Annotated in this window: 54 protein-coding genes (2 of these 54 running past the window's edge); 29 read left to right on the top strand and 25 right to left on the bottom strand. The window is 70.2% G+C overall.

Going from position 1 to position 55667, the window contains the following annotated elements; translation table 11 throughout:
• Positions 1-1150, bottom strand: the 5' portion of a protein-coding gene (gene ctaD, locus BO64_RS05660; RefSeq protein ID WP_496402297.1) for a cytochrome c oxidase subunit I. The gene continues 503 nt to the left of window position 1, outside the view; 1150 of the gene's 1653 nt are visible here — the first part of the coding sequence; its start codon is at positions 1148-1150; the stop codon falls past the left edge of the window.
• Between the two features lie 17 nt (positions 1151-1167).
• Positions 1168-2154 (bottom strand): cytochrome c oxidase subunit II, encoded by a 987-nt coding sequence (gene coxB, locus BO64_RS05655; protein ID WP_496402296.1) that lies wholly within the window; start codon positions 2152-2154, stop codon positions 1168-1170.
• A gap of 358 nt (positions 2155-2512) precedes the next feature.
• Here coxB and tldD point away from each other — a divergent pair, with 358 nt between their 5' ends.
• Complete coding sequence (tldD, locus tag BO64_RS05650) at positions 2513-3943, top strand: metalloprotease TldD (protein ID WP_496402295.1); 1431 nt, start codon at positions 2513-2515, stop codon at positions 3941-3943.
• A gap of 164 nt (positions 3944-4107) precedes the next feature.
• Positions 4108-6132: a TonB-dependent receptor plug domain-containing protein gene (locus BO64_RS05645; RefSeq protein ID WP_496402294.1), complete on the top strand. Its 2025-nt coding sequence runs from the start codon at positions 4108-4110 to the stop codon at positions 6130-6132.
• Positions 6133-6209: 77 nt separating this feature from the next.
• Here BO64_RS05645 and BO64_RS05640 read toward each other — a convergent pair whose 3' ends face one another.
• On the bottom strand, positions 6210-8048 hold the full coding sequence (locus BO64_RS05640) for a peptide MFS transporter (protein ID WP_496402293.1): 1839 nt from the start codon (positions 8046-8048) through the stop codon (positions 6210-6212).
• Positions 8049-8234: 186 nt separating this feature from the next.
• Here BO64_RS05640 and BO64_RS05635 point away from each other — a divergent pair, with 186 nt between their 5' ends.
• On the top strand, positions 8235-8756 hold the full coding sequence (locus BO64_RS05635; RefSeq protein WP_496402292.1) for a DUF427 domain-containing protein: 522 nt from the start codon (positions 8235-8237) through the stop codon (positions 8754-8756).
• A gap of 3 nt (positions 8757-8759) precedes the next feature.
• Here BO64_RS05635 and BO64_RS05630 read toward each other — a convergent pair whose 3' ends face one another.
• The 3 genes from BO64_RS05630 to BO64_RS05620 all read right to left on the bottom strand — a co-directional run bounded on the left by BO64_RS05630 (position 8760) and on the right by BO64_RS05620 (position 11366).
• On the bottom strand, positions 8760-9155 hold the full coding sequence (locus BO64_RS05630) for a GFA family protein (RefSeq protein WP_496402291.1): 396 nt from the start codon (positions 9153-9155) through the stop codon (positions 8760-8762).
• Positions 9156-9157: 2 nt separating this feature from the next.
• Entirely contained in the window at positions 9158-10513 is a 1356-nt protein-coding gene (locus BO64_RS05625; RefSeq protein WP_496402290.1) for a glutamate--cysteine ligase, read from the bottom strand.
• Positions 10514-10625: 112 nt separating this feature from the next.
• Complete coding sequence (locus tag BO64_RS05620; RefSeq protein WP_496402289.1) at positions 10626-11366, bottom strand: 16S rRNA (uracil(1498)-N(3))-methyltransferase; 741 nt, start codon at positions 11364-11366, stop codon at positions 10626-10628.
• Positions 11367-11465: 99 nt separating this feature from the next.
• Between BO64_RS05620 and BO64_RS05615 the strand changes: the two genes are divergently transcribed.
• The 4 genes from BO64_RS05615 to BO64_RS05600 all read left to right on the top strand — a co-directional run bounded on the left by BO64_RS05615 (position 11466) and on the right by BO64_RS05600 (position 15424).
• Entirely contained in the window at positions 11466-12668 is a 1203-nt protein-coding gene (locus tag BO64_RS05615) for a winged helix-turn-helix domain-containing protein (RefSeq protein ID WP_496402288.1), read from the top strand.
• 49 nt (positions 12669-12717) lie between these two features.
• A complete protein-coding gene (ubiA, locus tag BO64_RS05610; RefSeq protein WP_496402287.1) occupies positions 12718-13641 on the top strand; it encodes a 4-hydroxybenzoate octaprenyltransferase in 924 nt (307 codons plus the stop codon).
• A gap of 64 nt (positions 13642-13705) precedes the next feature.
• Positions 13706-14653: a fatty acid desaturase family protein gene (locus BO64_RS05605; protein ID WP_496402286.1), complete on the top strand. Its 948-nt coding sequence runs from the start codon at positions 13706-13708 to the stop codon at positions 14651-14653.
• A gap of 96 nt (positions 14654-14749) precedes the next feature.
• Positions 14750-15424 carry a class I SAM-dependent methyltransferase gene (locus BO64_RS05600; RefSeq protein ID WP_496402285.1) on the top strand — a complete coding sequence of 225 codons (675 nt, stop codon included), beginning with the start codon at positions 14750-14752 and terminating at the stop codon, positions 15422-15424.
• Positions 15425-15442: 18 nt separating this feature from the next.
• Here the strand turns inward: BO64_RS05600 and BO64_RS05595 are convergent, their stop codons facing one another.
• On the bottom strand, positions 15443-15664 hold the full coding sequence (locus BO64_RS05595) for a hypothetical protein (RefSeq protein WP_496402284.1): 222 nt from the start codon (positions 15662-15664) through the stop codon (positions 15443-15445).
• Positions 15657-15884 (bottom strand): hypothetical protein, encoded by a 228-nt coding sequence (locus BO64_RS05590; protein ID WP_496402283.1) that lies wholly within the window; start codon positions 15882-15884, stop codon positions 15657-15659. Before BO64_RS05590 ends, BO64_RS05595 begins: the two co-directional genes overlap by 8 nt.
• Before the next feature lie 136 nt (positions 15885-16020).
• Between BO64_RS05590 and BO64_RS05585 the strand changes: the two genes are divergently transcribed.
• Positions 16021-16365 carry a VOC family protein gene (locus tag BO64_RS05585; RefSeq protein ID WP_496402282.1) on the top strand — a complete coding sequence of 115 codons (345 nt, stop codon included), beginning with the start codon at positions 16021-16023 and terminating at the stop codon, positions 16363-16365.
• Between the two features lie 35 nt (positions 16366-16400).
• Here the strand turns inward: BO64_RS05585 and BO64_RS05580 are convergent, their stop codons facing one another.
• Complete coding sequence (locus tag BO64_RS05580; RefSeq protein ID WP_496402281.1) at positions 16401-17963, bottom strand: leucyl aminopeptidase; 1563 nt, start codon at positions 17961-17963, stop codon at positions 16401-16403.
• A 115-nt stretch (positions 17964-18078) separates the two neighbouring features.
• On the opposite strand from BO64_RS05580, the gene BO64_RS05575 reads away from it, so the two are divergent.
• Both BO64_RS05575 and BO64_RS05570 read left to right on the top strand, forming a co-directional pair.
• Entirely contained in the window at positions 18079-19863 is a 1785-nt protein-coding gene (locus BO64_RS05575; RefSeq protein ID WP_496402280.1) for a gamma-glutamyltransferase family protein, read from the top strand.
• A 51-nt stretch (positions 19864-19914) separates the two neighbouring features.
• A complete protein-coding gene (locus tag BO64_RS05570) occupies positions 19915-20256 on the top strand; it encodes an MmcQ/YjbR family DNA-binding protein (protein WP_496402279.1) in 342 nt (113 codons plus the stop codon).
• A 92-nt stretch (positions 20257-20348) separates the two neighbouring features.
• Here the strand turns inward: BO64_RS05570 and BO64_RS05565 are convergent, their stop codons facing one another.
• Entirely contained in the window at positions 20349-21461 is a 1113-nt protein-coding gene (locus tag BO64_RS05565; RefSeq protein ID WP_496402278.1) for a hypothetical protein, read from the bottom strand.
• Positions 21462-21753: 292 nt separating this feature from the next.
• Between BO64_RS05565 and BO64_RS05560 the strand changes: the two genes are divergently transcribed.
• The 12 genes from BO64_RS05560 to tilS all read left to right on the top strand — a co-directional run bounded on the left by BO64_RS05560 (position 21754) and on the right by tilS (position 31117).
• The gene (locus BO64_RS05560; protein ID WP_496402277.1) at positions 21754-22152 is read left to right on the top strand and encodes a hypothetical protein; all 399 of its coding nucleotides are present in this window, start codon (positions 21754-21756) and stop codon (positions 22150-22152) included.
• Positions 22153-22203: 51 nt separating this feature from the next.
• A complete protein-coding gene (ruvC, locus tag BO64_RS05555) occupies positions 22204-22704 on the top strand; it encodes a crossover junction endodeoxyribonuclease RuvC (protein ID WP_496402276.1) in 501 nt (166 codons plus the stop codon).
• A 143-nt stretch (positions 22705-22847) separates the two neighbouring features.
• On the top strand, positions 22848-23462 hold the full coding sequence (gene ruvA, locus BO64_RS05550) for a Holliday junction branch migration protein RuvA (RefSeq protein WP_496402275.1): 615 nt from the start codon (positions 22848-22850) through the stop codon (positions 23460-23462).
• 43 nt (positions 23463-23505) lie between these two features.
• Positions 23506-24531 (top strand): Holliday junction branch migration DNA helicase RuvB, encoded by a 1026-nt coding sequence (gene ruvB, locus BO64_RS05545; protein WP_496402274.1) that lies wholly within the window; start codon positions 23506-23508, stop codon positions 24529-24531.
• Positions 24528-24977, top strand: a complete 450-nt coding sequence (gene ybgC, locus BO64_RS05540; protein WP_496402273.1) for a tol-pal system-associated acyl-CoA thioesterase — start codon at positions 24528-24530, stop codon at positions 24975-24977. Before ruvB ends, ybgC begins: the two co-directional genes overlap by 4 nt.
• A gap of 55 nt (positions 24978-25032) precedes the next feature.
• Positions 25033-25734, top strand: a complete 702-nt coding sequence (gene tolQ / locus BO64_RS05535) for a protein TolQ (RefSeq protein WP_496402272.1) — start codon at positions 25033-25035, stop codon at positions 25732-25734.
• Between the two features lies 1 nt (position 25735).
• Positions 25736-26221, top strand: coding sequence for an ExbD/TolR family protein (locus BO64_RS05530; RefSeq protein WP_496402271.1), 486 nt, complete (start codon positions 25736-25738; stop codon positions 26219-26221).
• On the top strand, positions 26218-27108 hold the full coding sequence (tolA, locus tag BO64_RS05525; RefSeq protein WP_496402270.1) for a cell envelope integrity protein TolA: 891 nt from the start codon (positions 26218-26220) through the stop codon (positions 27106-27108). The genes BO64_RS05530 and tolA overlap by 4 nt, the downstream gene beginning before the upstream one ends.
• Positions 27105-28415, top strand: coding sequence for a Tol-Pal system beta propeller repeat protein TolB (gene tolB, locus BO64_RS05520; RefSeq protein WP_496402269.1), 1311 nt, complete (start codon positions 27105-27107; stop codon positions 28413-28415). The genes tolA and tolB overlap by 4 nt, the downstream gene beginning before the upstream one ends.
• A 70-nt stretch (positions 28416-28485) precedes the next feature.
• On the top strand, positions 28486-29040 hold the full coding sequence (pal, locus tag BO64_RS05515; RefSeq protein WP_496402268.1) for a peptidoglycan-associated lipoprotein Pal: 555 nt from the start codon (positions 28486-28488) through the stop codon (positions 29038-29040).
• Positions 29041-29054: 14 nt separating this feature from the next.
• Positions 29055-29903, top strand: a complete 849-nt coding sequence (gene ybgF, locus BO64_RS05510) for a tol-pal system protein YbgF (RefSeq protein WP_496402267.1) — start codon at positions 29055-29057, stop codon at positions 29901-29903.
• Entirely contained in the window at positions 29891-31117 is a 1227-nt protein-coding gene (tilS, locus tag BO64_RS05505; RefSeq protein ID WP_496402266.1) for a tRNA lysidine(34) synthetase TilS, read from the top strand. The genes ybgF and tilS overlap by 13 nt, the downstream gene beginning before the upstream one ends.
• Here the strand turns inward: tilS and BO64_RS05500 are convergent.
• The 3 genes from BO64_RS05500 to BO64_RS05490 form a co-directional block, all read right to left on the bottom strand.
• Positions 31095-31934, bottom strand: a complete 840-nt coding sequence (locus tag BO64_RS05500; RefSeq protein WP_496402265.1) for an alpha/beta fold hydrolase — start codon at positions 31932-31934, stop codon at positions 31095-31097. The two genes, tilS and BO64_RS05500, sit on opposite strands and share 23 nt — an antisense overlap.
• A 49-nt stretch (positions 31935-31983) precedes the next feature.
• A complete protein-coding gene (locus BO64_RS05495) occupies positions 31984-32868 on the bottom strand; it encodes a M23 family metallopeptidase (protein WP_496402264.1) in 885 nt (294 codons plus the stop codon).
• Positions 32869-33045: 177 nt separating this feature from the next.
• The gene (locus BO64_RS05490; RefSeq protein WP_496402263.1) at positions 33046-36045 is read right to left on the bottom strand and encodes an autotransporter outer membrane beta-barrel domain-containing protein; all 3000 of its coding nucleotides are present in this window, start codon (positions 36043-36045) and stop codon (positions 33046-33048) included.
• A gap of 136 nt (positions 36046-36181) precedes the next feature.
• Here BO64_RS05490 and BO64_RS05485 point away from each other — a divergent pair, with 136 nt between their 5' ends.
• Positions 36182-36508, top strand: coding sequence for a helix-turn-helix domain-containing protein (locus tag BO64_RS05485; protein ID WP_496402262.1), 327 nt, complete (start codon positions 36182-36184; stop codon positions 36506-36508).
• Positions 36509-36537: 29 nt separating this feature from the next.
• The gene (locus BO64_RS05480; protein WP_496402261.1) at positions 36538-37878 is read left to right on the top strand and encodes a hypothetical protein; all 1341 of its coding nucleotides are present in this window, start codon (positions 36538-36540) and stop codon (positions 37876-37878) included.
• A gap of 17 nt (positions 37879-37895) precedes the next feature.
• On the opposite strand, the gene BO64_RS05475 is transcribed toward BO64_RS05480, so the two are convergent.
• From BO64_RS05475 to BO64_RS05445, 7 genes are all read right to left on the bottom strand, one after another.
• A complete protein-coding gene (locus tag BO64_RS05475; protein ID WP_496402260.1) occupies positions 37896-39314 on the bottom strand; it encodes an NAD(P)(+) transhydrogenase (Re/Si-specific) subunit beta in 1419 nt (472 codons plus the stop codon).
• Positions 39311-39520 carry a hypothetical protein gene (locus BO64_RS05470; RefSeq protein WP_496402259.1) on the bottom strand — a complete coding sequence of 70 codons (210 nt, stop codon included), beginning with the start codon at positions 39518-39520 and terminating at the stop codon, positions 39311-39313. Before BO64_RS05470 ends, BO64_RS05475 begins: the two co-directional genes overlap by 4 nt.
• Entirely contained in the window at positions 39517-39840 is a 324-nt protein-coding gene (locus BO64_RS05465) for a proton-translocating transhydrogenase family protein (protein WP_496402258.1), read from the bottom strand. Before BO64_RS05465 ends, BO64_RS05470 begins: the two co-directional genes overlap by 4 nt.
• Positions 39841-39843: 3 nt before the next feature.
• Positions 39844-40974, bottom strand: a complete 1131-nt coding sequence (locus BO64_RS05460) for a Re/Si-specific NAD(P)(+) transhydrogenase subunit alpha (RefSeq protein ID WP_496402257.1) — start codon at positions 40972-40974, stop codon at positions 39844-39846.
• A 234-nt stretch (positions 40975-41208) separates the two neighbouring features.
• Complete coding sequence (locus BO64_RS05455; RefSeq protein WP_496402256.1) at positions 41209-41451, bottom strand: aa3-type cytochrome c oxidase subunit IV; 243 nt, start codon at positions 41449-41451, stop codon at positions 41209-41211.
• Positions 41452-41512: 61 nt separating this feature from the next.
• Complete coding sequence (locus BO64_RS05450) at positions 41513-42562, bottom strand: alpha/beta fold hydrolase (protein ID WP_496402255.1); 1050 nt, start codon at positions 42560-42562, stop codon at positions 41513-41515.
• 140 nt (positions 42563-42702) lie between these two features.
• A complete protein-coding gene (locus tag BO64_RS05445) occupies positions 42703-43863 on the bottom strand; it encodes an acyl-CoA dehydrogenase family protein (RefSeq protein WP_496402254.1) in 1161 nt (386 codons plus the stop codon).
• A 104-nt stretch (positions 43864-43967) separates the two neighbouring features.
• Between BO64_RS05445 and BO64_RS05440 the strand changes: the two genes are divergently transcribed.
• Positions 43968-44681 carry a winged helix-turn-helix transcriptional regulator gene (locus tag BO64_RS05440; RefSeq protein WP_496402253.1) on the top strand — a complete coding sequence of 238 codons (714 nt, stop codon included), beginning with the start codon at positions 43968-43970 and terminating at the stop codon, positions 44679-44681.
• Here BO64_RS05440 and BO64_RS05435 read toward each other — a convergent pair.
• Together BO64_RS05435 and BO64_RS05430 are read right to left on the bottom strand one after the other, a co-directional pair.
• Positions 44678-46468: a M3 family oligoendopeptidase gene (locus tag BO64_RS05435; RefSeq protein ID WP_496402461.1), complete on the bottom strand. Its 1791-nt coding sequence runs from the start codon at positions 46466-46468 to the stop codon at positions 44678-44680. The genes BO64_RS05440 and BO64_RS05435 overlap by 4 nt on opposite strands.
• Positions 46469-46552: 84 nt before the next feature.
• Complete coding sequence (locus BO64_RS05430) at positions 46553-46978, bottom strand: Lrp/AsnC family transcriptional regulator (protein WP_496402252.1); 426 nt, start codon at positions 46976-46978, stop codon at positions 46553-46555.
• Positions 46979-47095: 117 nt separating this feature from the next.
• Here BO64_RS05430 and BO64_RS05425 point away from each other — a divergent pair, with 117 nt between their 5' ends.
• Positions 47096-47968 (top strand): dimethylarginine dimethylaminohydrolase family protein, encoded by an 873-nt coding sequence (locus tag BO64_RS05425; protein WP_496402251.1) that lies wholly within the window; start codon positions 47096-47098, stop codon positions 47966-47968.
• Between the two features lie 11 nt (positions 47969-47979).
• A complete protein-coding gene (gene rocD, locus BO64_RS05420) occupies positions 47980-49203 on the top strand; it encodes an ornithine--oxo-acid transaminase (RefSeq protein ID WP_496402250.1) in 1224 nt (407 codons plus the stop codon).
• Here the strand turns inward: rocD and BO64_RS05415 are convergent.
• Both BO64_RS05415 and yczR read right to left on the bottom strand, forming a co-directional pair.
• Positions 49200-51332, bottom strand: a complete 2133-nt coding sequence (locus BO64_RS05415) for a PQQ-dependent dehydrogenase, methanol/ethanol family (protein WP_496402249.1) — start codon at positions 51330-51332, stop codon at positions 49200-49202. The two genes, rocD and BO64_RS05415, sit on opposite strands and share 4 nt — an antisense overlap.
• Before the next feature lie 92 nt (positions 51333-51424).
• Positions 51425-52870: a MocR-like transcription factor YczR gene (gene yczR / locus BO64_RS05410; RefSeq protein WP_496402248.1), complete on the bottom strand. Its 1446-nt coding sequence runs from the start codon at positions 52868-52870 to the stop codon at positions 51425-51427.
• Between the two features lie 61 nt (positions 52871-52931).
• On the opposite strand from yczR, the gene yczE reads away from it, so the two are divergent.
• Together yczE and BO64_RS05400 are read left to right on the top strand one after the other, a co-directional pair.
• Complete coding sequence (gene yczE / locus BO64_RS05405) at positions 52932-53543, top strand: membrane protein YczE (protein ID WP_496402247.1); 612 nt, start codon at positions 52932-52934, stop codon at positions 53541-53543.
• Between the two features lie 126 nt (positions 53544-53669).
• A complete protein-coding gene (locus tag BO64_RS05400) occupies positions 53670-55145 on the top strand; it encodes a sigma-54-dependent transcriptional regulator (RefSeq protein WP_496402246.1) in 1476 nt (491 codons plus the stop codon).
• Here BO64_RS05400 and BO64_RS05395 read toward each other — a convergent pair.
• A protein-coding gene (locus tag BO64_RS05395) for a ribonuclease T2 family protein (RefSeq protein WP_496402245.1) crosses the window boundary here: on the bottom strand, positions 55142-55667 show its 3' portion. 182 nt of this gene lie beyond the right edge of the window; the window shows 526 of its 708 coding nt (coding positions 183-708); the start codon falls outside the window, past its right edge — the gene reads right to left on this strand; it ends in the stop codon at positions 55142-55144. The genes BO64_RS05400 and BO64_RS05395 overlap by 4 nt on opposite strands.

The raw sequence follows: 55667 nt of genomic DNA, 5'->3' as shown, positions 1-55667 counted from the left end.
CCCCGCCCACGGTGAACAGGAAGATGAAGCCGATGGCCCAGAGCATCGGCACCTTGAACTCGATGGAGCCGCCCCACATCGTGGCGATCCACGAGAACACCTTCACGCCGGTGGGCACCGCGATGACCATCGTGGCCGCCACGAAGTAGGCGCGCAGGTTGATCGGCATGCCGACCGTGTACATGTGGTGCGCCCACACGACGAAGCCGATGAAGCCGATGGCGACCATGGCGTAGGCCATCGCGAGGTAGCCGAAGATCGGCTTGCGCGAGAAGGTCGACACGATGTGGCTGATGATGCCGAAGCCCGGCAGGATCATGATGTACACTTCGGGGTGACCGAAGAACCAGAACAGGTGCTGGTACATCACCGGGTCGCCGCCGCCCGCCGCATCAAAGAAGTGGGTGTTGAAGTTGCGGTCGGTGAGCAGCATCGTGATCGCGCCCGCCAGGACCGGCAGCGACAGCAGCAGCAGGAAGGCGGTGATCAGCACGCCCCAGGCGAACAGCGGCATGCGGTGCAGGGTCATGCCCGGCGCGCGCATGTTGAAGATCGTGGTGATGAAGTTGATCGCACCCAGGATCGAGCTGGCGCCCGCCAGGTGGAGCGACAGGATCGCCAGGTCCATCGACGGGCCGGTGTGACCCGAGGTGGCCAGCGGCGGATAGGCCGTCCAGCCGCCGCCGAAGCCGCGGCCGGGGCCGCCGTCGACGAACATCGAGATCAGCAGCAGCACGAACGCGGAGAGCAGCAGCCAGAACGAGATGTTGTTCATCCGCGGGAAGGCCATGTCCGGCGCGCCGATCATGATCGGCACGAACCAGTTGCCGAACCCGCCCATCGTGGCCGGCATGACCACGAAGAACACCATGATCAGGGCGTGCGCCGTGACCACGGCGTTGAAGCCGTGCTTGGAGGCGTCGATCAGGCCGAGCTGCGCGAGCAGCGAGCCTTCCTTGAACACCTGGATGCCCGGTTCGGCCAGTTCCCAGCGGATCAGGCCGGAGAGAGCGCCCCCGATCAGGCCCGCCACGATGGCGAACAGCAGGTAGAGGGTGCCGATGTCCTTGTGGTTCGTGGAGAACAGCCAGCGCACCAGGAATGGCGGCTTGTGATCGTGGCTGTGATCGTGAGCGGCGGCGTGGGCCATCTTACTCTAATCCTGGCTTAGTTCTTGGCCGGAGCAGCGGGCGCGGCGGCGGCCGGCGCGGCAGGCTCGGACGTGGCGGGAGCAACGACGGCGGGCGTGGCCGCGTCGCCGGCGGCCGGAGCCGCCTCGGTGTTGGCCGCGCCGGCGGCGTCGGCGGAGGCGTCCAGCGCCGTCGGCGTCGGAGCCGCGAGCGAACCGCCCTTGGAGGCCACCCAGGCTTCAAACTCGGCGTCGCTCACCACCCGGACTTCGATGGGCATGAAGGCGTGGTCGACGCCGCACAGCTCACGGCAGTTGCCGTAGTAGGTGCCGACCTTGTCCGCCTTGATCCAGATTTCGTTCACCCGGCCCGGAATGGCGTCGGTGATGACGCCGAACGACGGCACGGCGAAGGCATGGATCACGTCGGCGCCGGTGACCAGCACGCGAACGGTCTTGTTGACCGGGATCACCATCGGCTCGGTGGCCGCGAGGCGGAAGGGCACGTTCTTCGCCTTCGCCTGATCTTCCGGCAGCAGGTTCGAGACGTACTCGGAGATCTGCAGGTCGGGATACTCGTAGCCCCAGTACCACTGGTAGCCCGTGGCCTTCACGGTCACGTCCGGCTTGGGCATGTCGTGATAGGCGTAGAGCAGCTTGAACGAGAACACCGCCACGAACATCAGGATGAGGACCGGGATGACGGTCCAGGCGACCTCAAGCGGGGTGTTGTGGCTCCAGCGCGCCGGCACAGGGTTGGAGCGCTTGTTGAACTTGACGATCACGATCACCAGCAGGACCAGCACGAACAGCACGATCGCCGTGATGATCGGCAGCAGGATCCAGTTGTGGAAAAAGATCGCGTCGGCGCGCAGCGGGGTCACGCCCGGCTGCAGGTCGATGCCGCCAGGCGTCGGCTGGCCCACCAGGTCCTCGGCGAGGGCGCCAGCGCCCCAGAAGACCCCCATCGCGGCCGCGACGAGACCCGCCGCCAGCGCCCGCAAACCCTGAAACCTCGACTTCATGTCCCCTCGGTCTGGTTGTCCGACGGCGCGCCCCCCGGAACGTGCGGCGCGCACAGCCGACTTCGAGAACAGGCGCGCAGGCGCACACGCTGGCGCCCGCCCGGCCCACTCAGCGCGGGTCCATACGCGCATCGCCGGGGCTTGCCAAGGCCGCCGCGCGGCCTATGAGCCGCCTGCGTGCGGTTCAACGGGGGCGGACTGTGGATTCCAGGCCCCTGACAGCCCCTCGCCGACCGCTCGCAGAGCGCCGTTCCCGGAGAATCATGCCGCGGATCGACACATCCTTTGTGCGGGCCGCCGACGGCGAGCCACGCGGCCGCAGGTGACGGGGCGGGCGGGCCTCCCTATCTTGCGGCGCATGAACGCCCATACGCCCGCCCCTTCCATTCTCGAATCCGCCGGCGTCGACGCTGGCCGCGCCCGCAACATCCTGGGCGAAGCCCTGGCCGGGGCCGACGACGGCGAGCTGTTCGTCGAACGCTCCGAAAGCGAGAGCTTCCTGTTCGACGACGGGCGGCTGAAATCGGCGGCCTATGACTCGACCGAGGGCTTCGGCCTGCGCGTGGTGGCGGGCGAGACCGCCGGCTACGCCCACGCCAGCGAAATCTCCGAGGCGGCCATCCGTCGGGCGGCCGAGTCGGCCAGCCTAGCCAAGCGCGGCTACGCCGGCGTCGCCGCCGAGCCCCCCCGGGCCACAAACGCCCGGCTGTACGGCGAGGACAATCCACTGGCCTCCCCGGCCTTCTCCGACAAGGTGGCCCTGCTGGAAGAGATCAACGCCTGGGCCCGCGCCCGCGACCCACGGGTGGCGCAGGTGATGGTGAGCCTGGCGGGCGAGCGCCGCACGGTGGAAATCCTGCGGGCCGACGGGCGGCTGATCCGCGACGTGCGGCCGCTGTCGCGCATCAACGTGCAGATCACGGTGGAGCGCGATGGCCGCCGCGAGACCGGCTACACCGGGGCGGGTGGTCGCGCGGGGTTCGAGGCTTGGATCTCCCCCGACAAATGGCAGGAGCAGGTGGACGAGGCCCTGCGCCAGGCCCTGGTCAACCTCGACGCCGTGCCGGCGCCCGCCGGCGAGATGGACGTGGTGCTGGGTCCCGGCTGGAACGGCGTCCTGCTGCACGAGGCGGTCGGCCATGGGCTGGAAGGAGACTTCAACCGCAAGGGCACCTCGGCTTTCTCGGGCCGGATCGGCGAGCGGGTGGCCGCGCCGGGCGTCACCGTCTTCGATGACGGGGCGATCCAGGGCCGTCGCGGCTCGCTCACCGTGGACGACGAGGGCACGCCGACCCAGCGCACCATCCTGATCGAGGACGGCATCCTGGTGGGCTACATGCACGACCGGCAGAGCGCCCGACTGATGGGCCTGGCCCCCACCGGCAACGCCCGCCGCCAATCCTACGCCCACATGCCCATGCCGCGAATGACCAACACCGGCATGCTCGGCGGCGACACCCCGCGCGAGGAGATGATCGCCTCCACCAGGCGCGGCCTCTACTGCGCCAACTTCGGCGGCGGCCAGGTGGACATCACCAACGGCAAGTTCGTCTTCCAGTGCACCGAGGCTTATCTCATCGAGGACGGCAAGCTGACGACGCCGGTGAAGGGCGCCACCCTGATCGGCGACGGCCCCTCGGCGCTCACCCGGGTGACCATGCTGGGCGACGACTTCGCCTTTGACCCCGGCATCGGGGTGTGCGGCAAGTCCGGCCAGAGCGTGCCGGTAGGCGTGGGCCAGCCTTCGCTGAAGATCACCGGCCTGACGGTGGGCGGCACGAGCGTCTGACGCCCAGGGCCGCCCGCGCGGCGGCCCTCATGCGCCCGCGCAAGACACACGGCTTACAGGCGGCTCGGGCGCAACATTTCCCCGATTTAATCCACCTTACGGGCATTTAATTGGCCCCTCCCCGCGGCCGCAGGCCATCTGCGCCCACTTGGGGAGTTCATCGTATGCTTGTCGTCAACGTCCTGGCCCAGGCCGCCACGGCCGCCGTTCCCGTCGTGGAGGCGCCGCCGCAACAGGCGGTCATCAGCTATCCGGCCAGCTTCTTCGAGGGGCAGCAGGCCTCCAACGCGGCCGAGATGCTGGAGCGGGTGCCGGGCTTCACCCTGGACGTGGGCGACACGGTCCGCGGCTTCGAGGGCGCCGCAGGCAACGTCCTGATCGACGGCCAGCGCCCCACCAGCAAGAGCGACAATCTCGAGGAAATCCTCCGCCGGGTGCCGATCAGCGCCGTGGAGCGCATCGACATCATCCGCGGCGGCGCCCCCGGCATCGACATGCAGGGCAAGTCGGTGCTGGCCAATGTGATCCGCAAGCCCGGGGCCAGCTTCCGCGGCCTCTTCGCCGTGGCCAACAACCACCTCTGGGACGGCCGCAACATGCACGGCATGCGCCTGGAGCTGTCGGGCAGCGACGGGACGCGGACGTGGGAAACCACCATCCGCTACGGCTACGGCAACGACGACGGCGGCCAGTTCGGCCCCTATGTCCGGCTCCGGCCTGACGGGACCATCGAGCGCCGGGCCGCCTACGAGGCGGAGAGCGACGGCCTGCAGCAGACCATCACCGCCGGCTACAGCCAGCCCCTCCTCGGCGGTCGCCTGTCGCTGAACGGCCGGGCCTTCTGGGACAGCTGGAAGAGCGAGAACACGGTCCGTTTCGTGGAGCCCGTCGACCGGGTGGACAACATCACCTCGCCCTACGACGAGTTCGAGACCGAGCTGGGCGTGCGCTACGACCGCGACTTCGGCCCCCGGACCAAGCTCGAGACCGTCGTCCTCAGGACCGATTCCGACTTCCACGGCTTTGACCTGTACCGCTCGGGCGACCTCTCCAGCGACTTCCGCTACGAGCGCACCTACGACGAGACCATTGGCCGGGCGGTCCTGAAGCACCAGCGCTCCACCACCCTCTCGTTCGAAGCTGGCGCTGAGGTGGCCCTCAACCGCCTCGACAGCCACGCCGAGGCCTATGAGAACGGCGTGCCCGAGGAACTGTCCGCCGCCGATGTGAAGGTGGAGGAACTGCGCGGCGAGGCCTTCACCAAGGTGGTGTGGCGTCCGACCCCGACGTGGACCCTGGACGGAGGCCTGCGCTTCGAGGCCTCGGAGATCTCGTCGGAGGGCGACGTCGTCCTGGAGAAGCGCCTCAGCTTCCTGAAGCCCCGGCTGAGCCTCGCCTGGCAGCCCCGCCCGACCACCCAGGTCCGCGCCCGCGTCGAACGTGTGGTCGGCCAGCTGGACTTCGACGACTTCGTGGCGGACGCCGACTACGAGGAAGGCACCGGCGTCAGCGTGGGCAATCCCGACCTCGATCCCGAGCAGGCCTGGGGCGGCGAGGTCGCCCTGGAGCAGCGGTTCTGGAAGAGCGGCGCCGTGACGGTCACCTACCGCCACTCGGAACTCACCGACGTGATCGACCGCGGCCCGGTGTTCCTGCCCGGCGGCAAGGTCTTCGACCGGCCCACCAATATCGGCGACGGGACCAAGGACGAGCTGATCGTCACCCTGACCGTGCCGTCCGAGCCTCTGGGTTGGCGCGGGGGCATGTTGCGCGGGGAGCTGAACCGCCGCTGGTCCAAGGTCACCGACCCCACGACCCTGACCTCCCGCGAGATTTCCCGGCTGCGGCCGCTGGAGTGGGAAGTCCAGCTCACCCAGGACCTGCCCCAGTGGCGGGCCAGCGTCGGGGTGGCGGCCTACAGCGGCTGGTCCGAGACCACCTACCGATACAACTCGGTCACCGATGTGAAGCTGCACAACGCCTATGTCACCACCTGGGTCGACAAGCGGCTGTCTCCGGACGTGGTGGTGCGGGTGGAGCTGACCAACCTCACCGAACGCGGCATCCGCTTCAACACCCAGGGCTACCAGGGCGACCGGCGCACGGGCTCCCTCGGCTACACGGACGATCGCGACCTCACCCCCGGACGCACGCTCTATGTGCGCGTCCGAAAGTCTTTCGGCGGCTAGCCGCCCCGCAGACGCCGAAAGCAGAGAAGGCCGCGGAGCGATCCGCGGCCTTCGTCTTTTCGGGGCCGGCGCCGAGCCTAGCTGTTCTGGTCGTTCCGCACCGCCGCCGGGCCCACCGCCTGCCGCTCGCCGTCGAGGACCGGGGCGATCGGCTCGGGCTGCGGATGGTTGGCCGCGTCGTTCACGCCGTGGGCCCAGTGCTTGATGAAGAAGCTGGCCACCACGAAGAGCGCGCCCACGCCGATGCCGGCCCAGCCCAGCTTGTTGAAGCCGTCCAGCGAGGTGGCGAAAGCCCGGGCCGGGTCGAGGACCTGCCCGCCCACGGTCTCGGTGCCCATGGCGCCGGCGATCCAGCCGCCGACGTACTGGGCGATGGACGAGGCCAGGAACCACACCGCCATCATGAAGCTGACGACCCGGGGCACCGATAGCTTGGTGATCTCGGACAGGCCCACCGGCGACAGGAACAGCTCGCCGGTGGTGTGGAACATGTAGAGCAGGCCCAGGAACACCAGCGGCATGCGGTACTGGTCGTCCGCGAAGCCCTGGCCCCACACCACGATCAGGAAGCCCAGCCCCACCTGCAGCAGGCCGAGGCCGAACTTCATGGTCGGGTTGGGGTCGCGGCCGCGCTGGGCGAGCCACGCCCACATGGCCGCGAAGATCGGGGCGAAGATCAGGATCCAGCCGGCGTTGAACGATTGGGTCTGGGCCGCCGAGATCCCCATCAGGTTCACATTGGTGGCCGCAAACAGGTTCAGCGAGGTGCCGGCCTGTTCGAACAGGGTGAAGAACACCACCGAGCCGAAGATCAGCACCAGGGCGAGGAGCATCCGCTCGCGCTCGATCTTGCCGCACTTGGCGATGACGAAGCCGATGTAGGCCAGCGAGGCCAGGATCGAGACGCCGAGGGCGTAGCCGACCAGTTGGTTGCTCTGCACGAGGAACCACACCGGGATCACGCCGGCGACGCTGACCAGATAGATCAGCCATTCGCGGTTCACCGGGCCAACCTTCTCCTGGAGCTTCGCCGGGTTCGGCGGCTCGCCCTTGCCCTCAAGGTGTTTCTTGCCGAGGACGAAGACCACGAAGCCGACCAGCATGCCGACGCCGGCGAGGCCAAAGCCCGCCCACCAGCCGAACTTCACGCCCAGCAGGCCGCAGAGGGCCGAGGCCCAGAAGGCCCCGAGGTTGATCCCGTAGTAATAGAGGGTGAAGCCGGAATCCCGCCGCGGATCGCCCTGGGGATAGAGCTGACCGACGATGGCCGAGATGTTCGGCTTCAGGAACCCGACGCCCATGATGATCAGGCTGACCGCCAGGAAGAAGGCGTTCTTGGCCAGCGGGTCGGTGTCCACGGTCTGCTCGTACGAGCCGGCAGGCAGCACTGCCGGAAGCGGCGCGGCGGCCGGCAGGTCCTTGATCTGGATGCCGCCGCCTTCCGCCGGGCCGAAGGCGTAGGGCTTGCCCTCGACCATCAGATTGACCGTCCGGGACTCCATCCGCCCCTCGGCCACGACCTCATAGCTCTGGCCGGCGTAGGTAAGGGTTTCGCGGGCGCCGCCGCCCTCCACCGCCATGGTCAGGTGGCCCGCCACCAGCAGCAGTGCGCCAAAGCCCACCGCCTTGCGCGTGCCCAGCCAGCGGTCGGCGATCAGGCCGCCGATCAGCGGCAGCAGGTACACGAGCGAGGTATAGGAGCCATACTGGTTGCCCGCGGTCTTCTGATCGAACAGCAGATGCTGGGTCAGGTAGAAGACCAGGATCGAGCGCATGCCGTAGTAGGAGAAGCGCTCCCACATCTCGGCGAAGAACAGGATGATCAGCCCGCGCGGATGGTTGCGGCGGAGCTGCATCAGCACCGGCAGGCCCGTGATGAGCGTGATCGCGATGCCGATCAGGACGACGATGTTCATTCGGAGAAGGTTCCGGTTTCCCTATGGACTTCCCAGGCTTCGGGAAGGTTTGCCCCGATCGCCGGAATTTGTGGGGGAGAAAATCACGCGTATTCCGCGAGCACAAGCAATCGGACACTCAGGCAGAAATCTGGCCGGAGCCTTGGGCGCCCCAGCGGCGTTCTCTGCCGGAAGGAGAATTTCCGCATGCTCACTCCCGGCCCTGACCATCCGATCACCCTCGAGCCCGCCACGTCCCGCTGGCGTGCGTTCTTCGCCGGCCATGTGATCGCCGACACCGATGACGCCCTGGTGCTGAAGGAAGCGGACCTGAGGCCGGTCGTCTATTTCCCGCGGGGCGACGTCTCGATGGACTACTTCACCCGCACCGACCACGTGACACACTGTCCCTACAAGGGGGACGCGGCCCACTACAGCCTCTACATGGACGGAGAACTCGTGGAGAAGGCCGCCTGGAGCTACGAGGATCCCTTCGAGGCGGTCGGGCCCATCGAAGGGCGGATCGCCTTCTATCCCGAGGTCGAGGTCTATGCGGTGGATGACGCCCGGGTGAACCCGCACCATGAACCCCGCACCTATGAAGACGGGGCCGACTGCTCCGAGGTGGACGAGATCGTCCAGCACACCGACGCCGGCGATGGGACGACCCAGCGCGAGCACTGGCCCTCCAATGTCGAAGGGCCCGGCCCGGACGGCGGGGTGCGCTAGGGCCTACTCCTCCACCGGCCCCGGCCACTCCGGCCGGCCGCCGGGACGCAAGGTCATGTCCACGCCCTCGGACCAGCGGAACGGCACGCCCTCCGGGGGCTCGAAGTCCTCCAGACAGCCCACGTTGACGCCGTAGTGGTCCGGCATCGAACGCTTCCGGTGGAAGGGATAGATGCCGCAGGTCCGGCAGAAGTAGTGCCGGGCGACCCCGGTGTTCCACTGGTAGAGCGAGAGGTTCGCCTCACCCGCCTCGATGACGAGAGCGCTTTCGTGCACCGTCGCCATCTGCGCGCCCTTGCGGCGGCAGAGCGAACAGCCGCAGCGGGTGAACTCCCTGATCTCGCCGTCGATGCGGAAGCGGACCGCGCCGCAGTGGCAGGAGCCGGCCCAGCGGCCCATGGTCAGTACGCGAAGTCCTCGAACACCCGGCCGACGTCCCCCGCCCAGCGGGTCTCGTACAGCTCCAGCAGGCGTTCGGCGGGGGTGATCCCGGTCTCGGCGATGGTCTGCAGTTCGGAGAGGTAGCCGCTCTCGTCCACCAGGCCGCCCGACAGGCGGTTGCGGCGCTTCAGACCCTCGGCGGCGATGGCCAGCACGTCCTTGGCCACGTCCTGCACCGACCGGCCGCCCACCTGCGCCTTCAGGCCCAGGCGCGCGACGTCCGCCCGCAAGCGCTCGTGGTCCTCGATGTCCCAGTCCTTGGCGAGGTCCCAGGCCGCCGCCAGGGCGGCGCCGTCGTAGAGCAGGCCCATCCAGAGGGCCGGCAGGGCGCACAGGCGGCTCCACGGGCCGGAGTCAGCGCCGCGCATCTCCAGGTACTGCTTGAGGCGAACTTCCGGGAAGATCGTGGTGGTGTGATCCGCCCAGTCCTTCAGCGTCGGCCGCTCGCCCGGCAGCTCGGGCAGCCGGCCCTCCATGAAGTCGCGGAACGAGCGCCCCGCCACGTCGATGTACCGATCCCCCCGCTTCACGAAGTACATGGGTACGTCGAGGGCGTAGTTGGCGTAGGCCTCGAAGCCGAAGCCGTCGCGGAACACGAAGTCCAGCATTCCCGTGCGGTCCGGATCCGTATCGGTCCAGACATTGGCGCGGGTCGACAGGAGGCCGGAGGGCTTGCCTTCCTTGAACGGCGAATTGGCGAACAGCGCCGTGGCGATGGGCTGCAGGGCCAGCGAGGCGCGGAACTTGGCCACCATGTCGGCTTCCGAGCCGAAGTCGAGGTTGGCCTGCACCGTGCAGGTGCGGAACATCATGTCGAGGCCGAGCGCGCCGACCTTCGGCATGTATTCGCGCATGATCTTGTAGCGGCCCTTAGGCATCACCGGGACCTGCTCGCGGGTCCACAGCGGCGTGAAGCCCAGGCCCAGGAAGCCCAGGCCGAGCTCGTCGGCGACGACCTTCACCTCCTGCAGGTGCCGGCCGGTTTCCTCGCAGATCTCGTGGACCGTCTCCAGCGGCGCGCCGGAAAGCTCGAACTGGCCGCCGGGCTCGAGGCTGACGTTGGCCATGCCGCGTTCCAGGGCGATGACGTGCTCGCCCTCCAGCACCGGCTCCCAGCCAAATCGGGTCAGGCCGTCCAGCAGCGCCTTGATGCCGCCCGGCTCGTAGGGGACGGGTTCGTGCGAGCCCAGCTTGAAGACGAACTTCTCGTGCTCGGCGCCCACGCGCCATTCGGCGGCCGGCTTAGCGCCCTTCTCGAACCAGCGGACGAGGTCCTCGAAAACAAGCGGACGATCGTCGCCGACGACACCGGCCATTCCACTCTCCTCCCCAAGCCCAACCTGGCCCAGCCCGGATCGCGCCAGGGAAGGTCCCTCGCGGCGCAGGACGTTTACGCCGTTCAGCTAAGTGGGGGCAATTGCATCAAGCTCAAGTGCGCCGTTGTTCGGCGCGCCAATCGCCCGCCGCCGCCTGCCACAAGGTCAGGGCGCTGATGGCCGCCGTGTCGGCCCGCAGGATCCGCGGCCCCAGCGAAACAGGAACCGCATAGGCCAGCCCCCGAAGCATCTCGCGCTCGCGGCGCGAGAAGCCGCCCTCGGGTCCAATCAGGATCGCCCAGGGCTGGTCCTGGGGCGCGCCGGCCAGGGCCTCCAGCACTGGGGGCGCATCCCCAGCCTCGTCGCAGAACATCAGCCGCCGGCCGGCATCCCAGGCGCTGATCAGGGCTTCCAGCTTCACCGGCTCGCGCACCTCGGGAACATCCAGCCGGCCGGTCTGCTCGGCCGCCTCGGTGGCGATGGCCCGCAGTCGGTCCACCCGGGTGTGGTCGGTGTTGGTCCGCTCGGTCATCACCGGCCGCACGCGCCGGGCGCCCAGCTCGGCCGCCTTCTCGACGATGGTCTCCAGAGGGCCGCGCTTGACCAACGCCACCACGAGGTCGAGGTCCGGCCCCGGCGCCTGGGGGCGGGCCGGATCGATCACCTGCAGGGTCACCGCCCGCTTGCCCACCTGCGCCACCAGGGCCCGCCACTCCCCGTCCCGGCCGTTGAACACCCTGAGCTCGTCGCCGGCCTTTGCCCGCATCACCGCGCCCAGGTAGCGGCTCTGGCCCTCGTCCAGGGCAAGCTCGGCGCCGGCGGCCAGATCGTGGCTGACGAACAGACGGATCATGCGCCCTCCATAGCGGTCCCGCCGCCGCTCCGACAAACCGGCCGCATGCCGGCGGCCGCTCCGTTGACCATTGTTCTTCGTTCGTTCTAGCGTCGGCGAATGAAGGATTCCCTCACCGCGGGAGAAGCCCGCCGCATCGCCCTGGCGGCGCAGGGCTTCGGCCAGGACCGCGAGGCCGCGGCGGGGCGGCGCCAGCTGACCCGCCTGGTGGAACGTCTGGGGGTCATCCAGCTCGACAGCGTCAATGTCGTCTCCCGTACCCACTACCTGCCCGCCTTCTCGCGCCTCGGCGTCTATCCACGCGAACTCCTGGAAGAGCTGGCCTGGGGACGCAGGAAGGCGTTTTTCGAATACTGGGCGCACGAGGCCTCGCTGCTGCCCCTCGCTAGTCAGCCCCTGTTCCGCTGGCGCATGGAGGATGCCCGGGCGGGCGTTGGGACCTGGGGCGGGATCGCCCGCTTCCTGCGCGATCGGCGGGACTTCCTGGATGCAGTGATGGACGAGGTCGCCGCCCGCGGGCCACTCTCCGCCTCGGAGCTGGAGATGGGCCACAAGGGCCAGGGCGGCTGGTGGGGCTGGAGCGACGCCAAGAAGGCCCTCGAATGCCTGTTCTGGGCGGGAGAGCTGACAACAGCCACCCGCCGCGGAACGTTCGAACGGGTGTACGGCCTGCCCCGGCAGGTGCTGCCCAAGGTGGTGTACGAGGCGCCCACGCCCGAACGCGCCGAAGCCCAGCGCGAGCTGCTGCGGATCGCCGCCCGGGCCATGGGCGTGGCCACCCCCCGGGACCTGCGCGACTACTTCCGCATGGGCGTCGAGGAAACACGCCTGCGCCTTTCTGAACTGGTGGAGGCGGGCGACCTCCTGCCGGTCACGGTCAAGGGCTGGCGCGAGCCGGCCTATCTCGATCCCGGCGCCCGGCGGCCCCGGAAGATCGACGCCCACGCCCTGCTGTCGCCCTTCGACAACCTCGTCTGGTTCCGCGACCGCACCGAGCGGATGTTCGGCGTCCGGCTGCGGCTCGAGATCTACACCCCCGCCGAGAAGCGCACCCACGGCTACTACGTTCTGCCCTTCCTGGAGGGCGACGCCCTCACCGCCCGGGTGGATCTCAAGGCCGACCGAAAGGCCGGCGCCCTTCTGGTCCAGGCCAGCCACGCCGAGCCCTGGGCCACGGACGAGACCGCCCCCCGGCTCGCCGCGGAGCTCAAGCGCATGGCCGCTTGGCTGGGCCTCGCCGACGTCCGTGTGGCCCGACGCGGCGACCTCGCCGTCGCCCTGGAGGACGCCGTGGCCCGCTGACGCCCGCCGGGCTGGCGCCTTGGCCGCACGCCCCATAAAGGGGAGCGACATGACGGACTCGCAGATCCTTCCCGACGCCGCCCCCGCCAACTGGGTGGACCGGCACGCCCCGGCCCCGTTCCGGCCCTGGCTGAAACTCGGGCGGTTCGACAGGCCGGCGGGAATCTGGCTGCTGATGCTGCCCGGCTGGCAGGGCGTGGCCCTGGCCTGCGCCATGGCTGACCGCTGGCCCGACGTCCTGCTCCTCCTGAAGTTCTTCGTCGGCGCCTCGCTGATGCGGGCGGCGGGCTGCGCCTACAACGACATCGTCGACCGCGACATCGACGCCAAGGTCGCCCGCACCGCTGGCCGGCCCATCGCCTCGGGCCAGATTTCGGTGAAGCAGGCCTGGGCCTTCATCGTCGCCTGCAGCCTGATCTCCCTGATGATCCTGCTTACCATGGGGCCGCTGGCCATCGGCCTGGGCGTGGCGTCGCTCGGCCTGGTGGCGGCCTATCCGTTCATGAAGCGGATCACCTGGTGGCCCCAGGCCTGGCTCGGCCTGACCTTCAACTGGGGTGCGCTGATGGGCTTCGCTGCGGTGATGGGCGAACTCGCGCTGCCGGCGGCGCTGCTCTACATCGGAGGCCTGTTCTGGACCCTGGGCTACGACACCATCTACGCCATCCAGGACCTGGAGGACGATGCGCTGGTGGGCGTGAAATCCTCCACCCGCCGCCTCGGCGGCGCCCTCCGTCGCGGGGTCGCGGCCTTCTACGCCATCAGCCTCCTGCTCGCCTTGGCGGCCGGCTACACGGCGGGGCTGACGGTCTTTTTCCTGCCGATGTTCGCCCTCTACGCCGCCCACCTCGCGGTGCAGGCGCGGCGGGTGCGCGCCGACCAGCCGGCCCAGGCGCTGTTCCTGTTCAAGTCCAACGCCTGGGCGGGCCTCATCCTGTTCATCGCTCTGGCGGCGGGGGCCTTTGCGCTTTAGCGGCGTCAGGAGCTTCCCCGGCGTCATCCTGTTTTTGCAGGGCTTTTCGACGTAGAATGGCGTTATGCCCGCCGCCGCTCGCGTCAGTCCGAAGGACTTCTTCACGCCCGAGGAATGGACGCCTCTGTCGCGCCGCTCGGCCTGGAAGGGCCCCGCGCTGGTCGCTCACGCCTGGGTGGTGATCTTCCTGGCCGGAGCCATGGCCGTGACCTGGCCGATCACCATCCCGCTCGCCGTGGCGATCATCGGCGCCCGTCAGCTCGGCCTCGCCATCCTGATGCACGACGCCGCCCACGGCGCCCTGCACCCGAACCTCAAGGTCAACGACTTCATCGGCAACCACCTGACCACCGGCGACCTGCTGGCCTACCGGCCCTATCACCTGGGCCACCACAAATACGCCCAGCAGGCCGAAGACCCGGATCTCGTGCTGTCGGCGCCCTTTCCGATCACCCGTACGTCCCTGCGGCGGAAGATCGTCCGCGATCTGACCGGTCAGACATATTACAAGCAGAAGTGGTCCGGGCTGGTGAAGCGCCTCCGCGACCGGAAGCCGGGCGAGCCGCTCTGGCCGATCCTGAGGGACGCGGTGGTCCGGCGTCGGCGGTTCTTCTCAGGCATGGTGATCACCATCGCGCTTACCGCGCCCTTCGGCCTGTGGTGGGTGTGGCCGGTCTTGTGGCTCCTGCCCCAGGCCACCTGGCTGCCGATGGTCACCCGGCTGCGGAACATCGCCGAGCACGCCCTGGTGCCCAAGGACGAGCCCGATCCGCTGCGCCACGCCCGCACCACCCACGCCAATTGGATCGAGCGGGCGTTCCTGGCGCCCTACTGGGTGAACTACCACTGTGAGCACCACATGTTCATGCATGTGCCTTGCTACAACCTGCCCAAGGTCCGGCGGCATCTCGAGCGCCGCGGCGTCACCGAGCGGATGCTGTCCGCCCCGGGGTACGTACACGTCCTGCGGCTTGCCTCCAGCCAGCCGGAACCGGTCGCCGCCCCCGTCTGACGCCAGCCCAGTTTGCCGCAGCGTCCTTCGGCGATCGGGGCGCCGAGGGCGCCAACCGCTTGCATTGCATGCCCGGGGCGGCTTCGAAGGCAGGACATGATCGCTCAGACCCTGGAAGGCCGCCGCGCCTTCATCCTTGAGAACACGCGCCGTCAGCGGCCGCCGCACACGCCGGAGCTTGAGCTCCACCTCGCCGACGAGATCACGCCCATCTGGCGGATGACGGAAGAGGCCCTGGCCGAGATCGGCCTGCCGCCGCCGTTCTGGGCCTTCGCCTGGGCCGGCGGCCAGGCCCTGGCGCGCTATGTCCTCGATCATCCGCGGATCGTCGCCGGCAAGGGCGTCATCGACTTCGCCTCGGGCTCTGGGATCGTCGCCATCGCGGCGCTGAAGGCCGGCGCGACCCGGGTGCTTGCCGCCGACATCGACCCGTTCTGCGGGGCCGCCGTGGCCCTGAACGGCGAGGCCAACGGGGTCGCCCCCGAGTTTACCGACGCGAACCTGCTGGACGCGCCCGCCCCGGCCTGGGCCGAGGTCATCCTGGCGGGGGACATCTGCTACGAAAAACCGCTCGCCGCCCGGGTCATGGCCTGGCTCTCCGAGGCTCGCGCCCGGGGCGCCACTGTCCTGATCGGGGATCCGGGCCGCAGCTACTTCCCCCGCGAGGGACTCGAGAAACTCGCCGAGTACCAGGTGCCCACCACCCGCGAGCTGGAGGACATGGAGGTCAAGAGGACCGCCGTCTGGGCCTTGCCGGCAGGACCGGCCTAGGCTCCGGCTGGCTAAGGACTAGTCCTCGTCGTCGTCCTCGGCAGGCGGCTCTGGGAACCCCGCGCCCCAGCCGGCCTCGAAGACCCCCAGCAGGCGATCCCCGGCGCAGACGGCGTGGCCATAGGGGCTCTCGATGCTCCAGGCGATCACCAGCGCCTGGTCGTCGGTCTCGCAGTCCAGTTCCACGGCCCCGCCCAGGAGGCCGCCGATCCCGCGCACCTGGACCCGATAGTCAGGCATCGGCGAAATACCGCGTCGTGCCCACAAGGCGATGCTGCCGATCGTGAACCAGCACCCTGGCGTCCGCCCCCGTACGGGCGATGCGGCTGGCCAGGGCATGGGCGTGCGCCTCAGCCTTGGCGCCCGAGCCGAAGACCAGCGGCTCCAGGCCGGCGCTGCAATCGATGAGCCATCCCTCGGGCATGGGGCGAACAGTCACCAGGACATCTTGAACAGACACGCGAACTTGCTCCCTCCGCCCGAAAGAGCCGCAAGGCCGCTCTGGGTTCCCGACTTTCGGGATAACGCAGATACGATTGCGCCCGCACTCCGGAGGAACTAGAACATTTGGTGAACGAAGAACGAAAGGTGCGGCCATGCGAGAGGACGGCAAGATCGACTATGTGGAGTTGCCCGCCGAGGACATGGCGGCGCAGAAGGCGTTTTATGCCAAGGCCTTCAGCTGGGCCTTCCAAGACTATGGCCCCGACTACCAGGCCTTCGCCGAAGGCCTGGACGGCGGCTTCTACCGGCCCGATGGCGAGACGCCGCGCAGGCCGCCCCTGGTGGTGCTCTACGCCCAGGACCTGGAAGCCATGGAGGCGCGGGTGAAGGCCGCGGGCGGGGAGATCACCGCCTCCATCTTCAGCTTTCCCGGCGGACGCCGGTTCCACTTCCGCGACCCCGGCGGCAACGAACTGGCTGTCTGGAGCGAGAGCTAGGGCCGGCCGCGAGGCCGGCCCGTTCCGCCCCGACCCTATTTGGCCGCCGCCTTCGCCGCGTCGAAGTTGCGGACGAGGCTGTCCAGCAGCCGGACGCCATAGCCCTGGGCCCCTTTGGGGACCGTCGGCTGGTCACGGTCGATCCAGGCCACCGAGGCGATGTCCAGGTGCGCCCAGGGCGTCGCCGGGTCGGCGAAGAAGCCGATGAAATGGGCCCCGATCCCCGCACCGGCCGCGCCGCCGCCTTCGGCGATGTCGCGGATGTCGGCGATGGGGCTCTCCAGGTCCTTGGCGTAGCTGGGGTGCAGCGGCAGTCGCCACACCGGCTCGCCGCTGGCCCGCGAAGCCGCCTGCACCTGTTCGGCGAGGCCGTCGTGGCGGCTGAAGAGGCCGGCATAGTCGTCGCCAAGCGCCGCCCCCACAGCCCCGGTGAGGGTGGCCAGGTTGACGATGGCCGCGGGCTTGAACCGGGCGTCGGCATAGGCGGTGGCGTCGGCCAGCACGATCCGCCCTTCGGCGTCGGTGTTCAGCCGCTCGATGCTCTTGCCGTTGTAAGCGCGGATCACGTCTCCGGGCCTGGCGGCCCCGCCGTCCGGCATGTTCTCGGCCAGGGCCGCCACGGCGACCACGTTCACCGGCGCCCCGGACTTGGCGAGCGACAGCACCGCGCCGACCACCGCCGCCGCGCCCGACATGTCGTCCTTCATCTTCCACATGCCCGAGCCGGGCTTCAGGGACGTGCCGCCGGAATCGAAGGTGATGCCCTTGCCGGTAAGCGCCACCGGCGCGCCGCTCGCCCCCGGGCCCTTGTAATGGACGACCAGCAGGCGGGGCGGCCTGGGCGAGCCCTGGCCGACGCTGAGAATGGCGTTCATGCCCAGCTTCCGCAGCTGGACTTCGTCGAGGGCCTCGATGGTCACCCCCGGCACGCCCTTGAACGCCGCCCGGGTGCGCTCGACGAACACCTCGGGATAGACGACGTTCGCAGGCTCGGTGATCAGATCGCGGGTGAAGGCCACCGCCTCGGCCAGGGCCTGGCCCTGCCGCGCATAGGCGGCTTCGGCGGAGGCCGCGTCGGGGGTCACAACCACCAACGGCTGGGGCTCGACAGAGTCGGGCGCCTTGCTCTTGTAGCTCGCCGAAAAGCGGTAGGCGCCGAGGGCCGCCCCCACGGCCGCCTGAGCCGCGTCGCCCAGGCCGGTGGCCACAAAGGCGGTGGGCTTGGCGGCCTTGAGCGTGGCCCGCGCCGCCTGGCCGCCCAGGTTCTGCAAGTCGACCGCGGTGAGGGTGTCGCCCTCGGCAGGCCGGGCGCCCAGGACCAGAATCTCGTCATAGGCCCCAAGCCCCCGCAGGCTGAGGCTGGAGCCGGCCTTGTAGTCGAACTTGGCCGCCGCCAGGGCGCGACTCACAGCCTCGCGCACGGCGGGCTCCAGGGCCACGCCGCGCACGGCGAGATCGGCCTCCGCGGCCAGGGGCAGGACAAGGCCGCCGTCCTGCGGGGCCTGGGCGGCGAACTGGATCGGACGGGCGTCGGCGGCGGCGCAGAAGCCCGCGGCAAGGGCCAGGGTCGAGGCGAAACTCAGGACAGCCAGGCGCATGAAGGTCTCCGAATGGACGATGTGCAGCTTGTTTAACAGCCGGGGGCGCGACGGCTAGGCTCTGCGACCGTCGGTCGCTAAGACTCCGACACCGAAGCCGGGAGCCGTCCTGCCGATGCACCGCCGCACCTTCCTCGCCACCCTGCCCGCCGTGAGCCTTGGAGCCGCCGCCATGCCTGCCCTCGCCCAGTCGCAGTTCGCGGGCGGCGACAATCCCAACCGCCAGCGACCCGACGTGCGGCCGGGCGACCGGATCGCCGGCGCCAGCTTCGCCTCCCGTTCGGCGGCTTGGGGCATGCGGGGGGCCGCGGCCACCGCCCATCCGCTGGCCACCCAGGCAGCCATCGACATCCTCAAGAAGGGCGGCTCGGCGGCCGACGCGGCTATCGCCGCCAACGCCTGCCTCGGCCTTATGGAGCCCATCGCCTGCGGCATCGGCGGCGACTGCTACGTGCTCCTCTGGGATCCGAAGACGCGCAAGGTCGTGGGCCTCAACAGCTCGGGCCGCTCGCCCCGCGGCCTATCCCTGGAGACCGTGCGCAGCCGGGCCGACGCCAACGGCCTCCTGCCGTCCTGGGGCGCGGTCACGGTCAGCGTCCCGGGGGCGGTCGACGCCTGGCGCCTGCTGCACGAGCGGTACGGCAAGCTAAAGTGGGCTGATCTGTTCGAGGACGCCATCGGCTACGCCGAGCACGGCCACCCGATCACCCAGAACGTGGCCTACTATCTGGCCAGCAGCCACCGCCGCTTCACCGATCCCGCCTCGAAGATCGAGGAGGTGGAGAACTTCCTGAAGGTCTGGGCGCCCGGCGGGCGCACGCCCGCCGAAGGCGAGGTCTTCAAGAACCCGGCCCTGGCCCGCACCTACCGCCTGATCGCCGAGGGCGGCGGCCGGGCCTTCTACGAAGGCGAGATCGCCGAGACCATCGAGCGCTACTTCAAGCGGATCGGCGGCTGGATGACCCGCGAGGATCTCGCCGCCCACAAGGCGGTCTGGGCGCCCGTCCATTCCACCCGCTACCGCGGCGTGGACGTCCATGCCCTGGCCGAGAACACCCAGGGCCTGGCGACGCTCCAGATGCTCAACATCATGGAGATCTTTGACTTCCAGGGCTTTGGCTTCCAGTCGGCGGCGGCCATCCATCACGCCGTCGAAGCCAAGCGGCTGGCCTATGAGGACCGCGCCCGGTTCTACGCCGACCAGGACTTCTACAAGTCGCCGATCGAGTGGCTGATCTCCAAGGAGTACGCCGCCGAGCGGGCCAGGCTGATCCGCCCCGACCGCATCCTGACGCCGGTCTATCCCGGCCAGGCCCCCAGCCGCGGCGACACCACCTATTTCACCACGGCCGACGCCGACGGGATGATGGTCTCGATCATCCAGTCCAACTATCGCGGCATGGGCTCGGGCCTTTCGCCAGACGGCCTGGGCTTCATGTTCCAGGACCGGGGCGAGTTGTTCAGCCTGCAGGACGGCCACCCCAACGTCTATGCGCCGGGCAAGCGCCCGTTCCAGACCATCATCCCCGGCTTCGCCACCCGCGATGGCGAACCCTGGCTGTCCTTCGGCGTCATGGGCGGCGACATGCAGCCTCAAGGCCAGGTGCAGATCATCTCCAACATGGTGGACTTCGGCCTGGGCGTGCAGGAGGCCGGGGACAGCCCCCGATGGCACCATGGAGGCTCGTCCGAACCCACCGGCGCCCCGCAGGCGGGAACCGGCGTCCTCAACCTGGAGAGCGGCGTGCCCGAGGCCACGCAGAAGGCCCTCGCCGGGATCGGCTGGACCATCCGCCCGGACCCAGGCGGCTATGGCGGCTACCAGGCCATCGAGCGCTGGCCCGGCCGCTACGCCGCCGCCACCGAGATGCGGAAGGACGGGGTCGCCCTGGCCTTCTAGGCCCTCCCGTTTGAGGGCGGGTCACGGGCCGGAAGCTGGTAGTCTGTCCGCATGACCCATGAGGAAATGGAAGCCATCGTCCTGTCCTTCCCAGGGGTGGAGAAAGGACGGAGCTATGGTGCGCCGGCCTACAAGCTGAACGGCAAGTTCTTCACGCGCCTGCGCGCCGAGGACGCCAGCCTGGTGCTGCAGGAGGTGTCGTTCGACGAGCGGGAAATGCTCATGGAGGCCGATCCGGCGACCTTCCACATGACGCCCCACTACCGGGACTATCCCATCGTGCTGGCGCGGATGGATAGCCTGCACCCAGGCAGCTTCCGCAACTTCCTCGAGCGTCGCTTCCGGAAGATCGCCAGCAAGTCCGCCATCAAGGCCTGGGACGCCCGGATCTGACTTCCCGGGGACGCGCGCCTGGGACGGCGCGCCTGGGACGACGCGCCTGGGGGCCGCGAGGGAGGGGCGCGCCCTCCCTCGGGTCCCGTTGGTTACTCGGCGGGCTTGCCACCCTTGCCCTTGGCGCCCTTGGCCGCCTCGGCCTCGGCCTTGGCCTTCTCGGCCGCTTCCTGCTCCTCGGCGCGGGCGCCGGCGAGGATGCCCGGCAGGGCGTAGTTGCCCTCGTGGCAGGCGTATTCAAAGATTCGGCCGTCCAGCGGCGCGAACTCATATTCGCCGCCCCACGGCTTGTCCCAGATTGTCGGGTCTTCCACCGTGAACTCGTAATGCATCCGCTGCGGGCCGACGCGGGTGAAGCGCTCGGTGACCTTCAGGTGCTCCCACGAACCGGCGAAGTGCTGGGCCTGCGGGATGTTGGTGGTCTCGACGACCAGGGTGTCGCCTTCCCACCAGCCGATACTGTCGCCGAAGTAGGGCCGCACGCCGTCGGTGCGGTGCTGGCTGTTCAGCCGGATGATGCGCAGGTCGTGGTTCATCTCGACCTGGATCACCACCGAATCCGGGGTTTGAATGAACTCGTAGTTGTTGTTGTAGAAGCCGTTCGGGAACATCGGCGGGCCGCCGTTGCGCCCGAAGCCAATGATGCACCGCTCGCCGAGCGAGCGGGTCTCATAGCTGTCGAACGAGCCCAGGCCGCCGCCGAGCCGCGGCATCGGCGGAGCGCCCGCCTTGCGCGGCGGGAACTGGCCGTTGGGCGTGGTCAGCAGCGAGGTGCGCGGCTCGCCTCGCACCCGCATCACCGTATGGCCTGGATCCAGCCAGCCACGGTCGTAGCCGCCCACGTCGCCGCCGGCGGCGGCGAACTCGGGACGCAGGTTCGAGGTCTCGCGCTTGATTTCGGCCGGGGCGTTCGGATCGGTGGGCCGGTTGCCCTCCTCGATCTCCTGCTCCGCCCGGGACTCCATCTCCTTCACCTCTTCAGGCGTATAGACGAGCCGGTCGCCGTACTGCGGCCGCCGGGTGAGCGGGGTCATGGTGTTGTTGGTCCAGAACCCGGAGATGTCCGGTTGGCCGAAGGCGTTGCGAGGCGCCTTGTAAGCGGACTTGGTCGCCGCAGCGGGCTGAGCCGCCGCGGTCGTGCCCGTCAGCGCCGCCGGCGCGACACAAAGGGCGGTACCCAGCAACAGGATGGCGGCGCGTTTCACGTTTCAGCTCCCCGATATCTTGTTCCGCGTTGTCCCGCGGCGTCATACCGAACTTACGATTCTCGAACGCCGCTCGCAATCGCTAGAGTGTTTCAGCCGAGCAACCCGGGGCGTCGCGGCGGCCCGTCGACGCGACCGGCCCCGCATGCGCATATCCCCGCCATGACGCCCCCGCCGGCCGCCGCCCCTCCAACTCCCCGCCCAACAATCTCGTCGGCCTTGGCCTCCTTGCAGCGTTCCTGGCCCTGGGCCTCGCCCTCGCCCGCACGGCGCCGGGCTGCGGCACGACCTCATGCGCAGCCCCGCCTGGCGCGCCGCCGCCTCGCTGGCTGGCCCGGCGGGCACGCTCCTGGTGCTGATCCTGCTGGCCGCCGGCACGCGCCTGCCCTGGCCCCAGCCCCTGGGGGCGGCGCTCGCCGTCCTGGCCTTCCTGCAGGCCACCGCCCTGCTGCTCAACCTCCTGCCGGTGCTCGACGGCTTCGGCGCCATCCGCCCCTTCCTGCCCCGCCGCTGGGACCCGGCGATCCACAAGGCCGAGGGCTTTTCGATGATCCTGCTGATCGCCGTGCTGCTGCTGGTTCCCGGAGTGGGCGGCGCCTTCTTCGGCCTCGCGGCCCTGCTCGCCACCCTGTTCGGCGTGTCCGGCCAGGACATCGTCCGCGGCTTCGACGCCTTCCAGTTCTGGCGCTGATCACCTTTCGGCAAGCCTTTCGCCCTTAGCTGAGCCAGACTGGAACGGACGATGAACGCGATTCGACCCATCCGCATCCTTGGGCTCGACCCGGGCCTGCGCCGCACCGGCTGGGGTGTCATCGCCTGCCAGGGCGCGCGCCTCGTGCATGTGGCGCACGGGGTCATCGCCCCCAAGGACACCCTGCCGTTCGCGGACCGGCTGCTGGAACTGCTCGCCGGCATCGAGGCGGTCATCGCCGAGCACACCCCCGACGAGGCCGCCGTCGAGGAGACCTTCGTCAACGAGAACGCCCGCTCGGCCCTCAAGCTGGGCCACGCCCGGGCCATGGCCCTGGTGGCCCCGGCCCGCGCGGGCCTGCCCGTGGCCGAATACGCCGCGAGCGTGGTCAAGAAGGCCGTGGTCGGCACCGGCGCCGCCGACAAGGCCCAGGTCGGCTGGATGATCGCTCGCCTCCTGCCCACCGCCGGCAAGACCACCGCCGACGCCGCCGACGCCCTGGCGGTCGCCATCGCCCACGCCCACGCCCGCACCGCCCGCCGGGTCGCCTAGCCCGGCCGGAAAGCCTTGCCCGTCCGGGTTCACCTTCGCGTGGGTTAACCTCTCCTTAGTTTCGCCTTGCGCCCCCGCACGGTAGGTCAGCGGAAACGCATGCCGCATGTGATTCGCCCCCCTTATCGCCTGGAGCGCGCGCCGTGATCGGCCGCCTGCGCGGCATCGTCGCCGAGATCGGCGAGGAAGAGGCCCTGATTGACGTCATGGGCGTGGGCTATGTCGTGCGCTGCGGATCGCGCACCCTCTCGCGTCTACCTCCCGTGGGCGAGGAGACCGTGGTCCATGTGGAGAGCGTGTACGGCGAGCAGACGGGGATGACGCTCTATGGCTTCCTCGGCCGCGACGAACGCCGGGCCTTCGTCATCCTGCGGACCATCCAGGGGGTCGGTCCCAAGGCCGCGCTGTCGGTGCTGGACGTCCTTTCGCCGCCGGAACTGGCCGCGGCCGTGGCGCGGGAGGACAAGGCGGCGGTCGCCCGGGCGAACGGGGTGGGCCCCAAGCTCGCCCAGCGCATCGTCGTCGAACTGAAGGACAAGCCGATCTCGGACGGCCCCGTGGCCGCGTTCCACGCCCAGGTCCCTGCGCCCAAGCCGGCCCAGCCCTCGGCCACCGGGGAGGCCGTGGCCGCCCTCATGGGCCTGGGCATCGCCGAGCCTCAGGCCCGCCGGGTGGTGGAGGGCGCCGCCGCCCGCCTCGGCGAGGACGCCGAGCCGCCGGCCCTGATCAAGGCCGCGCTGCAGGAACTCGGCCGATGACGCCTCCGTCGCCCGCTGACCCCATTCCTGGGCGAGGCGCGCCATGAGCCGCCTCGTGTCCGGCGAAGCCGGGGCCTTCGAGCCTTCCGACCGCGCCCTGCGCCCGCAGACGCTCGCCGAATTCGTCGGCCAGAGCCAGGCCAAGGCCAATCTGTCGGTGTTCATCGAGGCCGCCCGCGGCCGCGGCGAAGCCCTCGATCACGTCCTGCTGTTCGGCCCACCCGGCCTCGGCAAGACCACCCTCGCCCAGATCATCGCCCGTGAGCTGGGAGTGAACTTCCGCGCCACCTCCGGCCCGGTGCTGGCCAAGGCGGGCGACCTCGCGGCCATTCTCACCAATCTCGAGCCGCGGGACGTCCTGTTCATCGACGAGATCCATCGGCTCGCCGCCAATGTGGAGGAAATCCTCTATCCGGCGATGGAGGACCATGTGCTGGACCTCGTCATCGGCGAGGGGCCGTCGGCGCGATCCGTGCGCATCGACCTGGCGCCCTTCACCCTGGTGGCCGCCACCACCCGGGCCGGCCTCCTGGCCACGCCCCTGCGGGACCGGTTCGGCATCCCGCTCCGGCTCGAGTTCTACACCCACGACGAGCTGCGCAAGGTGCTGCTCGGCGCCGCCGCCAAGATGGGCATGGCCCTGACGCCCGAAGGCGCCCTGGAGATCGCCGCCCGCTCGCGCGGCACGCCCCGGGTGGCCGGCCGCCTGCTGCGGCGGGTCCGCGACTTCGCCGCCGCCGACGGCGCCGAGGTGGTGGGCCGCGAGGCCGCCGCCGCCGCCCTCGCCCGCCTCGACGTGGACGAACAGGGCCTCGACGCTCTCGACCGCCGCTACCTGCGGGCGCTGATCGACAACTACGCCGGCGGGCCCGCCGGCGTGGAGACCCTGGCCTACGCCATCGCCGAGGCGCGCGACGCCGTCGAGGACGTCATCGAGCCGTTCCTGATGCAGCAGGGCTTCATCCAGCGCACCCCGCGCGGGCGGGTGGCCTGCGCCAAGGCCTATGAACACCTGGGGCTCCAGGTTCCACGGGGGGCCGGCGCGCCGCCGGACCTGTTCGAGTCATGAGCGAGGCCGAACCCACCGCCGGCTGGCTGGAAGGGCGCGAACACGTCCTGCCGGTCCGCATTTATTACGAAGACACCGACTTCACGGGGGTCGTCTATCACGCCAACTACCTGCGCTATTTCGAGCGCGGGCGGAGCGACTTTCTGCGGGTCTGCGGGGTGCATCACAAGGCCCTGGCCGAGCTGCCCGAGCCGGCGGCCTTCGCCGTCACCCACATGAGCATCGACTTCCGGCGCGCCGCGCGCATCGACGACGCCCTGCAGGTGCGCACCACCTACGACGCCATCAAGGGCCCCCGCCTGTTCGTCAGCCAGCGCATCCTGCGCGGCGACGAGCTGATCGCCGAGGCTCGCGTCGAGGCGGCCTGCATCGGCCTGGACGGCCGCGCCCGGCGTCCGCCGCCGGGCCTTGTGGAACGTCTCAAGCCGCTGTTTTCAGCGCCATAAGTTCGCCACCGAACCCCGCCAAGCACGCCCGATTGAGCGAAAGAGAAGGACCTCGATGGACCCGGCCGCCGTCACTCCCGAGAGCTTCAACGCCATCCACCTCTTCATGCAGGCCGACTGGGTCGTGAAGCTGGTCATGATCGGCCTGGCGGGCGCCTCGCTGTGGTCCTGGACCATCATCCTCGACAAGCTGTTCCGCTTCGCGTCCCTGAACCGTCAGGCCACCCAGTTCGAGGATCAGGTCGCCTCGGGCCGCAGCCTTGAGGACATCGCCGCCGAGGCGGGCGAGCGCCCGGGCCACGCCCTGCCCCGCATGCTCCAGGGCGCCCTCAAGGAATGGCGCGACGCCCGCCAGAAAGGCCAGATCACCGAGGGCCAGGTGGCCTTCCTGATCCAGCGCATCGACCGCCACCTCGACGCCACCATCGCGCGCGAGAGCGCCCGCGTCGAAGCCGGCCTTGGGGCCCTGGCCATCGTCGCCACCGCCTCGCCGTTCGTCGGCCTGTTCGGCACCGTCTGGGGGATCATGAACTCCTTCCAGGCCATCGCCATTCAGAAGAACACCTCCCTCGCCATCGTCGCCCCCTCCATCGCCGAGGCGCTGTTCGCCACGGCCATCGGCCTGGCGGCGGCCATCCCGGCCTACATCGCGTTCAACGCCTTCTCCACCGCGGCCGGGAAGTACGCGGCGCGCCTGGAAGGCTTCGCCGACGACCTCTCCACCGCCATCCAGCGGCGCCTGGCGGAGCGGGCCTGACATGGCGCTGTCCGCCAACGACGCCTTCGCCGCCGGCGGGGCCCGCCGTCGTCGCCGCTACGGCCGCGGCCGCCGCGGCGCGCTGTCCGAGATCAACGTCACGCCACTCGTGGACGTGATGCTGGTGCTGCTGATCGTGTTCATGATCTCCGCCCCGCTGCTCACCGCCGGCGTGCCGGTGGAGCTGCCGAAGACCGAGGCCGGCTCAATCCAGGACCAGCCAGAGCCCCTGACCATTTCGATCCGCGCCGATGGCTCCATCTACCTGGGCGAGGACCCGGTGCCGTTCAGCAACCTGGCCCCGCGCCTGGTCGCCATCGCGGGGGAGCAGACCCGGCCGATCTATGTCCGCGCCGACCGTCAGGCGACCTATGAGGTGGTGGCCCAGGTCATGGCCTCGCTGTCCACCTCGGGCTTCACCTCGATCAACCTGATCACCGACACGGGCGGCCCGTCGTCGGGCGCCGAGGCGCGGGATCTGCCGTGAGACGGGTGGAGGTCTCTCCTGCGGCCCTGGGCTCGCTCGCGTTGCACGCGGGCGTGGCCGCCGCGCTGATGATCTCCTGGGGAGCCCGCGACCTGAAGGTGGGCGCCGTCACGCCGGTGACCATCGTCACCAGCGCGCCCGACCTCGACACCCGCCCGGCCATCGAGGGGCCGCAGGAGCAGGCGGCCCAGACCGAGGCGCCTGTGCCCGAAGCGCCCTCGACGCCCGAGCCGGCGCCTCAACCGGAGCCGCAGCCTAAGCCGACCCCGCCGCAACCGGCGCCGAAACCCACGCCGCCGCCGCCCAAGCCGACGCCTCCGGCCCCGACGCCCAAGCCTGAGCCCAAGCCGGCGCCCAAGGCGCCGCCGACCCCAGCCCCGAAGCCTGCGCCCACGCCGGCCCCCAAGGCTCCGGCCAAGCCCGCCCCCAAGGCGGCGGACACGAGCCAGGACTTCTTCGCCAGCCTGGAGCAGACGCTCTCCAAGGCCCAGCCCAGCGGCGGCCGCGCCTCGTCCGCGCCCAAGGGCCCGACCCGGCCCGAGACTTCGCAGACCGCCCGCAACACGGCCGGGGCGGGGCTCGCCGCGGGCGCCGACATGCAGGGCCTGGTGCAGGAGCTGCAGCGCCGCTGGAACCCCAACTGCGAGGTGGAGGGCGGCCGCGACGTCATCGTCCGCGTCGTCTTCAACATCGGTTCGGGCGGCCAGCTCGTCGGCCAGGTCACCTCCGAGATCCGCGGCCCGCGGACGCCCGTCGCCCAGGCCGCCGCCGAACGCGCCGAGCGCGCCGTCTATGCCGCCTCACCCTTCCGCGGACTTTCGCGCGACTACTATGGTCAGCGCATCGCGGTGAACTTCAACGCCCGGGAAGCCTGCGCCTCAAGATGACCAGAACCCTCCGGAACCTGATCCGCCCCCTGTTCCTCGCCCTGGCCTGCGTCTGCGCCGCCGGCCTCGCCGCCCCCGCGGCGCGCGCGGAGATCGAGGTCAATGTGAACCGCGGCGACGTCCAGCCGCTGCCCATTGCGGTGCCCAACTTCGGCGGCCAGCAGGGCGCGGACATCGCCCAGGTGATCAGCGCCAACCTCGAACGCTCGGGGCTGTTCCGGCCGCTCGACCAGGGCAGCTTCCTGGAGCGCGACATCAACATCGCCGTCCAGCCGCGCTTCGCCGACTGGAAGCAGATCAACGCCCAGGCCCTGGTCAACGGCCAGGTCACCGTGGAGGGCGGCCGCCTGCGGGTGGACTTCCGGCTGTGGGACGTCTTCGCCGAGCAGCAGTTGCTGGGCCTGCAGTTCACCTCCAGCCCCGAGAACTGGCGCCGGGTCGCCCACAAGATCTCCGACGCCGTCTATGAGCGGCTGACCGGCGAAAAAGGTTATTTCGATACCCGTGTGGTGTTCGTCGCCGAGAGCGGCCCCCGCTCCAAGCGGGTGAAGCGGCTCGCCATCATGGACCAGGACGGGGCCAACCCCAGCTACCTGACCGACGGCTCGACCATCGTCATGACCCCCAGGTTCTCCTCGAACAGCCAGGAGATCACCTACATGTCGCTGCGGCCGGACTCCTCGGCGATCTACCTGTTCAACCTGGAGACCGGCCGCCGGGAGAGCCTCGGCAACTTCCAGGGCATGGTGTTCGCCCCCCGCTTCTCGCCCGACGGCGGCCGCGTGGCCTTCTCGGTGGAGCGCGGCGGCAACAGTGACATCTATGTGATGAATCTGTCGAACCGCACCACCACCCGCCTGACGTCCGACCCGGCCATCGACACCTCGCCGTCGTTCTCGCCGGACGGCACGCGCATCGTCTTCAACTCGGACCGCTCGGGCTCGGCCCAGCTCTACATCATGAACGCCGACGGCTCGAACCCGCGGCGCATCTCCTACGGCCAGGGCCGCTACACGACCCCGGTCTGGAGCCCGACCGGCGAATTCATCGCCTTCACGAAGCAGGTGGGCGGCCAGTTCCATATCGGGGTGATGCGCCCCGACGGCTCCGACGAGCGGCTGCTGACCTCCAGCTACCTCGACGAGGGTCCCACCTGGGCGCCCAACGGCCGGGTGCTGATGTTCTCGCGGGAAACGCCCGGCGGCGCGCCACGCCTGTGGAGCGTGGACGTGACCGGCCGGGTGCTGCAGCCGATGCCCTATCCGGGCGCGAGCTCCGACCCCGCTTGGTCGCCGCTCCTTAACTAAGCTTGCGCCAAACTGCCGCCCGATAGACGCTGACGATCAAATCCACACTGGAGAGACGAGGAGACCTAGGATGCTTGGTGTGAACAGGAGCACGGCGTACCGCCTGGCGCTCATCGCCGTGGCCGCGGCGTCCGTCGCCGCCTGCTCGAGCCGGCCCAAGCCGCAGTTCGACACGGCGCCGCCGGCCACGACGCCCCCGCCGGCCACCGACACGCAGACCCCGCCGCCGGTTTCGAGCGGCCCGCTGGCCCCGACCCCGGGCTCGGCCCAGGACTTCATCGTGAACGTGGGCGACCGCGTCTACTTCGACCTGGACAGCCACGACGTCCGGGCCGACGCCCGCCCGATCCTCGACGCCCAGGCCAACTGGCTGCGCCAGTACAACAGCGTGCGCGTCCGCATCGAAGGCAACGCCGACGAACGCGGCACCCGCGAATACAACCTGGCCCTCGGCGCCCGCCGCGCCAATGCGGTGCGCGACTATCTGGTCAGCCGTGGCGTCACCAGCGACCGCATCTCGACCATCTCGTTCGGCAAGGAACAGCCCATCGATCCGGGCACGACCGAGGAAGCCTACCAAAAGAACCGTAACGCCCGCACCGCCATCGTGAGCGGCGCGCGCTAAGGATCGCCAAGTTGATGTCGCGCAGTCGCCTCGTCCTTCCCGCGCTGGCGTTCGCCGTCCTTGCGACGGCGGCGCCCGCCTCCGCCCAGACCCCGCTGCCGGCCACGCCGGCCGAGGATCCGCTCGACGCCCGGGACGCCCGGCGCGTGGAGCGCATGGAGAAGGTCGTGCGCGAATTGCGCGGCATCGTTTTCCAGATGCGCGACACCGGCAAACCGGTGGTCGTGCAGCCCGCCGACACCGACGCGCGGATGGAGGAGCTGTCCAGCCGGATCGTCGATCTGGAGCAGACCCTGCGCCGCCTGAACGGATCGCTGGAAACCGCCACCTTCGAGCTCGAACAGGTCAAGCGCGACAACGCCGCCCTGAAGAGCCAGGTGCAGGCCCTTTCCGACAAGCTGGCCGCCTTTGAACAGGGCCCCGCGCCCGCCGCCGCGGACGGATCGGTCCCGCCGCCGCCGACGCCGCCGGCCGGCAATCCCACCGAGGCCTTCGCTTCCGCCCGGCAGCTCATGCTGGCCGGGGACTACGACGGGGCCGAACAGGCCTTCGCCGGCTTCGTCGAGATCTATCCCGAGCACCAGCGGACCCCCGAGGCCCGCTACTGGTGGGGCAAGACTCTTTCGGTGCGTGGAGCCCATGCCGAGGCCGCCACCGCCTATCTCGCCGCCATCCGCGGCTGGCCGCAGACCAGCTGGGCCCCCGACGCCGTGGTCGAGCTGGCGCGCTCGCTGGTGGCGCTGAAGAAGCCCCAGGACGCCTGCCGCACCCTGGCCGAGCTGCCCAAGCGCTATCCGAAGGCCCCGGCCAACATCACCAGCCGGGCCGCCTCCACCCGCACCCAGGCGAAGTGCGCGGCCTAGAGGCCCAGGCCCGCGTCCATCTCGACCGCCGCCTTTCGCGGAACCGCGCCCGCCCGCTGGCCGTGGCCCTGTCGGGCGGCGGCGACTCCGTCGCTCTGCTGCTGATCGCCGACGTCTGGGCGCGGGAGACGGGCCGCGAGCTCGTGGTGCTCACCGTGGACCACGGCCTCCAGCCCCAGAGCGCGGCCTGGACACAGGCCTGCGCCGTCCGCGCCGCCCGCCTCGGCCGCCCTTTCCGCGCCCTGACCTGGACCGGCCCCAAGCCCGCGCGAGGCGGGCCCGCCGCGGCCAGGGCCGCCCGCCACCGCCTGCTGGCCGAGGCCGCCCGTGAAGCCGGCGCCGCGGTCATCCTCGTGGGCCACACCGCCGACGACGTCCTGGAGGCGCGCCGCATGCGCGCGGCGGGGGCCACCACGCCCGAACCCCGCATCTGGTCGCCTTCACCGAGCTGGCCGGAGGGGCGCGACATCTTCCTGCTCCGGCCGCTGCTCGAGGTCCGCCGCACCGCCCTGCGCGCCTGGCTGGCCGCCCGCGGCGAGACCTGGATCGACGATCCCGCCAACGCCGACCCCCGCTCGCTTCGGGCCAGCGTCCGCCCGCTTGCTCAAGGCGATGACCTCCCGCCGCTCCCGGAGCCGGCGCCGCTCGACCTGGAGGTTGAGGAGCGGATGGGCTGGCTGCAGGCCCGCCGCGCCACGATCCGGGCGGGCGAAACAGAACGGTTCCTGGGGCTGGCCTGCGTCTGCGCAGGCGGGGGCGAGCGGCGGCCCCCCGGGGTGCGGATCGCGAGGCTGGCGGAAGCCCTGCGAAGCGAGGCCGAGGTGGTTGGCGTGCTGGCCGGGGCGCGGATCGAGGCCGACGCCGAACAGGTGCGCATCTTCCGCGAGGCGGGAGAAGCCGGCCGTGGCGGCCTTGCGCCCCTCGAGCTGCCGCCGGGCCAGCCGGTCGTCTGGGACGGCCGCTTTGAACTCCTGGCCGCGGCCCCCGGCCTCACCGTGCGGCGCCTCGGCGGCCTCTCCGCCCGCTTGCCCAAGGCCCAACGGGTCGCGCTGAGGGACATCCCCGCCGCGGCGAGACCCGCCTTGCCGACCATCCTGAAGGGCGAGGCGGTGACCTGCCCGCTGTTGGAGACCGATCCATGCGTGGCCGTCCGCAGTCTCGTCGGCCGGCGCTACCGCGCCGCCGCGGGGCTTATCGGCCGGGAGCCGCAGTAGCGGCCCGGACGTGCGCCACCCCGCGGATGATGGCGTCGGCGTAGCGCGGCCCCAGCAGATTGGCGTGGTTGCAGCCGGCCACATGCTCCACATGGCCGAAGCGCGACCGGCGGGCCGGCGCCTCCTGGATCGCCTTCAGCGCCCTGCGCTTGCCCGGCGCGCCCGCAGTGACCACCGCCACCGGCAGGTCCTCGGGCAGCTCCGCCGACCCGGCCAAGGCCGAGGTGGCGGGCCACTGCAGGACTTCGGCGGCCGACCAGCGGGCATGATCCGCGGAGGCGTGGATGCGGCGCTTCTCCTTCGCCGCCTCGCCGGTCAGGCCGATAAGATTTCCCGTGAGCGCCGACACCGGCCCCATCAGGCCGAAGCGCCCGCCCGCCGCCGCCAGGCGCAGAAGCTGGCCGAAGGCGGCCACCGCGGCCGACGCCCCGAACAGCTCCAGGGCGTCCGGCGTCACGGCGTCCACCAGCACGAGGCCTGACACCCGCTCCGGATAGGTCAGAGTGAAGAGCCGGGCGCTGAGCCCGCCCATGGAATGGCCGGCCAGCACCAGGGGCGGGCTTTCGCCCAGCGCCTCAAGCAGCGCTGCAAGATCGGCGTTGGCGGCGCGTCCGTCGCGCACGCCAGCGCCCGGATCGGAGAACCTCATGCCGGCGCGGTCGTAGGCCAGGCTGCGCAAGCCAAGGGCCGCCAGCTTCTCCTGCACCACCGCCCAGTCCGCGGCGCAGCCGAAGGCGCCATGCTCACAGACGACCAGGGGGCCGTCCGCCGGCCCGGCGCGTACGGCTCGCAGACGCCGCCCGCCGATATCGATCAACTCACCCCGCACCCGCGCCATATGCAGGGATGGCGCGGCGGCGTCGAGGTCAGGAGGAGATCTGCCCCCGCGGACGGCCATCGCCGCCCAGCGGCAGGACCTTCAGGCCCTCGAAACGTTCGACGGCGGCGGCGTTTCTTCCCGCGCCGGCCGCCTCGGTGGCGACGGACGAGGCCGCTTCCCCGTCCCGCCCGGCCAGGTCCAGGGCGTCGGCGCCCTCCTGGCGCTCGAACTTCGCCTGCATCAGGGCGCGCTTGCTGCGCGGAATGTTGGACACCTGGGCGATCCGCACGGTGCGCCCGAAGCGTTGGGCCTTGCGAACCGGCAGTTCCTCGGCGCTGGCGAAGGTGCGGCCCAGGAAGAAGGTGGGATTGAGCGGCCGGTCCCGGCGGTCGCGGATTTCGAAGTGCAGATGCGGTCCGGTGGAGGCGCCGGACGAGCCGACACGCCCCAGGGCCTCGCCGGCCTTCAAGGCCTGTCCCGGACGCAGATGGTCGGCCAGGCGGCCCAGGTGGGCATAGAAGGTGGTCAGGCCCTCGGCATGCTTCAGGACCACATAGCGGCCGTAGCTCGGGCTATGGCCGGCCTCGGTGACCACCCCGTCGGCTGCGGCGCGCACCGCCTCGCCGTGGTTCCCCTGGATGTCCACCCCCGCATGCAGCCGCCCGCCGTCCTCCCAGGGAAGCCGGCGAAGGCCGAAGGGCGAGACCACGGCCCGGCCAGGGACCGGCTCGTGGAAAGCGATGAGCACCGCCTCCTCTTCCGGCGGCGGGTCGGCCACCGGCGCCGCCGCAACCTCCACCGGGGCCGGACGCGGCGCGTCGGGCAGAGCGGCGTGAGCCAGGGTGATGGCCCCGAGGGCGGCGAGCCCGCCCAGCACGGCGTCGTAGAACCAGGGCCGCGCACGCGCGTCCTGGCCAAGGCGCAGGTCCATCAATGCCGTCAACTCCACCTGGGCCGAGCCTGTGGACAGGCCGCCTCGAACCGGCGGCCAAGCCTCGGCAGATCCCAATCGCAAGGCGGGGCTAACTTGCGGGGCTTCTAGGCGAAAACTTGACGGCCGCGCGCCGTTTCCGGCGCGGCGCGATCTAGGCGTGACGGTCGCGCACGCTCAGAACTGGAAGCGCACCGTCGCGCGGACGTCATATTCCCGGTAGTCGTCCTCGAAGGCGCCGCCAGCGTCGAGGGCGTAGATCGCCCTGGACGAGCCGCCGCGCAGACCCGCCCGGGCCACGAGCCCTCCGTCGAACACCTGCTCGGCGTCCAGTGTGAACGGCGCGCCCGAGCCGAAGCGCGCGGTGGTCTTGCCCGGATTGCCCGCCAGCCGCTGGCGCCAGCCGATCTTCACCTCGGGCGCCCAGTAGATTTCGTCGCCGAACTTGAAGCCCAGGGCCAGCGCTGCCTGGCCGGTGAGCAGGTCGCCCTTGCGGTCGTCCACCGTCAGGTCAAAGCCGTCGCCGCCGCCGCTCTCGCTGTAGCCGTCCTCGCTGAGGCGCAGATAGTCCACGGCCAGTTCCGGGCGGGCGTAGAACGCGCCGAGCTCCACGGTGTAGGAGGCGCTCGCGTGGGCGTCGACGACCCAGCCGGTCCAGTCCGCCTCGGTGCGCACGTCTAGGCCGCTGCCTACCAGGCGCCGGTCGCCGTCGAACCAGACGAAACCGACGCCGGCCCGGGCGCTGGCCTGCAGGCCGCCTGAGCTGAAGCGCCAGTAGCCGCCGCCGTTCAGCACGTTCATGGACACTTGCTCGCCCGCAGCGGCGCCGCGGTCGCGATATTCGGTGGCCACGAAGGCGCCGGACAGACCCAGGGCGTTGGCGTCGCCAAGCAGATCGACCCCCGCGGCGAGGCCGAAGCCCTGCGACTTGAAGCCGTTGGCGTCCACACGGTCCCGGCGGATCTCGAACAGGATTTCCTGAGCCCACACGCCCATGCCGGACTCGCGGTCGATGCGCATCGGCTGCGCCGTGGCCGAGGAAATCGCCGAGGAGATCGCCGCCGCCGACATGATCGACCCGCCCGAGTGATCGGGCAGCATCTGGTCATAGAGGCCGAGGAAACCTTCCTTGGTGGTCTGGGCGAGGAAAGCCTGTTCGATAGCCGCATTGGCGTCGAGGGATTCGAACACCGCCGCATAGGCCTGGCTGCCGGAGCGGTTCAGGCCGATCTCGTCGGCGGTCTTCGGGCGGATGTCCATGTAGAGGGCGCCGGCCGCCTCATCGGCGCGCAGGGCTGCCTGGTACATGAAGGGCGCGCCCACGAGGCTGGTCCCGGTCTGCACCACGTCCAGGCCCTGGGCCTGCAGGATCTGGTAGGACTTCGCGCCGCGCACGAGCGACTTCAGCGCCACATCCACCTCCGAGCCCGAGGCGAAGACCGCCTCGCCCGCCACATTGAAGCGCGTGGCCTGGCCGGCCTGCTGGTCGATGGTCACCGCCAGCACGCCCTTCTCGCCCACGTTCAGGGAGGTGAGGGCGATGGCCTCGGTGTTGGTCACGGCCAGCCGGCCGTTACGGACCTCGATGGCGAGCTGGCCGTCGCTGTCCTCCAGGCGCCCGACGGCCGTGGCCGCGCCGTCGAGGACGAGATGGTCGGCCCCCGCGCCGAAGCTCATCGTCCCGCTCATCGTCCCGCCCAGCAGCTCCAGGCGGTCGGCGCCCGCGCCGAACAGGATGTCGCCGACGATCTGCGGCTTGTCGTCATCGCCGACCTTGGCCTGACGAACCACTGCCCCGGCGGTGTTCACCGACAGGTCGATGGCGATGCCGCGCCCCGCAGCCGTCTCCCCGGACTTGGCCGCCGCCGAGCCGCGGATCACGCCCGAGTTCTCGATGTAGGTGAGGCTGCCCGACCGGTCGACGACGGCGCGGCCGTCCTGCTGGCCGCCCACCTGGTCGGCAGTGATTGCGCCGGTGTTGCGCAGCATCTGAACCGCCGCGCCCTCGTTCAGCAGGACCGCCGTCGCCCCGGCACCATAGGCCTTGGACGAGATCGAACCCTTGTCGTTGTAGAGGCCGCCCTCGACGGTAGTGGCGCCGCCGCCGGCCTGGCCGATGCGGATCGCGGTCGCGGCGACCCCGTCGTTCACGCCGTCGGCGGTGACCTGGCCGCGATTGACGAGGCCATAGCCCAGGTCGCCCTCGCCCACCCGGCCGAGGATCGTGGCTCCGGCCCCGCCGATGTCCAGGGCCGGGGCGCTGCCGGCCGAGGAGATCTGGGCGGTGGACTCCAGGCTGTCTTCCACGCCGTCCTTGTCCTCATCCTTGTCGTCAGGATTGGTGTCCACCGGCGGACGGTCCAGCAGCAGGCCGCGCCCCACGCTGCCGGTGATGCGCACCGCCGCCCCGCCCTGCTTCAGGTCGTCGGCGTCCAGCTTGGCGCGCGACGCGTCGTCGGTGATGCGGGTGGCCGAACGATAGCCTGTAGCGGCGATGGCGTTCTGCAGCACGATGCCGCCGCCCACATCGCCCAGGGACACCGCCGTGGCGCCTTCGCCGCGAACCGACACCGCACCGGTGATCCGCACGTCCCCGGTGACCGACGTGGCGGAAATGCCGGTGGAGCGATCGCCCACCACCGCCACCGCGCCCGAGCTCGTCAGCGAGCCGGCGAGACCGGTCTCCAGCGAAATGCCGCCGGAATCATTGCCCTCGACGCTGATGACCCCCTGATTGATCACATTGCCGGTGAAGACGCCCGGCCCCGTCGCGCGGATGCCGAAGCGGCCCGAGCCCTGGGCGAACGGCCCGTCCAGGTCGCCGTCGTTGTCGGCGTCGGTGGGGGTGTAGTCCTCGAGAATCTCGATCGAGCCGGCGTTGGTCAGGGTTCCCGAGTGGCCGCCCACCAGCAGAACGCCCACCGCGTCGTTGACGTTGTTGAAGCCGATCGCGCCCGAGTTCTTCACGTCATGGGCCGAATCCATGGTCACCGCCGCCCCGGAGGCGGTCGGCTTGATCGAGCCCGCGGCCTCGATCAGCAGGGAGTCCGGCTGGCTGCTCGCCAGGGTGGAGGTGCGAACCGGCGTGGTGGTGGCGGTCGAGATCTTGGTCTCGGCGTGGGCGCCCGCGGCATGGATGAGCGGCAGCACGGCCGCGGACACGAACAAACGCTTCATTGCTTTCCCGTTTTCGAGCGGTGTGATAGCCGGTGACGAGCGGCTATGCGTTGTGTAGAAATTTGTTGCGTAAAAACTGTAGTAGCCCGCTCACGCGCCGCCTGCAAGCGGTGCGAGCGCCCTTGGGGGACCCCTGATGCCGAGACCCGCGACCGATCCTGTTAAGGCCGCCCAGATCAAGGCCTTGCGCCAGCAGGCGGGCCGCTGGCTGAAATCGGCCCGGGAAGCCGCCGGCCTGACCCAGGCGGAACTGGCCGAAAAGGTGGGGCTGCGCTACTACACCTTCGTCTCGCAGGTGGAGAGCGGGTTGGGCCGCCTTCCGATCGAGACCCAGGCGGCATGGGCCGAAGCCCTGGGACATGATCCCAGCGAGTTCGCCAAGACCCTGCTGCGCTATTATGAACCCGAGCTCTTCAGGCTGCTGTTCGAGGCTGACACGGCGCGGGGTCGCGCCACCGCCTGACGGCGACTTCCAGGAGATTTCCCGCCCCGATGGGTGACGTCGTTCCCTTCATTGCCCGAGTGCGTTCCAGCGGCGACTGGACGGCGGCCGAGCGCGCACGTCTGGAGGAACTGGCCGATCGCCTTTCCGCCGAGGGCGGCGCGCGGGTGGAGGCGGTGTTCGGTGCCACCGACGCCGGCGATCCCTGGTGCGTGGTCACCGACGAGAACGGCGACGTCCTGATCCATGTGGCGCGCATCGACGGGCGGTTCGTGGTCCACTCGGCGGTGGATGACGCCCTGAGCGAAGGCGCTGACCTGCACGCCGCCCTGCGCGAGCGCCTGCACGGGGACTTCGACAGCCGCGATGATGACGACGCCGGCGTGGTCGTCCCCTTCAGCCTGGGCGGCCGTCACGCCCAGACCTTCCTGGCTCTCGTCATCGCTTCGGCCTTCTTCTACGAGACGGTGGGCTACGCCGATGTCGCCGAGGCCGCGCCGCTGGCTCCCATCGAGCCGCCGCCCGGCGATCCGCCGCCGCCGCCCCCGGACATCAAGGTCCCGACCCAGGAGCGCGAACTGTCGATCCAGGGCGGCGCCGCCCTTGGCGAGACCGCCGCCCCCAAGGCCGTCGCCCTGGCGGTCGCCGAAGCCCCGCGCCCCAGCGCAGCCAGGGTCGCCGAGCCGGTCGTGGCGCAGCCGACCGCCGCCGAGGCCCCGCATCTGCCGGACGCGCCCGCGGAAGCGGCCCACGCCCCCGCAGAAGACAGCGTTCAGGCGGAGCCCGAGCGGGTGATCATGGGCACGAGCGGGGATGACCTCCTCGTCGGCACGGAGGCGGACGAACGCCTCGTGGGCGGCGATGGCGACGACACCCTGCGCGGGGGGGGCGGCGCCGACACCCTGGAGGGCGGCGCCGGTGACGACCGGCTGGAGCTCGGCGCACGGGTGGTGGCCACCGGCGGCGAGGGCGCGGACATCTTCGTCATCGTGGCGCCCCAGATCCTGGGCAATTCCGAGACCCTGCTCGGCGTGGTCACCGATTTCAGTCACGCCGAGGGCGACCGGCTGGTCATCTGGCGCGCCGGCCCCCATGGCGACGACCTGAGTGGTACGGAATTCCAGGTCCTGCCGGCGCCCCCCGGCTCGGCCGAGGAACGGAGCGTCGCCGGCTGGACCGGCCCCGTCGGCGACGGGCTGGGCACGGCCGAATTCGGCGTCCGCCCCGAGACTATCCCGGGCGCTGGAGACGACACGCCGACGCGGGTGGACGTCGACTTCGACGGCGACGGCGTGGCGGATGGCTATGTGCTGCTGTCTCACCGTCCCGACACGGACGGCGCGCCGATCGAGATCAGCCGCTCCTTCGGCTGGGACGATCCCTTCGCCTGACGGCGTCCCCCAGGGGCTCAGAGCCCCTTGAGGATCCCTTCCACCATCTTCTTGGCGTCGCCGAACAGCATCATGGTGTTGTCGCGGAAGAACAGCTCGTTCTCGACGCCCGCGTAGCCCGAGCTCATGCCGCGCTTCACGAACAGCACGGTCCGGGCCTTCTCCACGTCCAGGATCGGCATGCCGAAGATGGGCGAGGCAGGGTCGGTCTTGGCCGCCGGGTTGGTGACGTCGTTGGCGCCGATGACGAAGGCCACGTCGGCGGTGGAGAACTCGGAGTTGATGTCCTCCAGCTCAAACACCTCGTCATAGGGCACATTGGCCTCGGCCAGCAGCACGTTCATGTGCCCGGGCATCCGGCCGGCCACCGGGTGGATGGCGTACTTCACCTCGACGCCCTCCTCCTTCAGCTTGTCGGCCATCTCGCGCAGGGCGTGCTGCGCCTGGCTGACCGCCATGCCGTAGCCGGGGACGATGATCACCTTCGAGGCGTTCTTCATGATGAAGGCCGCATCGTCCGCCGAGCCCTGCTTCACCGGTCGGGTCTCGACCTTGCCGCCGCCGGCGCCCGCGGCGCTGTCGTCGGCGCCGAAGCCGCCGAGGATCACCGAGACGAAGCTGCGGTTCATCCCCTTGCACATGATGTAGCTGAGGATAGCGCCCGAGCTGCCCACCAGGGCGCCGGTGATGATCAGGGTGGTGTTCTCGAGGGTGAAGCCCAGGGCCGCCGCCGCCCAGCCCGAATAGCTGTTCAGCATCGACACCACGACGGGCATGTCGGCGCCGCCGATGGGGATGATCAGGGTCACGCCGATCAGCAGGCTGAGGGCGAAGATGCCCCAGAAGGCCCAAAGGGCGCTGCCGCCGCTCATCACCAGCACCACGATCAGGGCGACGATGGCCAGGGCGATGAGGATGTTCAGCAGGTGACGGGCCGGCAGCAGGATCGGCGCGCCGCTCATGTTGCCGTTGAGCTTGGCGAAGGCGATCACCGAGCCGGTGAAGGTGATGGCCCCGATAGCAAGGCCCAGGGACAGCTCGATCAGCGAGTTCAGGTGGATGCCCTCCGGCCCGGCGATGCCGTAAGCCTCGGGCGTGTGAATGGCGGCCACCGCCACCAGGCAGGCGGCCATGCCCACGAGACTGTGGAAGGCGGCCACCAGCTGCGGCATCGAGGTCATGGCGACCTTGCGGGCGATCACCGCCCCGATCCCGCCGCCCACGGCGACGCCCCCGACGATGAGGGCCAGGGTGAGGCCGTCGAGAGCGCCCTGGCTCCACAGGGTGGCGAGCACCGTGGCCACAGCGATGGCCATGCCGATCATGCCGTTGCGGTTGCCGGCGCGGCTGGTCTCGGGGCTGGAAAGCCCGCGCAGCGCCAGAATGAAGAGCACGCCCGAGACGAGATAAAGGACGGCCGCGATATTGGCGTTCATTGGTCAGCGTCCCCCCGACGACCGAGCAAGCTGCGAACTGCGAAGACAAGGCCGAGGGCGACGACGACGCCGCCCACGACGAGGATGGCCTGGCCGGCCGACGGAGCGACGGCCGCCTGTTGCGAAAGCGCGATGACCGCCGCGCCCGCCGCCGTCATCATGGCGGCCCGGGCCAGTTCGGCGTTGCGACGGTAGCCGTCGCTCACTTGCCGCGATCCTTCTTCTTGTACATGGCCAGCATCCGCTGGGTGACCAGGAAGCCGCCGAAGATGTTCACCGCCGCGAAGGCCGCGGCCACGGCGCCCGCCCCCTTGGAGATTAGCACATTGGCGGTCAGCTCGCCGCCCTGGCCGCTGGCCGCGGCCGCCAGCAGCGCACCCACGATGATCACCGAGGAGATGGCGTTGGTGACGGCCATGAGCGGCGTGTGCAGCGCCGGCGTCACACTCCAGACCACGTAGTAGCCGACGAAGATGGCGAGCACGAAGATCGCCAGGCGAAAGACGGTCGGATCGACGGCTTCCATAGATCAGCCCTTCAGAGCGGGATGGACGATCGCGCCGTCCTTGGTGACGAGCGCGGCCTTGAGGATCTCGTCCTCGTAATCGGGCGCGAAGGCGCCTTCCTTGTCCCTCAGGAGCTCGGAAAAGGCGGCCAGGTTGCGGGCGTAGAGGGCCGAGGAGTCGGCGGCGATCCGGCCCGGCAGGTTGGCGAAGCCGACGATCTTCACGCCTCGCGCCTCCACCACCTCGCCCAGCTTCGAGCCCTCGACATTGCCGCCCTGCTCGACCGCCAGGTCGACGATGACCGACCCCGGCTTCATGGACGCCACCTGGGCCGCGCTCACCAGCTTCGGGGCCGGCCGGCCCGGGATCAGGGCGGTGGTGATGACGATGTCCTGCTTCTTGATGTGTTCCGAGATCAGCGCCGCCTGCTTGGCCTGATATTCGGGGCTCATTTCCTTGGCGTAGCCGCCCGCGGTCTCGGCCGCCTTGAACTCCTCGTCCTCGACGGCGATGAACTTGCCGCCCAGGCTCTCCACCTGCTCCTTGGTGGCCGGACGCACGTCGGTGGCGGTCACGACCGCCCCCAGACGCCGGGCCGTGGCGATGGCCTGCAGGCCGGCGACGCCGACGCCCATGACGAACACCTTGGCCGGGGCGATGGTGCCGGCGGGCGTCATCATCATCGGCAGGGCTCGACCATAGGCCTCGGCGGCCTCGATCACCGCCCGGTAGCCGGCGAGATTGGCCTGCGAGGACAGGGCGTCCATCACCTGGGCGCGGGTGATCCGCGGTACGAACTCCATGGCGAAGGCGGTGGCGCCTTGTTTGGCCAGGGCCTCCAGCGTCGCCTTGTCCTGGTAGGGATTGAGCAGGGCGACCACCAAGGCGCCGGCCTTGAGCGCCGCGATCTCCTCGGCCTCGGGGGCGCGCACCTTGAAGAGGATGTCGGCCTTGCCGATGGCGTCCGCGGCGGTCTTAGCCAGGGTCGCGCCGGCGGCCTCGTAGTCGACGTCCTGGAACGAGGCGGCCAGACCGGCGCCCGCTTCCACGATGACGGAGAATCCTGCGGCGGACAGCTTCTTCACCGTCTCGGGAACGGCGGCCACGCGGGTCTCGCCCGAGCGGCGCTCCTTGGTGACGGCGATGACGGCCATGCCGCGATGTCCCCCCTTTGTGTCCTTGATTGGGGGCGACCATAGGGGGCCGCTCGCAGCCTTGTCCAGCCGCAGAACAGCAGAATTCAAACGATCGTTTTAAGTAACGCTATAGCCTGCGGCCGCCGAGCAGCGGACAGCAAGTCGCGCCGCCACGCATCACGTGTCGGCGCGCTCAAATTCAGCCGGATAGGAAGACCGGGCGACCGAATCGGCGCGCCGGGCGCAGCGGCGTCAGTGCGCGCCGCCGCCCTTCTTGTCGCGCAGCACCAGGGTGCCGATGGCGACGACGACGACCGCCGGGATCAGGCCGCCCAGGAAGCCGGCGTCGGTGCAGAACCACAGGGTCAGGGCCAGCAGGAAGGCGGCCACATACAGCGAACCCCACTTCGTCAGGCCCATGACGAGCTTGTAGGTGGCGGTCTGCTCGGCGATGTCCATTTCGCCGCGGTGGTAGTCGGAAGCCGGTCCGGCCATGGGAAAGACGCTCTCCAGCGGGTCAGTTCGTTGGGGGTGCTACACGAAGCGCCCGCGCGGCTCAAGCCGGCCAGGTCGCCAGCAGCGTCCGCAGGGCGGCCACGAGGGCCAGCGGCTGGTCGATCATGATGTGATGCTCGGACTCGGGGATCTCGATCTCCGGCACATGATCACCCAGGAAATGCCGCTCCCCGGACTGACGGCGGGCGATGATCCGGCTCTGGGCGCCGTAGATATGCGTCATGGGCACGGCCGGCGGCGCCGGAGGCGGCCCAACAGGCGCGCCGGTGCGGTCCAGCTTCTCCCACATGTCCGGATCGAACTTCCAGGTCCACCCCTCGCCCGACCCGTCGGGAAGCGGCGCACGCTTGAGAGAGAGGCGGGCGATGAAGTCGGCCACGAAGAGATTGCCCGCCGGCTGAGGCGGCATCAGCCGGAAGCGGCCCAGGGCCTCGGTCAGGCTGGCGTAGACGCGGCTGGGCCGTTCGGAGGGCGGCAAGCTGCGCAGCAGCTCGGCCCGGCGCTTGCGCTCCTCCAGCACCTCGGGCGGCGGTCCGCCGAAACCGGTGTCCACCAGCACGGCGGCGCGCATCTGCTCCGGCTTCTGGGTGGCGGCGAAGAACACCTGGGCCCCGCCGAACGAGTGGCCGATGTAGATGGGCGGGACGCCGTCCACATAGAGCCCGGCCGCCTGGGCGCAGGCCTCGGCGTCGTCCGCGAAGTCGGTGAAGGCGTAGCGCTCGCGCCACTCGGACTCGCCCATGCCCGCCAGGGAGAAGGCCGCCACCCGATAGTCCTTCGCCAGGAACGGGGCGATGAAACTCCACCAGTCAGCATGGGCGCTGTTGCCGTGGACCAGCAGGAGGCCGGGCTTGCCCACCTCGCCCCAGGTAAGCAGCTCCAGCTTGGTGCCGTGCGAAACGACGAAGCTGCGCTCGGGCTCCTGGGCGATCGCGTCCCGGAACCACTGGGGCGCCGGCGGCTCTTCGCCCTTGAATGGCGCCAGGGGCGCGCGGACTTCAGGCGGCAGGCCGTCGATGTGGATCGGCCGGTCGTCGTAGGACTCCTTGGAGCCCTCGGTCTTCTGGGTTTCGGTGATCTCGCTGGCCATCACGCTCAGGTCTAACAAGCGTTTGAAACTTGGCAAGCAATCTCGAACCGATGGTACGCCCCGCGGCGGGCGGTCTCGGGGGAGACTTCACGCCGCGGGGCGTCCTGCCGACGGGCTGAGGCGGCCGCCGGCAAGCGTCGTCAGCCGCCGATGTCGAGGCCGAGGGCGAGGCGAGCGGCGAGGCGGCTCTGGGCCTTTTCCTGCAGCGGGTGGTAGCGGGCCGCCTGGACGTCCCGGAAGATCCGCTCCAGCCCGGCCTTGCGGTAGAAGCCCTGCCCTCCGGCGGCCTCCATGGCCTTCTCCACCGTTCGGATGGCGGCCCGGGCGACCAGGGTACGGCCGGTCATGATCCGGCTGGTGGCGGCCGGCCCCGGCTCGTCGCCGGCCGCGCAGGCCAGCATATCCTCGAGCGCCAGCCGCGCGGCGGCCAGTTCCGTCTCCATCTCGCCGATCGTCAGTTCGAGGTCCGGCGTGATCTTCCGCCCCGCCGCCAGGTCGAGCGCCTTGCCCCGGGCCGCCTCGGCCAAGCCCACATAGACCGCATAGATAAGCGGAAAGGCGATCAGGCTCACCATGTGCATGATCGGATGCCACCGGCCCGCGGGGCGGCGGACCGAGACCGCCGCATCGGGCACGAGCACCCCGTCCAGTTCCAGGTCGTGGGAGCCGGTGCCCCGCATCCCGAGCGTCCGCCAGGTGTCGAGGATGCGCACGCCCTCGGCCTTCAGCGCGACCGGCATGTGCAGCACCTGCGGCCCGTCCGGCGTTTCCAGCACGGCCATGGTCATCAGGAGATCGCCGTCTGGCGCGCCGCTGGCGAAGACCTTGCGCCCATGAATCCGGAAGCCGCCGTCCACGGGCGTGGCGGTGCACGAGCCGTCCAGCCAGTCCGAGCCTCCGCTGGAGACCAGGGTGAGCTTCTCGGCCACGATCCGCTTCAGCAGGCCCTCCACCAGCTCGGGCGTCCGCCGCCAGCGCCAGGCCGGCAGGGCCACCTGATGGGTGTGCATCGAGAGGGCGAGCGCGGTGGAACCGCAGTAGCGGGCCAGGGTCCGCAGCATGTGCGCCAGCTCCGCGTGGCTGGCGCCCCCGCCGCCCAGTTCAGCCGGCACGCCTGCGGTGTGGAAGCCCCGCGTCTTCAGGAGGGCGAGGTTCTCGGCCACGAACGTGTCCGTGGCGTCGGCCTCGACCGCCCGCGCCGCGATCTGCGGCCCGACCTCGTGCGCCGCCTGCACCCAGTCGATGCGGACGGATTGAGCGGCCGGAGGGGTCGTCGTTTTGGTCATTGTGGTGGTGGTCATTGTCGGGTCCTCGAATGTGCGGACCTCATCCCCCGAACGACGTTCTCCGCTCCAGTTCGAAGAATGAACTTGTCGAACGCCGTTCTGCCAGCAACGATTTCGGCATGAAGGGCTATGGACAATTCTGCCCCGTCGCCAAGACGGCCGAGATTTTCGCCCAGCGGTGGACGCCGCTGATCGTGCGCGAGCTGTGCTTCGGGCCCAAACGCTTCTCCGAGGTGCACGCCGGCATGCCGACCATGTCCCGGGCGCTGCTGGTGCAGCGGCTGGCTGAGCTGGAGGAGGCCGGTGTCGTGGTCACCGAGCCCCTTGCCCAGGGCAAGCTCTACCGCCTGACCCGGGCGGGCGAGTCCTTCCGGGACATCATCGTCATGATGTCCCGCTGGGGGCAGCGCTACGGCCAGGGACGGCTAGGCCCCGGCGACATGGACCCCACCCTGCTGGTCTGGAGCATGAAGCGCCAGATCGATCCGCGGCAGCTTCCGGACCGCGAGATCGTGCTGCGGCTGGAGTTCCGCGGCGTGCCCAAGGCCCATGCCGCCCGCCGCTACTGGTGGATCATCCTGCGCCCCGACGACGTGGAAGTCTGTTTCAAGGCCCCCGACGCCAAGGAGGTGGATGTCGTCATCTCGGCCGAGCTCGAGACCTTCATCCACGTCTGGATGGGCTACGAGGGGTACGCTGAGGCCGAGGCCCGAGGTGCGGTCTCCATGACAGGCGACGTCATCAGCGCCGGCACCCTCAAGCAGCTCCTGGGCGTGGCGGACTCGCCCTACGAACGCCCCCTGGCCTTCGCGCCCTTCGAAGCGGCGGCCTAGACGAGGGCCTCGAACTCGTCGACCAGCCGCTCGAGCTGCTTCATGCCCGCGGCCCAGAAGGCCTTTTCCCGCGGGTTGAGGCCGAACGGGGCCAGGGCCTCCACATAGGTCTTGGTCCCGCCCGCAGAGAGCAACTGCTCGTAGAGCGGGGCGAAGGCCTGCGGATCCTCCCGCCGCTTCTCCATCAGGCCGCGCACCAGCAGGTCCCCGAAGGCGTAGGCATAGACATAGAACGGCGCATGCACGAAGTGGCTGACGTAGGCCCAGTAGTGCTCATAGCCCATGTTGAGCCGGATGGCGGGGCCGAGGCTCTCGCCCATCACCTCCAGCCACAGGCCGCCGATCTCGTCAGGCGACAGCTCGCCCTGCTGGCGGGCGGCGTGGAAGCGGGTCTCGAACCGGTGGAAAGCGATCTGCCGGACCACCGTATTGAGGCCGTCCTCGATCTTGCCGGCCAGCAGTCCCCGGCGCTCGGCGGGCGTCGCCTCGGCCAGCAAACGTTCGAACACCAGCCCCTCGCCGAAGATCGAGGCCGTCTCGGCCAGCGTCAGGGGCGTATCGGCCAGCAGGGTGCCCAGCGGCGCGCACAGGGTCTGGTGCACGGCGTGCCCCAGCTCGTGGGCGAGGGTCAGCACGTCGCGCCGCTCGCCCATGTAGTTCATGAACACGTACGGGTGCCGGTTGGAGGTCACCGGGTGCGAATAGGCCCCCGACTGCTTGCCGACCCGCGGCCGGGCGTCGATCCAGGGCTGGGCGAAGAAGGTGCGGGCGGTGTCAGCGAATTTCGGCGCCAGGGCCTCGAAGCTTTCCAGCACCATGTCCCGGGCCTCATCCCACGCGTAGGTTCTGGGCTGGGTGGTTTCCAGCGGGGCGTTGCGGTCCCAATGGTCCAGGACGTCCTTGCCCATGACCTTGGCCTTCAGCCGATAGTAGCGATGGCTCACAGGCTCATAGGCCTCGACCACCGCCGCCTCCAGAGCCTCCACCGCGTCGGCGTCCACCTCATTGGCCAGGTGGCGGGCGGCGGCGGGCGTCGGATAGTTGCGCCAGCGATCCTCCACCTGTTTCTCGAAGGCCAGGGTGTTGAGGCACAGGGCCAGGGTGGGGGCGCGTTGCTCCAGCGCCTTGGCCAGGGCCTGAGCGGCCTGCTTGCGGCGGCCGGCGTCGGGATCGGACAGGCGGTTGAGAATCTCGGACAGGGTCAGGGTCTCGCCGCCCACCCTGGCGGTCAGCCCCGCCAGGGTCTCGTCGGACAGCCGCACCCAGTTGGCCACCGCCGGGCTGCGGTCCACCAGCAGCCGCTCCAGTTCGGGCGAAAGCTCATGCGGCCGGTTCAGGCGCACCCGCCGCAGCCAGGGCCGCCAGCGGGCGGCGGGCGGATGGGCCGCCAGGGCCGCCTCCAGCTCATCGTCCTCCAGCTGGTTGATCTCCAGGGTGAAGAACAGGCTTTCGGCCCCAATCTGCGCCGAGCGGGCACGCAGGTCTGCCTCGAACTTGGACCACGCCGGGTCATTGCGCGCCGTCGAGGCCGCCAGCGAGGCATAGGCGCCGACGCCCCACAGGGCGTTGGTCGCGTCCTCATAGAGCTGCACGCCCAGGTCCAGCCGCTCGCCCAGCAGCTTCGGCTCGGAGCGGGCGGCGACGAACTGGCCCTTCATCTCCACCAACCGGGCGTTGATGTCGGCGGCCGCCTGCAGATCGGCGGTGATGCGGGGGTCCTCGCGGCCGGCGTAAAGGTCGTCCAGGCGCCACTCGGGCAAGGTCTCGGGCTTGAAGGGGGCGTTCATGGACACAGACATAGGCAATCCTTCCCCTTGAGGGGAGGCGCCACGCGGCGACGCAGGGCGCCGAAGTCCTTGGTCAGGCCGCGACTAGGCCTTCTGCGTCGCGAGCAGGATCGAGGTTTCGGTGGAGGCGATGCCCTCGATCTCGCGGATGCGGTCCAGGGCGTCGCTGAATTCGGCCAGGGTCTCCACGTCCAGCTCGGCCACCAGGTCCCAGCGGCCATTGGTGGAGTGGACCTTGTCCACCTCGGGAAAGCCGCGCAGGGCCGCCACCACCGCCCGCGCCCGCTCGCCCTCGATCTCAATGCACATGATCGCCCGAACGCGATTGGCCTCCATCTCGGGCTTGGTGCGGATGGTGAAGCCCTGGATGACGCCCCGGGCTACCAGACGCTCGATACGGTTCTGAACCGTCCCCCGGGACACCTTCAGCGCCTTGGCGAGCACCGCCGCGGGCGTGCGGGAATCGGCGCGCAGCAGGGCGATCAGCCGCCGGTCGAGCTCATCGATCATATCGCCAATATAGCCTGACAGACCGGCAAAAATACCGGCGATGTGTGGGCGTCCTGCCTCTTTTCGCTAGCGCAGCCGAAGACCACGCTGATCGGGCATTCAAGAGAGGGGTTCCATATGGACGGTCGCCCGTTCTTCGTAATGACCGATCCGGCCTGTTTCGATGTGAGCTACCGGATCAATCCCTGGATGGATCCGGCCGCCTGGACGCCCGAGCAGGCGGCCCAGGCGCGCGCCGGCTTTGAGGCGCTCAGGCAAGGCCTGCAGGCCGCCGGCGCCCACGTGGAGATCGTCGGCGCGGTAAAGGGTCTGCCCGACCTCGTCTTCCCGGCTAACGCCGCCGTGGTGCTGGACGGCAAGGTGCTGCTCGCCCGGTTCCGCCATCCGGAGCGGCAAGGCGAGGAGGCAGTGTTCCGCTCGGTGTTCCAGCGCCTGAAAACCCGGGGCGTGGTGTCCGAGATCGTCGACCTGCCCGAAGGCCTGTTCCAGGAAGGCGCCGGCGACGCCATCTGGGATCATGACCGTGGGCTGTTCTGGGCCGGCTACGGCCCGCGCTCCAGCCGCGGCGCGCTCAAGGTGCTGCGCGAGACCTTCGGCCAGGAGGTCGCGCCCCTGCATCTGGCCACCGAGGCCTTCTACCATCTGGACACCTGCTTCTGCCCGCTGGCCGGGGGCCATGTGCTCTACTACCCGCCGGCTTTCACGCCCGACGGCCTGGCCGACATCCGCGCCCGCGTGCCCGAGCCCCTGCGGATCGAGGCCACCGCCGAGGAGGCCGCGGCCTTCTGCGTCAACGCGGTCAATCTGGACTCCCGGATCTTCATGGCCCGGGCGCCGGACAGCCTGCGGAGCAAGCTTCAGGCCCGGGGCTACACCCTCGTCGAGATCGACCTCGCCCCGTTCATCCGCTCCGGCGGCGCCGCCTACTGCATGACCCTCCGGCTCGACCGGACGAGCGCTCCCGCCTCCCGCATCCTGGCCGCTGAATAGGAGGGACGTCGATGAACGACATCGCCCTGCAGAACGCCCTGACCCAGAGCTTCATCGCCCGGGAGACCCTCTACGGCGCCCGGAACTACAAGCCGCTCGACGTGGTGCTGGCCCGCGGCGACGGGGTCTATGTCTGGGACGTGGAAGGCCGCCGTTACCTCGACTGCCTGTCGGCCTATTCGGCGGTGAACCAGGGCCACTGCCACCCCAGGATCCTCGAGGCGATGGTGCAACAGGCGCAGCGCCTGACGCTCACCTCCCGGGCCTTCCGGAACGACCAGCTAGCCCCGTTCTACGAGGAACTTTGCGCCCTCACCCGGTCGCACAAGGTGCTGCCCATGAACTCGGGCGCCGAGGCCGTGGAGAGCGCCCTCAAGGTCGCCCGCAAGTGGGGCTATGAGGTCAAGGGCGTGCCGGACGGCGCCGCCGAGATCATCGTCGCGGCCGACAACTTCCACGGCCGAACCATCAGCATCGTGGGCTTCTCCACCGATCCGGTGTCGCGCGGCGGCTTCGGCCCCTTCGCGCCGGGGTTCCGGGTCGTGCCGTTCGGGGACGCCGCGGCCCTGGCGGCGGCGGTTACGCCCAACACCGTCGCCGTCCTGCTCGAGCCGATCCAGGGCGAGGCGGGGGTGATCATCCCGCCGGTCGGCTATCTGAAAGCCGCCCGGGAGCTCTGCACCCGCGAGAACGTGATCCTCATCCTCGACGAGATCCAGACCGGCCTTGGGCGCACCGGCAGGCTGCTGGCCGAGGAGCACGAGGGGATCGAGGCGGACCTGACCCTGATCGGCAAGGCCCTGTCCGGCGGCTTCTACCCGGTCTCGGCGGTGCTCTCGAACTCCGAGGTGATGAGCGTGCTGCATCCCGGCGAGCACGGCTCCACCTTCGGCGGCAATCCCCTCGCCTGCGCCGTCGCCCGCGCCGCCCTGCGGGTGCTGGTAGAGGAGGGCATGATCGAGAACGCCGCCAAGGTTGGCGAACGGCTCAGGGACGGCCTCGCGGCCATCGACGCGGGCGGGGTGAAGGAGGTCCGGGGACGCGGCCTGATGATCGCCGTGGAGCTGCACCCCGAGGCGGGCGGCGCGCGCCAGGTCTGCGAGGCGCTGCAGGGCCGCGGGCTCCTGGCCAAGGAGACCCACGACCATATCATCCGCATCGCCCCGCCGCTGATCCTCACGGGGGCCCAGGCCGACTGGATCGTCGACCAGTTCGCCGCCGTCCTGCCCCGCTAGGCGGCCGGGCCGCGGGCGCCCTGGGTCGCCGGCTGCTCCGCCGCCGCCGCGGTGCGGGCCTCGCGGATGACATAGGCGCGGATGTCCTCGGCGTCCTTCGGCGACAGCAGGCGGGCGAAGCTCGCCATGCCGCGCGGGGCGCTGAGGCCGTCGATCACCACGCCCTTCCAGGTCTCGGCCGAGTTCAGCATCGGCGAGCGCTTCAGGTCAGGCAGCCAGGCGCCCGAGGCGTTGGGACCGTGGCAGACTTGGCAGTTCTGGTGAAACAGGGCGAATCCGCGCTGCGCATCCCCCGACGACGGCTCCAGGGCCCCCAGTTCGATCGGCGCCGGCTCGGGCGGCGACGGGAAGGCCGGCGCCTGAGCCGTTCCGCCCAGCTTGAACACCAGCAGCCGGCCGGGCAGCCGCGTGCGGACTGGCAGTGAGGCCGGCGCGGAGATCTGGCCGCCGCCGCCGGCGCCGACCATGATCGCCACATACTGCTCGCCGTCGATCTCATAGGTCATGGGCGCAGCGATCACGCCATTGCCGGTGGGATAGGCCCACAGCTCCTTGCCGCTGGCCGCGTCATAGGCCCGGAACTGGCCCTCGGCGGCGCCCTGGAACACAAGGCCGCCGCCCGTAGACAGCACGCCGGCGTTCCAGAAATAGGGGTGCTCGACGGTCCAGACCGGCTTCTGGTTCACCGGGTCCCAGGCCACCAGCTGACCCTTGATCATGGCGGTGAGCGCCTTGAGCGTCGCCTCGTCGGTGGGCAGGGCGTTGGTCAGGAAGTCGACGCCGGTGTTCCAGCCCGCGCCCCGGAAGCCGAAGCCCTTGTCGTCGGTGTAGGCGAAGGGCGTGACGTTGGTGGGGATATAGACGAGGCCAGTCTTGGGATTGAACGCCATGGGCTGCCAGTTGTGCGCGCCCAGCGGCCCCGGGATCTGCAGCACCGTGGAGGCGTCCTGGTAGCGGGCGGCCGGATTCTCGATCGGCCGGCCGGTCTTCAGGTCCACGCCCGTCGCCCAGGTGATGTTGGTGTAGTTCTTGGCCGAGATCAGCTGACCGGTGGCGCGGTCAATCACATAGAAGAAGCCGTTCTTCGGCGCCTGCATCAGCACCTTGCGCGGCTGGCCGCCGATGTTCAGCTCGGCCAGAATGATATGCTGGGTGGCCGTGTAGTCCCAGCTCTCGCCCGGCGTGGTCTGGTAGTGCCAGACGTATTCGCCCGTGTCGGGCTTCAGGGCGAGGATCGACGAGACGAACAGGTTGTCGCCCTGGCCGCCGGACCGCAGCTTGTGGTTCCAGGGCGTTCCGTTGCCGATGCCGAAATAAACGAGGTCGAGCTCCGGATCGTAGGCGATGGAATCCCAGGCCGTGCCGCCGCCGCCGGTCTTCTTCCATTCGCCCTCCGACCAGGTGGCGTTGACGAACTCGCGCATCACCCTGTCCGAGGCCGCCCCATCGGGCGCGCCGGTGGGGTTGGGCACGGTGTAGAAGCGCCACACCTGCTCGCCGCTGGCGGCGTCATAGGCGGTGATGTAGCCGCGCACGCCGAACTCGGCGCCGCCGTTGCCGATCAGCACCTTGTCCTTGATGACCCGCGGCGCGCCCGTGATCGTGTAGGGCTTGGCGGGATCGGTGGTCTGGACTGACCAGACCTGCTCCCCGGTCTTGGCGTCGAGGGCGATCAGCCGCCCGTCCAACGTCCCCACATAGACCCGGCCCTTCCAGATGGCGACGCCGCGGTTCACCACGTCGCAGCAGGCATCGACGGCCTTGGAGCCCTCGATCTTCGGATCGAACGCCCACAGCCGCTCGCCGGTCTTGGCGTTGAAGGCGTAGACCTTGGACCAGGCGGTGGTGGTGTAGAGCACCCCGTCCACCACCAGCGGCGTCGCCTCCTGGCCGCGGTCGGTGTCGAACTGGGCGTACCAGGCCAGGCCCAGTTGGCCGACGTTGCCGGTGTTGATCTGGTCGAGCGGCGAGAAGCGCTGCTCGGAATAGCCCTTGCCGTAGGAGAGCCACTCGCCGTTGGCGTCGGCCTCGGCGATCCGCTTGCCGTCGACGTTCGCGACGCCGCCCTTCTGGCAGGCGGCGAGGCTGAGCACCGCAGCCGCGATGAGACCGAACCGGATGATATTCATGACGCCCTCCCGACGGCCGTCTCATTGGCTGGACCGGCCTTGGGCGGGACTATAGAGCGCTCAGCGGAGGGGGCGGCAAGACTGCCGCTGCGTCAGACCACCGCCCGGGCCACGGGCTCGGCGGGATGGGCCGCCTGGGGCCGCAGGCGTCCGTAGGCCGCGGCGAGGCGGTCGATGGCCTCGCTCATGGGCTCCGACGGCAGGGTGAACGGCAGGCGCACGAAGCGCTCGAAGGCGCCGTCCACGCCGAATCGCGGCCCGGCGGCGATGCGCACGCCATGCCGCTCGCAGGTGGCCGCCAGGGCGTTCGACACCGGCGCCGGCAGTTCGGCCCACACCGACAGCCCGCCCGGCGGCGGGCTCACCCGCCAGTCCGTAAGCCGCTCGGCCGCCAGCTTCACCAGGAGGTCCCGGCGCGCCCGCAAGTCCGCACGACGCGCGGCCAGCGCCGCCTCGTCGTCCTGCAGCAGGGCCGCAGCGGCCAGCTGCTCCAGCACCGGGGTGCCAAGGTCGATGGAGGCCCGCATCCGGCCGAGGGCGGCGATCATGTCAGGCTCGGCCCGGATCCAGCCAATCCGCAGCCCGCCCCAGAAGCTCTTGCCCGTGGACCCCAGTCGCACCACCGAGCCCGGCGGCTCGGCGAAGCCGTAGGAGGCCCGAAGGCCATCCAGCGCCAGATCGAGCATGGTCTCGTCGAAGACCACCACCGTGCGGGTCCGGGCACCGGCCGCGGCGATCGCCTCCCGGGCGGCGAAATCCATCCAGCGGCCGGTGGGGTTGTGGAAGTCCGGCACCAGATGCGCCAGACGCGGCGCGCTCTGCTGGAAGGCGGCGACGACGCCCTCAACGTCCCAGCCTTCGCCCGGCGGCAGGCTCACGGGCACCGGCCGGCAAGAGGCCCGCAGAATGGCGTCGATGGCGTTGGGATAGGTGGGGTGGTCGATCACCACCCGGTCGCCCGGCCCGGTCAGCAGGCGCAGCATCAGGGCCCAGGCATGCTGGGCGCCGTGCGTCACCAGCACCTGATCCGGCGCGGTCGGCAGGCCCCGGCGGGTGTAGCGGTCGGCGATGGCCTCGCGCAGGACCGGCAGGCCCACCGGCTCGTAGCCATGGTGAGGCAGGTGGGCCGGCAGCGCCTCGATGGCCTTGGCATAGGCCTGATGCACGAACTCCCCCGCCGGCATGGCCGCGACGATGAGGTCGATCACGCCCGGCTCGCTGGGGCGGATCAGTGGCCCGGCGTCGCGCTGGCCCGGCCCCGTCGGCAGCCGCGTGCGCGCCCCCGCGCCCTGACGACTCTGTAGGAATCCCTGCTCGCGCAGACGCGCGAAGGCGCCGGTGACCGTGGTGCGGCTGACCTCCAGGGCCGCCGCCAGCTCCCGCTCGCCAGGCAGCACCACATCCAGGGGCAGTCGCCCGTCAAGGATCAGCAGGCGCAGACCGTCGGCCAGCTGGCGATAGGCGGGGCCGGACTGATCGCTCCGCCACGCGCCCAGCAGGCGCGTGAGGGAAGCTGCCCGGATGCGGCGAGGAGACATGTGGCCACGCTACGCCAACTGGCCATTTATTCCAAGGCCAGTTGAGCCCACTTCGCTGACGATGATGATCCGCCGCCTGATCCAGCTGTTCGCCGGCCTCGCGCTGTACGGCTTCTCCGTCTCGGTGATGCTGGAGGCTGGCCTCGGCCTTGAGCCCTGGGGCGTGCTGAACGAGGGCGTCACCGGAAAGACGCCGCTGTCTTTCGGCCTGGTGGTCTGCCTGATCGGCGCCCTGGTGCTGCTCCTGTGGATTCCCCTGCGCCAGAAGCCGGGCGTCGGCACGATCGCCAATGTCATCGTCATCGGCCTGGCGGTTTACGCCACGGCCCCGCTGATCCCCGACATCGACGGCTCCCCACTGCGGGTCCTGTTCCTCGTCGTCGGCGTGCTGATGAACGGCCTCGCCGGCGGCCTCTACATCGGGGCGGGCCTCGGCCCCGGCCCGCGGGATGGGCTGATGACGGGCCTCGCCCGCCGCACCGGCTGGCCCCTGCGCCGGGTGCGGACGGGCATCGAACTGACGGTGCTGGCGGCAGGCGTGATGCTGGGCGGGACGGTGGGCGTCGGCACTGTGGTCTACGCCCTGGCCATCGGCCCGCTGGTCCAGGCCTTCCTGCGCCGCTTCGCCCTGCCCGAGCCGACGCCAAAGGCCACCTTGGCGCCGGTCGGATAACCCGGGCGCCGTTAACCTCCGACTCAGGTCTGCGAAACCCCGCCTTTACCCCTGCCCTGTATCAAACGGGGACAACAACGGTGTCGTCCAGAACGGTCGCCCGAGCCGAATGGGGTGGGTGTTTTCATGGCCAAAACGGTCCTGGTCGTCGATGACGACCCCACGCAACGCCGACTGATCCAGGCCGTCCTGGAACGCGAGGGCTTCGCGGTCGCGCACGCCGAGTCCGGCGACCAGGCGATCGCGCGTCTGGCGTCCGGCGGGGCGGCCGACGTGGTGCTGCTCGACCTCGTGATGCCGGGCATCTCTGGGCAGGACACGCTTGCGGAGATGCGCGCCCGCGGCTTCACCCAGCCGGTGATCGTGGTGACCGCCACGGGCGGCATCGACACCGTGGTGCAGGCCATGCAGGCCGGCGCCATCGACTTTTTCGTCAAGCCCGCCTCGCCCGAACGGATCATCGTCTCGATCCGCAACGCCCTGTCCATGGGCGCCCTGAAGGGCGAGGTGGACCGCCTCAAGAAGCACGCGAGCGGCCGCACCACCTTTGACGATCTGATCGGCGCCTCGCCCGCCATGGTCATGGTCAAGCGCCTGGGCGAGCGGGCCGCCAAGTCGGGCATCCCGATCCTGATCACGGGCGAGAGCGGCGTCGGCAAGGAGGTCATCGCCCGGGCCGTTCACGGCTCGTCCGACCGCGCCGGCAAGCCGTTCGTGGCGGTGAACTGCGGCGCCATTCCCGAGAACCTCGTCGAGAGCATCCTGTTCGGCCACGAGAAGGGCAGCTTCACCGGCGCCACCGACAGGCATCTGGGCAAGTTCCAGGAGGCCAACGGCGGCACCCTGTTCCTCGACGAGGTCGGGGAACTGCCCCTCGACATGCAGGTGAAGCTTCTGCGCGCCCTGCAGGAGAGCGAGATCGATCCCATCGGCGCCAAGCGTTCGGTGAAGGTGGACGTGCGCATCGTCTCGGCCACCAACCGCGACCTGTCCCAGGCCGTGGCCGAAGGCCGCTTCCGCGAGGATCTCTATTACCGCCTGAACGTCTTCCCCATCGAGGCGCCGGCCCTGCGCGAGCGCAAGGAGGACATCCCGGCGCTGGTCGACCACTTCATCCGCCGCTTCAATGTGGAGGAAGGCAAGGCCGTGGTCGGCGCGAGCCCGGAGACGCTGGCCTGCCTCACCGCCTTCGACTGGCCGGGCAATGTCCGCCAGCTGGAGAACACCGTCTATCGGGCCATCGTGCTGGCCGACGCCCCCTATCTGCAGCCGCACGACTTCCCGGCCATCTCGGGGATCGCCATGCCGCCGCCCGAGGCGGCGTCGGCGCCGGCGCCAGCGTCGGTCCCCTCGGCCGCCGAGCTCGCCGCGGCCCTGCCGGTTCCGGAAAGCCCGGTGCGCATCCTCGACCACAAGGGGCATATCCGCCCCCTGGAGGAAATCGAGCGCGACCTCATCCAGCACGCCATCGAGGTCTATGCCGGCCACATGAGCGAGGTGGCCCGCCGCCTCGGCATCGGCCGCTCGACGCTCTATCGGAAGGTCCGCGAGAACGGGCTGGAGAACCTGATCAAGGGCGGCGAGGCCAACGAGGCCGCCTAGCCGTTCCGCGCCGGCGCCCTCTGGCCCGCCCGGGGCGTCACCCGGATCACCACCTTGTCGGGCGTTCCCACGCCCGTGGGACAGGCGATGGGCCGGTATTTCAGGTCGTAGCAGATCCCCACTTCCTCGAAGCGGTTGCCGCTCGTCACCTTGATGCGGATGGCGTTCCGGTGAAGCCCGGGGTTCGCCGCCACGAACAGGCCCCGCAGCTCTCCGGCGGTCATGCTCCGCCCGGGCAGATCAGGCAGCCGCAAGCCGCGCATCAGGCTCGCCGCCTGCTGGAAATAGGCCTCGGGGCTCGTCCAGCCGCAGGTCCCGTGCGCGGCCCATTCGTGCTGCAGCAGATCGACCGACGGGGTCATGCACAGATGCCGGCGCACGGTGGCCGGCGCCAGCGGCGGGGCGGCGGCGCAGTAGCGCGGATGGGGGCCGCTCCGGGCGCTCGGCCAAAGGCCATGCAGGACGAAGCCGAAGCTGTTGTCCCGGCACTGAAGCGGATCGCGGCTCGTGCGGCAGTGCTCG

The sequence above is a fragment of the Phenylobacterium composti DSM 19425 genome (genome assembly GCF_059568645.1).
The sequence above is the reverse complement of the archived record's forward strand: the minus strand, read 5'-3'. Positions and strand labels throughout refer to the sequence as shown.

Bases quoted from the DNA above. Each gene is read 5' to 3' on its own strand.
- pal (WP_496402268.1), top strand. From the start codon at position 28,486: ATGCTTGGTGTGAACAGGAGCACGGCGTACCGCCTGGCGCTCATCGCC.
- BO64_RS05435 (WP_496402461.1), bottom strand. From the start codon at position 46,468: ATGAACGCCCCCTTCAAGCCCGAGACCTTGCCCGAGTGGCGCCTGGAC.
- BO64_RS05450 (WP_496402255.1), bottom strand. From the start codon at position 42,562: ATGGCCAGCGAGATCACCGAAACCCAGAAGACCGAGGGCTCCAAGGAG.
- BO64_RS05635 (WP_496402292.1), top strand. From the start codon at position 8,235: ATGCTCACTCCCGGCCCTGACCATCCGATCACCCTCGAGCCCGCCACG.
- BO64_RS05480 (WP_496402261.1), top strand. From the start codon at position 36,538: ATGGGTGACGTCGTTCCCTTCATTGCCCGAGTGCGTTCCAGCGGCGAC.
- BO64_RS05415 (WP_496402249.1), bottom strand. From the start codon at position 51,332: ATGAATATCATCCGGTTCGGTCTCATCGCGGCTGCGGTGCTCAGCCTC.
- BO64_RS05580 (WP_496402281.1), bottom strand. From the start codon at position 17,963: ATGCGCCTGGCTGTCCTGAGTTTCGCCTCGACCCTGGCCCTTGCCGCG.
- BO64_RS05490 (WP_496402263.1), bottom strand. From the start codon at position 36,045: ATGAAGCGTTTGTTCGTGTCCGCGGCCGTGCTGCCGCTCATCCATGCC.
- BO64_RS05630 (WP_496402291.1), bottom strand. From the start codon at position 9,155: ATGGGCCGCTGGGCCGGCTCCTGCCACTGCGGCGCGGTCCGCTTCCGC.
- tolQ (WP_496402272.1), top strand. From the start codon at position 25,033: ATGGACCCGGCCGCCGTCACTCCCGAGAGCTTCAACGCCATCCACCTC.
- BO64_RS05425 (WP_496402251.1), top strand. From the start codon at position 47,096: ATGGACGGTCGCCCGTTCTTCGTAATGACCGATCCGGCCTGTTTCGAT.
- tldD (WP_496402295.1), top strand. From the start codon at position 2,513: ATGAACGCCCATACGCCCGCCCCTTCCATTCTCGAATCCGCCGGCGTC.
- yczE (WP_496402247.1), top strand. From the start codon at position 52,932: ATGATGATCCGCCGCCTGATCCAGCTGTTCGCCGGCCTCGCGCTGTAC.
- ruvC (WP_496402276.1), top strand. From the start codon at position 22,204: ATGAACGCGATTCGACCCATCCGCATCCTTGGGCTCGACCCGGGCCTG.
- BO64_RS05475 (WP_496402260.1), bottom strand. From the start codon at position 39,314: ATGAACGCCAATATCGCGGCCGTCCTTTATCTCGTCTCGGGCGTGCTC.
- ruvB (WP_496402274.1), top strand. From the start codon at position 23,506: ATGAGCCGCCTCGTGTCCGGCGAAGCCGGGGCCTTCGAGCCTTCCGAC.
- BO64_RS05615 (WP_496402288.1), top strand. From the start codon at position 11,466: ATGAAGGATTCCCTCACCGCGGGAGAAGCCCGCCGCATCGCCCTGGCG.
- yczR (WP_496402248.1), bottom strand. From the start codon at position 52,870: ATGTCTCCTCGCCGCATCCGGGCAGCTTCCCTCACGCGCCTGCTGGGC.
- BO64_RS05530 (WP_496402271.1), top strand. From the start codon at position 25,736: ATGGCGCTGTCCGCCAACGACGCCTTCGCCGCCGGCGGGGCCCGCCGT.
- coxB (WP_496402296.1), bottom strand. From the start codon at position 2,154: ATGAAGTCGAGGTTTCAGGGTTTGCGGGCGCTGGCGGCGGGTCTCGTC.
- BO64_RS05595 (WP_496402284.1), bottom strand. From the start codon at position 15,664: ATGCCTGACTATCGGGTCCAGGTGCGCGGGATCGGCGGCCTCCTGGGC.
- BO64_RS05605 (WP_496402286.1), top strand. From the start codon at position 13,706: ATGCCCGCCGCCGCTCGCGTCAGTCCGAAGGACTTCTTCACGCCCGAG.
- BO64_RS05645 (WP_496402294.1), top strand. From the start codon at position 4,108: ATGCTTGTCGTCAACGTCCTGGCCCAGGCCGCCACGGCCGCCGTTCCC.
- BO64_RS05465 (WP_496402258.1), bottom strand. From the start codon at position 39,840: ATGGAAGCCGTCGATCCGACCGTCTTTCGCCTGGCGATCTTCGTGCTC.
- BO64_RS05620 (WP_496402289.1), bottom strand. From the start codon at position 11,366: ATGATCCGTCTGTTCGTCAGCCACGATCTGGCCGCCGGCGCCGAGCTT.
- BO64_RS05625 (WP_496402290.1), bottom strand. From the start codon at position 10,513: ATGGCCGGTGTCGTCGGCGACGATCGTCCGCTTGTTTTCGAGGACCTC.
- tolB (WP_496402269.1), top strand. From the start codon at position 27,105: ATGACCAGAACCCTCCGGAACCTGATCCGCCCCCTGTTCCTCGCCCTG.
- BO64_RS05570 (WP_496402279.1), top strand. From the start codon at position 19,915: ATGACCCATGAGGAAATGGAAGCCATCGTCCTGTCCTTCCCAGGGGTG.
- BO64_RS05600 (WP_496402285.1), top strand. From the start codon at position 14,750: ATGATCGCTCAGACCCTGGAAGGCCGCCGCGCCTTCATCCTTGAGAAC.
- BO64_RS05460 (WP_496402257.1), bottom strand. From the start codon at position 40,974: ATGGCCGTCATCGCCGTCACCAAGGAGCGCCGCTCGGGCGAGACCCGC.
- ybgC (WP_496402273.1), top strand. From the start codon at position 24,528: ATGAGCGAGGCCGAACCCACCGCCGGCTGGCTGGAAGGGCGCGAACAC.
- BO64_RS05440 (WP_496402253.1), top strand. From the start codon at position 43,968: ATGAAGGGCTATGGACAATTCTGCCCCGTCGCCAAGACGGCCGAGATT.
- BO64_RS05585 (WP_496402282.1), top strand. From the start codon at position 16,021: ATGCGAGAGGACGGCAAGATCGACTATGTGGAGTTGCCCGCCGAGGAC.
- ybgF (WP_496402267.1), top strand. From the start codon at position 29,055: ATGTCGCGCAGTCGCCTCGTCCTTCCCGCGCTGGCGTTCGCCGTCCTT.
- BO64_RS05400 (WP_496402246.1), top strand. From the start codon at position 53,670: ATGGCCAAAACGGTCCTGGTCGTCGATGACGACCCCACGCAACGCCGA.
- BO64_RS05575 (WP_496402280.1), top strand. From the start codon at position 18,079: ATGCACCGCCGCACCTTCCTCGCCACCCTGCCCGCCGTGAGCCTTGGA.
- BO64_RS05495 (WP_496402264.1), bottom strand. From the start codon at position 32,868: ATGGACCTGCGCCTTGGCCAGGACGCGCGTGCGCGGCCCTGGTTCTAC.
- BO64_RS05560 (WP_496402277.1), top strand. From the start codon at position 21,754: ATGCGCAGCCCCGCCTGGCGCGCCGCCGCCTCGCTGGCTGGCCCGGCG.
- BO64_RS05640 (WP_496402293.1), bottom strand. From the start codon at position 8,048: ATGAACATCGTCGTCCTGATCGGCATCGCGATCACGCTCATCACGGGC.
- BO64_RS05430 (WP_496402252.1), bottom strand. From the start codon at position 46,978: ATGATCGATGAGCTCGACCGGCGGCTGATCGCCCTGCTGCGCGCCGAT.
- BO64_RS05455 (WP_496402256.1), bottom strand. From the start codon at position 41,451: ATGGCCGGACCGGCTTCCGACTACCACCGCGGCGAAATGGACATCGCC.
- ubiA (WP_496402287.1), top strand. From the start codon at position 12,718: ATGACGGACTCGCAGATCCTTCCCGACGCCGCCCCCGCCAACTGGGTG.
- BO64_RS05485 (WP_496402262.1), top strand. From the start codon at position 36,182: ATGCCGAGACCCGCGACCGATCCTGTTAAGGCCGCCCAGATCAAGGCC.
- rocD (WP_496402250.1), top strand. From the start codon at position 47,980: ATGAACGACATCGCCCTGCAGAACGCCCTGACCCAGAGCTTCATCGCC.
- BO64_RS05445 (WP_496402254.1), bottom strand. From the start codon at position 43,863: ATGACCACCACCACAATGACCAAAACGACGACCCCTCCGGCCGCTCAA.